We start from the raw sequence: 53,609 nt of genomic DNA, 5'->3' as shown, positions 1-53,609 counted from the left end.
TAGCTAATCTGTTCTTTCGCGGGGCGCTGGCGGCGCTCGCACCGGACGGCCCAGGCACCATCATCGTCGGACTCGGCGGTCTCGTCGTCTACTCGGGGCTTCTCTTCACGCTCCTCACCTTCAGTTCGGCCTTCATCGGCCAGGTGCCGGAACTCGTCATGAGTTGGGTCGACACGCACCTCGTTCACCGACGTGACGGTGCGGCTCACGTCGCGTCCGGGTTCGGCGGTTGGCTGCCGACGCGGACCGCCGCCGTTGCAGGCGCGACAGGGAGAGCGATCGAGGGGGCAGGCTCCGAAATGTCGAAGCGGCGGCAGTTGCTGTCGCGGCAGAGAGGTGAACGACCCCCGCGGCAGGGAGGCAACCCATGACCGCCGAGGATTGCTCAATCATCCTGTTCGACGGCGAGGCCTTTCACCAGTTGGAGGATCAGCGCTCGCTTGCTCGAGCTGGCGATGCGGTTGAAGGCTCGGTTGAGCTCCCACCCCTCGCGGGTTTCGAGGAAGCGCCGAAGGGCTGCCTCCTCGTCATCGATTGCCGGGTCGAGGATGACGTATGCCTCCTCGTCGACGTCTGCGCAGAGCCATGCGATCGGGATCTCCAGCGCCCGGGCGAGGTCGATCAGCTTGCGCGCCGAGACCCGTGTCGTCGCGCGCTCGTAAAACGAGATGGCCCGCTCGGTATCGCCCGTGAGCGCTGCAAGGCCCCTCTGAGTGAGCCCGCGTGCTTGGCGATGGTGCCGGAGGCGGGCCGCGACGGCGCGGTCGGCGTCTGTGATGCGGGGCGGGGTGTCGGGCATGGGGCCGTGGGCTCGCGGCGGCGATGGTTCGGGACGAGGTGGGCTGCAGGGGGCAGAGCGCTCGGGGCGATGGATAGCAGTTTTTGTGGGCGTTTGGTCCATTGCAGGAGGTCGACTGACTATTCCTTCAGCGCGATGGGAGGAGGCAGATGCTGCAAGTAACGGAACTCGCTGTGGTCTTGGGATTGGAGAGCGTCTAGATCCGCGATCCGTTAAGGACTCGTTAACCCTATTCTCGTTGCTGCGCGGAGGGAATCATGGCTTATGTATCGAGACGGAAAGAGTGCGTCTTACGTTCTAAAAGCGTCTGAAAGCGAATGTCGATGAACCAAGCCATTCCCGACCCCCATGAGACGACATCAGCTCGGATTACGCGTCGTGCAGATGCGTTGTCGCGCCGTCTTCGAGCGGTCGGTGAGCGGGTATTTCCGCCGACTGCTCAAAAATCGCTTCGGTCGTTCTCGTCCGGGGAAGTGGCGGAAATCGTGGGCATCTCGGACGGATATCTACGCCAGTTGTCACTCGATGGCCTTGGTCCGGTTCCTGAGCTGGGTCCGAGCGGGCGGCGCTCTTACACACTTGAGCAGGTTGTGGATCTGCGTCGTTATCTTGCGACAGCGCGCCCCAAGGATGCAGTGAGATTCTGGCGTCGGCGGCGTGAGGGCGACAAACTTCAGGTCATTACCGTCGCCAATTTCAAGGGCGGTTCCGCGAAGACCACGACGTCACTCTACCTTGCTCAGGGTTTGGCGTTGAGTGGCCTTCGCGTTTTGGCGATCGATCTGGACCCTCAAGCATCTTTGTCCGCGATGTTTGGTCTCCAGCCCGAATTCGATATCGCGGAAAACGCGACGCTTTACGGTGCCATCCGTTACGACGGTGAGCGCGTTGCGATGAAGGAGGTCGTGCGCCCGACCTATTTTACGGGCATCAGCATCGTGCCGGGCAATCTCGAGCTCATGGAGTTCGAACACCAGACACCTCGCTACATGATGGAGAGCCGGAACCGACCCGACGAACTCTTTTTCCGGCGCGTCGCGCGTGCGATCGCTGAGGTCGACGACGACTTCGATGTGGTCGTCATCGACTGCCCGCCGCAACTTGGTTTTTTGACCATGGGTGCGCTCAATGCGGCAACGGGGATGATCGTCACCGTCCACCCACAGATGGTCGATGTTGCATCGATGAGCCAGTTCCTACTCATGACCTCGGACCTCATTTCGGTGATTGAAGAGGCTGGCGGAAGTTTGGATTATGACTTCTTGCGCTTTCTCGTCACGAGACACGATCCTCGAGACGTCCCGGAACAAGAGATCGTGGCATTGATGCGTGATGTGTTCGACGCCGACGTGTTGGCGGCGTCCGCGTGGAAGTCGACCGCGATTGCGAATGCGGGCCTGACGAAGCAGTCGCTCTACGAACTGACGCGAGGCTCTGTTGGGCGGTCTGTTTACGATCGAGCCATGGAATCGATCAATGCCGTCAACGAGGAGATCATGGATATGATCTTTTCAGTGTGGGGGCGTCAAAAATGATCGAAGCACCCGCCCTCTTTCTCGCAGCGCCGGTGTCAGATGACAACGGCACACTTTCTCGCCGTTTGATGAGTGCAAGAGCGGTCCGATGGATGCTGTTGTCTGCTGACAACATTCATCTGGCGCGATCCCACTTCGTCGGCGAGTGGGGGCGTCTCTCTCATCAGCAACGCGCATCACGTCCGGCCCGCGGAGGTGCATTTTGAGCAAGCGAACCCAGTCCATTCGCTCGATGTTTTCGTCCCAACCGGACGAAGCGTTGTCTGCGGACAACAATGCTGCGATCCCACGCGTGACCTCAGGGGCAGTGAAGTCCCTGAAGGACACATTTTCAGGAGTTGAGCGGGACTACCAAGAGCTTCGTGACAGAGTTGCAAGCGGGGCTGTCGCGATCGATATCGACGCGGCCCTGGTCGACCCCTCCCCGTTCGCCGATCGCTTTACGGAGCCAGCCTCAGTGTCTTTCGAGGCTCTGAAGTCGTCGATTGCCGAAAGAGGGCAGGAGATCCCTATTCTGGTTCGGGAACACCCGACAGCAGCGGGGCGATACCAGAGTGCTTACGGGCATCGTCGCGTTCGGGCACTGCGCGAGCTCCGCCGGCCCGTCAAGGCCTATGTTCGATCTCTGTCCGACGAAGAGTTGGTCATCGCACAGGGGATTGAGAATTCGGCACGTGAAGATCTGAGTTTCATCGAGCGTGCGGTTTTTGCCTTGCGGCTGGAAGACGGTGGATTCCAACGTTCTGTCGTGCAGTCCGCGCTGTCGATTGATAGAGCGGAAGCCTCCAAATTGATTGCGGTAGGGAAGGGTGTGCCAGCAGAGATTATCTCAGCAATTGGACGCGCCCCCAAGATCGGGCGTGGCCGCTGGCAATCGTTCATCGAACGGCTCCAAGAGCCGGGCGCAATCGAGCGCGTTCGAGAGCTTTTTCACTCGGAGCAGGTCAGGACCAAGGAGACTGATGAACGGTTCACCATGGCATTCGCAGCCGCAATGAGGCTGCCCAGTGGTGAAGCGAAACCGTCTTCGGACGATGGGGTAATCGCGAGAAGCGTCGACGGACGAGAGATCGGGAAGCTCACGCGTTCCCCCAAACACTGCCGCATTCAGCTTGAGCGAGCGCACGATGATGCTTTCGCCGATTATCTGATGCGGAGACTGCCTGAGCTTTATCAGGCGTATGCCGAGGAAAGGAGCCAAGAGAAATGAACTGGGGCTTATACCTCAACCACTGAACCAGCAAAGAAAAAAGGCCCCCGAAACGGATCTCGGAAGCCCCTTCTCGATCTTTGGCGAGTTTGAGAATCGCATTTCCCTGATTCGCAGTCAAGTCCCGAGGTGGACACGATGCGTCGTTGACGGCGGGCGGATTTTCTTTGCCTGAACGAAGGCAGAGATTCATGCAGTCCTATCAGTCCCGCACGCCATTTGGCGCGCGATCATTGACGCTTGCTCATGTGGCGGCGCAGTCCAAGGCGGAGGCGCGAGCCCCCGAGAAGGTCGTCCACAAGTGGGAGGTCTTCCGTTCGATCTGCACTGCCAAAGCCAGGCTTGGGGTCTCCGAGCGGGCGTTGGCGGTGCTCGACGCGCTCTTGAGCTTCCATCCGGAGACGACGCTGTCGGGTGACAAGCTCGTGGTGTGGCCGTCGAACCGACAGCTGGCGCTCCGGGCCCACGGCATGGCGCCGGCGACGCTGCGCCGGCACATTGCTGGCCTCGTCGACGCAGGCCTCGTTGTCCGCCGCGACAGCCCCAACGGCAAGCGCTACGCCCGCAAAGGGGAGGGGGGCGAGATCGATCAGGCCTTCGGCTTCGATCTGACGCCGCTGGTGGCGCGCGCCGCCGAGATCGAGGCGCTGGCGGAGGAGGTCCGAGCCGCCGAACGGGCACTGCGGCTGGCGCGCGAGCGCATCACGCTGTGCCGCCGCGACATCGCCAAGATGATCGCGACCGGCATCGAGGAGGGCATTCCGACGCGCCGAGAGGGCAGGGGGCCGGCCGACTGGAGCGAGATCCACGCCCATTTCCGCTCGATCGTCGACGCCATTCCGCGCCGAGCCGGGCAGGCCGAACTGGAGGCGATCGCCGACGATCTCTCCACCCTCGCCGACGACGTGTTCATGTTGTTGGAAACGCACGAAAAAGACGTGATTACGAGCAGCGATGAGTCCCAAATCGAGCGCCACATACAGAATTCAAACCCACACATCTCCACTGAACTTGAACCTCGCTTCCGAGAAGTGAGGGTTGAGAGGGCGGAGATCGAGCCACGAGCGTCGAGGCTCACGGATGGAGCCTTCCCCTTGGGGATGGTGCTCCAGGCCTGTCCGGACATCGTCGACTATGCGCGAGACGACATCTCGAACTGGCGCGACTTCCTGGCCACCGCCGCCGTGGTGCGGCCGATGCTCGGGATTTCGCCGAGCGCCTGGGAGGAGGCGAGGGGGATCCTGGGCGAGGTCCAGGCGGCGGTCGTCGTCGCGGCGATCCTGCAGCGCCACGCGATGATCGCCTCGGCCGGCGGCTACCTGCGCAGCCTGACCCGCAAAGCGGAGGAGGGGCAGTTCAGCCTCGGCCCGATGCTGATGGCCCTGATCGGCAACCGTAAGCGCGAAAAGGCGAGGGCATGAGGAGGGGCGAGTTTGGATCGGACCGGAGGTTTCTATCACGGGTGAACCGCCGCGATCGAAGCCTCACTTATTCAAATAAAATCAATTTGTTGCAACGTCGATTGGCTTGGGTGTTCGATGTCGAACCGCTACGATAGGCCTTCTACGGGCAGGGCCGGCGTCGAGGAGGAGGACCATCGGCATGGCGTGTCGCCAGTCCACCAGATCGACGCAGCCGGGGTCCTTGGCGAGGCGGAAGAGATTGCCCGTCGGCATGGCCGGCGACCCAGGGCTCACAGCGTGCAGACCAGCAGTTACCAGAATTTTCTAGCCGAGTCGTCCAAAGACGGGGATCGCGTCAGTTAGGTTGAAATACTGTAGCAATATGCTAAAGAAATTTCGCCTTTGACGTCCTGTCGGGCACGAAGCGAGAGGCGAGAGATGGACGCTGCTACGCGTATCGTTGCAGATTATTTGCGGCTCGAAAAGAAGTGGCTGAACGGGCCGGACTTGAGTGTTGCGACGGGCAGCGACGTGTCGCTCGTGGCGGTCAATCCTGCCGACATGCAGCGCTATCATTTGGAGGTCGAGCTCGGTCGAGCACCGTTGGAGATCGACAACGATGCCGACATGAAGGCTTGGCTTCAGACGCGGTTTTTCGGCTCCGTGCGGGAAAAGGCGCTGCTCATGCTCGCCTTTTCTCCGTCGCACCTCACGCGCATCCTGGTGACGCGCAGCTGCTCCGACGTGTGTCGCAGTGCCTGTGAAGAGCTGGGAATCGAGGTCTGGTTCTTCTCGGACGTAGTTCTGGAGTTGCGAAATGCGGCTCGCCAACGCGTCGGGGCGAACGATCACGACGGCCGTTACCTCCAGCTCCTCTTCTATCCGCCGAAGAATGCAGCCGTTCCTCGGTGATGGCCCCAGGCCGGCCTGCCACCGGCGCGGCTCGTTCGGCGGATCGTCCAAACACCAGAGCACTTCGAAGGGACGCACCGTAACCGGTGCTTGGCAATTGCTCATGGAAGCGGTGGCGGCGACGGCGATCTCTGCCTCTCGTTCCACCCTCGGAATGTGGACGCGGTGAGCCAGTGTCGCTTTCGACATGAGGAAGGCGACACTCTACCGAGTCGCTGGCCTTAAGCTGCCCCCTCACGATTCTCGGAACGGGATATGGCTCGGGGAGGGATCGAGAGTTTCGAACTCGAGATGTCCTCCCTGCCGGACTCGCGGCGGTGGGATCTGTAACTCGATCGTCTTCTCGACTCGGAGGCTGCTCGTCGTGCATAATGCCGTTGATTTGGAACGAGCTTTGGGCTGAACGACAGTCGCTGTCGCCGAGGAGCGTCCGACGCAACCCCAATTGTGGCCGAGCCTACTCACTATCGCGGTTGGCGCTTCCGCCCTGATTGCCGGCCACTCGTGGAGATTTTTGCGGAGCGTATCTCCCTCGGGGTTTCCGGCTTCGCCGCGCCGAACAGGTCGTCGGCGCATCGCGCTCATTCTCCGGTGAACTCTCGCCGTACACGCCTGGTGTGCGGCTCGTCATTCCAGGCCGGTTTCGAGAGACATCGGCGATCGATCGACGAATCGGCCTGCGGTGCGCCCCCAACCGGGAGCGAACTCCGTCGATCGGACGGCTTCGCCTGCGCGGTTTACGCCTCGTGGGAGCGATTCCTTCCGACAGGGGCCACCCATGGCGAGGCCTCGCATTTTCGCCTATATTCACGCAGATTGATCTTTCTCTGACAGTGGTCGCCGTGCGCTCGCTTCCACACGAAGGTCCTTCGGAACGGTCCCCATGAAATCCGGAAATGCTCTTTTGGCCCTGACCATCCGCGACTGGGGATCGAGAATCGGTCATTCTCCGGCCGAGGCGCTTTGGACGTTGTTCGAGCCCACGATGCATATGCTGTTCTACCTCATGCTGGTCGGCCTCGCGCCTCGCCGGCCTCATACGGGTGACAGCTTCGCGCTTTTTTTCGCCACGGGTCTCGTTCCCTACTTTCTCTGGCAGCGCATCTTCTTCCGTATTTCGATTTCGATGAATATGTCGACGCTCTTCAATTTCGCCCGCGTCACCTTCGTCGACATGATCCTCAGTCGCATCATCATCGAACTCATTTTGTGGATATGTAACATCATCATCGTTGCGATCGTCATTTATATGCTCGGTGATCGCGTTTCAATCGCCAATTACGTCGTAGTCTTCGAAGCTGTTTTGATGTTCATCTTCCTCGGCATGAGCTGGGGCGTCCTCAGTGGCTTTCTGGTTGCTTTCATACCGTTCTGGCCGAAAGCTGCGAACCTGATCAACCGCTGTATGTATTTCAGCTGCGGCATCTTCTTCGTCCCCGATCACTTGCCGCCGTTCATTCGCGACGTCGTCTATTGGAATCCACTCCTGCACGTGATCGAGTTCGGGCGCAGCGGCGTCTACTATGGATACGACAGCCTCATGTTGAATCTGGCGATTCCGTTGACGGTATCCCTGGTCATGATCGCGATCGCCGCAGTCATCCAGCATACGGCCATGGAGCGGTTCCGGTCGTCATGATCACCTTCGTCGATCTGCGAAAGGCCTTGGGGCGTGGCAAGAAGGCGAGAGTCGTCCTCGATCATGTTACCGCGGAGTTCGTCCCGGGCGTTTCCTACGGTGTTCTGGCACGGCCGGGCGAAGGCAAGACGACGCTGATCCGGCTGCTTTGTGGTGCCATGGGGCCCGACTACGGCCGTATCGAGCGGAATGCGACCGTGTCCTATCCGATCGGTTACAGCGGCTGGCTGAGCAACGAATTGAGTGGGGCGGAGAACGTCGCCTTCATGGCGCGTCTGTTCGGTCGCGACGTCGACGAGTTCATCGACGAGGTCTTCCATTTCGCAGAGCTGGCGCCCAAGGCCGACAAGCCGTTGCGAGATCAGAATCCGGTGCAACGTTCCAAGCTCTGTTACGGCATATCGTTCAATCTGGATTTCGATTTCCACCTTGTCGACGAGGCGATCGGCGTCGGGAATGCGACGTTTCGCGCGAAGTGCTTCGACCGCCTGATGGAATTGCGCGATCGCTCGGGGCTGATCGCGACCGGGTCCAACTGGACCGTTCTCACCCGCTTCTGCGACGTCGGCTGCGTGCTTCATCAGGGCCAACTCGAAATGTTCGAGTCGCTCCAAGAAGCCCGGAAATTCCTCGATTGGATCGCGCCCGAATGATCACGCGGCTCAGGAGGCGCGCATGCGATCGATCAGCGAATGGGAAATGACCAGCAGCATCATGTAGAGGCACAGCCCGACGCCGAGAGTGATCAAGACGTTCTTGACGGGGGTCGGGAACACCGGCGTTTCGGGAAGGCTCGGTTCGACGAAAGTCGCCAGATAGATCTGTTTGCGTTCCGCGTCCCGGCGGGCACGCTCGAAGGCCTCGAGCGCATTCGTATAGGCCTTCTCGGCGATCTGCTGCTGAATTTCCAGTTCCTGATAGCGAGAGAGGACGTTCGCCAGCGATCCGGCCTGCGCATTGACGGAGGCGAGACGCTCCTCGGCCTGTCGGATCTGCTCGTCGAGTGCCTGCAGGCGCGTCCGCGCAGCAACGAGCGACGGAGCGGACGTCGACATCATCACCTTCTGAGAGTCGATCTCGGCCTGGGCCTTGGCGCGATCGTTCTTCATCTCCTTCAGGCTGGACATCAGACCATCGATCTCCTTGGCGGGATCGACGACGTGATTGGCGTTGCGGAAGGCCTGCAGTGCGGCGCGGGCGTCGCGCAGTCGCGACACTTGCCGTTCCACGTCTTCGTTCGCGCGCGACTGTGCTTCGTCGCGCGCTTTCGACGAGAGCTGATTGACGAGCCGTTCCGATGCCGCCTGCAGTCCCTTGGCGATTTTGAGGGTATCGGTCGGCGTCATCGCTTCGACCATTACCGTGACGATGCCGGTCAGTGGATCGAAGCTGCTGTGAAGGTGAGAGCGCCAATAGGGCAGGAAGGCATCAATCGACGCCGGGCCGGTGTAGCGAGCGAAATAATCGATGTTTGGCGACGAATAGACCTTCAACGGGTCGATCGTCGGCCGGATGGCCAGAATTGCATCGCGGCTGCGCAGAAACTCGCTCACGATGTAGGAGTTCGCCATGACCAGCGCCGACGCGCCGGAAGCGTTGGTGCTGCCCAGGGCACCGCCGATGGAATCCGTCGCCGGCGCATCCCATCCACGAATCGAGAATTGGACTTCGGAAGAATAGCGATAAGACGCATAGGCGGTCGTGTAAACGATCATCGCCACCGTCGGTAGCACGACGACGAGCAGGAACAGTCCGTAGGTGACGAAACGGCGCATTCGCCGATAGGCATCGATCCTCGGAGCGCGTCGATAGGGCGTCGCGACCTGCAGCGAACCGGACTCGGTCTGTGTCTCCAGCGATCTCCCGGTCGGTGTGGCCGGGCGAAGGAAGCGTGATGAAACGCCGACGAGAGCTTTACCGATGAGAGAGTTGTCAGACATCCATGGCCCGTCGGGTTGGCGACCAATCTCAAGTCATCGCCCGGGCGCAACCCGGATCGACGTTCGAAACGACCCGTCCCTCTCGCCGGCCAATCGGCTTCGCAGGGGGGGCGCAGAGATCGCTCTGGGCTCGCGCCCCTCTCGTCAGGCGCGGCGATCGCCGGGCGCCGTGTCGATCCGGGTCACTCGCCCCTCTCGTCAGGCGCGGCGATCGCCGGGCGCTGTGTCGATCCGGGTCACTCGCCCCAAGAGTTCGATCAGAGCGGGATCGGCCTTGTACTTGGGAGCAATGTCCCCGTTTATTCCGGCAATTTCGGGGCACTCGTCGAGCACCTCGAAGATCGCACGGATGTCGGCCTCGCGGTCGCGTCGTGCCAGTTCGGCGAACAATGCTTCATACATCGCGAGATCTTCCGGATAGTCCAGCGTCAGGCGGTGGTCCCGGATCAGAGCGTCGGGCAAATCGACGATCGAGATGCGAAAATGCTCCGGATTGTTCTCGAAATAGAGGTTCATGTACTCCGAGTATTCCGCTCGGCCCTTGAGCGCGAGCACACGCTTCATCGCCTCGACGTTGATGATGTGAGCGCCGGTTCCGACAGCCTCGCGACGCGACCGAGTGAAGTCGGCGCCCGTCTCGAAGTGCCGCTGCAGCAGGTATTCGATGACCTCGGCCGAGGGGGTCGGACAATCGGCGGTGACCCGACAGATCACGTCGATGTCGTGCGCCTCGCAGACGTCGAGATAACGCCGAAGCACGTCGTCCGGGTCGCCTCGATGGAACAACGCGCGTCCACCGAGAGTGTACTCGCCCAGGACCGCATCGTCTTCGTGGGTCGAGGTCGCCAGGCAGACGAGATCGAGCCCTCTGGTGCGCAACACACCCTCGAGGCAGCGCTCGACCGAAGGCATGCCGGCAATCGGCAGCAACGCCTTCTTGGGCAGGCGGGAAGACTTCATCCGGCAGGCGACGATGCAGGCGACGCGCGCCTTCCGGAATGCATCCGGTGGCAGAGCGCTGCCCGCCGGGATATCCCGGGCGGCGATCATGCGGTCGTGGATCTGAGCGGTCGTGAGAGCGGAGTATGTCAGACCGTCCTGCGGCGAACGGCGGAAGATCACGTCGCCGACGGAGACGAAACGACCGCGCGCGAGTGTGTGTGCCACCAACGGCTTGACGAGGCTCTTGCGCAGATACTCTCGCTCGGCCGGCGCGACGAACCGTTCGCCGAACAACAGCGGCAGGCTGGCCAACTCGATCTGGAGAGCAGCGATCTCGGCCGGCTCCAGAGCCGACCAGCCGTCGTAGCGGGTGCTGGCGCGATCGAGACAAACGTGCTTTTCGACGATATGGCAGCCCAACGCGGCCGCCAGGAGCGGCACCCGCTTCGCCATGTCGAGTTCGCCTGCGATGTGGTCGGCAAACGCCAGACGCAGATCGGGAAAGCGGGCACGGATGACGGCGATCTTGTTGAACAGCGTATCGGAAAGCTCGGTCGGATAGCCTTGGAAGCCGATCTGCAGCGTGAGCGTGCGATGAGGCACCGCCAGAATGCGATCGACGACGACCTCGAGATCGGTCAGCTCATAACCCGAGACGTTGACCATGACGTCGACCGGGGTGGCGCCCTGCGCCTCGGTGAAGGCGGCGAGAACCTCGCGGTTGTCGACCATCGAGGCCTGGAATTTGACACCCGCGATGCGGGCCTTGTTGGCCGCGAAGACGGCCGCACAATTGGCGTCGGCCATTTCGAGCCAGACCGCGCCGATCCGTTCGTGAGCGGTGTCGATCACGCGTTCCCAAGTCACCGCGTCGAAGCCCAGCTGCCGATAGAGCTCGTAGGCCGAGAAGTCCGGCGTGGCCAAGGCGTCGGCAGAGATCGGATGAAACTTGATCGCGCGACGTGGATAGGACAGGGGCGCGAGAGCGTCGATCACCCGGAAGATCTGTTCGACGTCACCACCGTGAAAATTCGCGACTTCGTAGATCAGCAGGGGCGCTTCGGCCATGTCTTCGCCTTTCAGCTGTTCGACTTCGCAAGCTTCCGCACGGTCTCGATGACGTAGTCTTGGTCATTGCGGGTCAGGCGAGGATGCAGCGGAATGGTGATCGCCTGGTCATGATAGGCTTCCGCCGCAGGGCAGAGGCCGGGTCGGAAGCCGAGATCGGCGTAATAGGGCTGCAGATAGACCGGAATGTAGTGGAGGTTGACGCCGATGTCGGCGGCCCGCATCCGATCGTAGGCCTCGCGACGCGACAGGGCCGCATCCTTCGGCCACCGCAGCACATAGAGGTGCAAGGCCGAACGAGCGTCCGCAGAACGACGTTGGGTGCCGATATCGGTTCCGGCGAAGGCTTCGTCGTAGAGGAGCGCGCGCGTTTCGCGACCGGCGATGTAGTCGTCGAGACGCTTCATCTGACTGGTGCCGAGCGCCGCCTGGATGTCGGTCATGCGGTAATTGAAGCCGAGCGTGACCTGCTCGTAGTACCAGCCGCCGGCGCTGCGACCGCGCATCAAGCGCTCGTCGCGGGTCATGCCATGAGACCGGAGCAGGCCGAGGCGATCGGCGAGATCGGCCCGATTCGTGGTGACGGCGCCGCCTTCGCCGGTGGTGACGATCTTCACCGGGTGGAAGCTGAACACCGTCATGTCGGAGTGCGCGCAGGCACCCACACGGTGGTTTCCGTAGGAGGCGCCGATCGCGTGGGAGGCGTCCTCGACCACTGCGAATCCATACTCGCGAGCCAGCGCGGCGATGGCGGCCATATCGCAGGGCTCGCCGCCGAAATGGACCGGCACGACGATCTTGGGCAGACGCCCGCCCGCGGCACGGGTCTCGGCGAGTTTCTTCGCCAAGGCCTCGACCGACAGATTGAGCGTGTCGGGGTCGATGTCGACGAAATCGACCGATGCGCCGCAGAACAAGGCCGCGTTGCTGGTCGCGAGAAAGGTGTTCGGCGACGTCCACAGAACATCACCGGGGCCGAGATCGAGCGCAAGATAGGCGATGTGCAGCGCGGAAGTGGCACTGTTGACCGCGAAGGCGTGTGCCGCGCCCGTCACCTCTCGGACCGCCGCCTCGAAAGCCGGCAGCGCCGGCCCCTGGGTCAGAAAATCCGAGTCGAGCACGGCGAGGACCGCGTCGCGATCTTCCTGTGTGATGTCCTGTCGGCCGTAGGGAATCATGCGGACAACGCCTGAACGACACGTGCCGGCGCTTCGAGTTCCGGCGTGATGTCCGCGCGCGGATCGAGACAGGCTACGCGATTGTACGCGAGGATTTCCTCCGCCCCGAGGAAGATGTCGTTGGTATCGGAACGATACTCGAAGTCCACCTTCGCTTCCCAGGCTCTCTGGCCCAGTGCGTTGACCGAGTAATCGGGCGTCCGGTTGCCATAGGAGATGGTCGGACGGATCACGTAGTGATCGTCGAACTCGAGCGTCAGGTGACCGTCTTCCTCCGGAACCATGACTTCATGCAACTTTTCACCCGGACGAATGCCGATGTGATTGATCGGCAAGTGGGGCGCCATCGCCTTGGCGAGGTCGACCATGCGCACCGACGGGATCTTCGGAACGAAGATTTCGCCACCGTGCATACGGGCGAGATTGCGGAAGACGAAGTGCACGCCTTCGCGAAGGGTGATCCAGAAACGCGTCATCCGCTCATCGGTGATCGGGAGAGAAGTCGCCCCGTCGGCGATCAGGCGGTTGAAGAAGGGAACCACCGAGCCCATGGAGCCGACGACGTTTCCGTAGCGCACCACGGAGAAGCGCGGTGAGTTGTCCATGAAGGTATTGGCTGCGACGAACATCTTGTCCGAAGCGAGCTTGGTCGCGCCGTAGAGATTGATCGGCTTCGCCGCCTTGTCGGTCGACAACGCGATCACACGCTGGACACCCAGCTCTCGCGAGGCTTCGATCACGTTGGAGGCGCCGCCGATGTTGGTTCGAACGCATTCGTCGGGATGGAATTCGGCGATCGGAACGTGCTTCATCGCCGCCGCATGGATGACGATGTTGCAGCCGCTCATCGCGTCCTTGAGTCGACGAAGATCCCGAACGTCACCGGGGAAGAACTCGAGCCGATCTTCGCCGGCCCATTCCTGCTGCAACACAAAATGTTTCTGTTCGTCACGAGAAAAGACGACGATTCTCTTCACGGATCTCAACCGAAGCAGTTCAGCAATGAACTGCTTTCCAAAAGATCCCGTTCCCCCGGTGACGAGATAGGAATCCCGTGCGTCTAATTTATCCATCTACCGACCCCCGGAATCTGATATTGGCGTTCAACCCTGCTGCTATCGACTGTGGCCAACATGCAGCAAGATTTTGAGAAGGTGTCGATCGACACTTCAAGACGCACCGTGATGCAGCTTGCTGTACTCTCTGCGCGTTGGAAGATCAAGGCACGATGCCTCGGCTGCATGGCTCTCCTTGCGTTAAAAAAGCGTTGATGTTGCGATGAGTCCTCACCGGGATAAATCCCCACTGCGTCGGCCACCTGAGCGGCTCGGGTCGACGTGAACGGCGCGAAGTGCGGTGCGGCGCAACTGATCGGCCCGTCGAGCATGCCGCGCAAGAGGCTCATGCGCGATGAGCCTTCGACGCACTGATGACGTCGTGATTCTTCGATTCGTCCGGTCGGCTCTTGGGGGAGGGCATCTGGTGGCGCGAGAATACCGACCTTCGGTAGAATCCTGGGTCGACATAGTCGACCTTGGCGTGCAACTCGATGAATGGACCGTCGCTCTTGGCTTCGCTTCCCCCCGCGCCACGTCGTGAATACTCGTTAAAATTTATTTGTATGAATATACCCCTATTGATTGTATATGGCGTTTCGCCGATGAGATCGTTGTTGCGAATGACGTCCGCAGTCACCGGAGGCGCAGGATATTCTTCTTCGGCGCATATGCGACATCGTGCCACGATCATCGAATACTCGATCCGAGCGTCTCCTTCGGGATCATTCGGATTTCAACCCGTCCGTCCACTCGGCGGTGGAACTGGAACTGGCCACGGACGATCGGGCCGGCGTCTCGGTCTCTTCGGCCGAGGGCAGCGGCCTCTTGGATGGAGCGGCCGCTCGGCAGACGCCGGTTACCGACTCTGAAGTCACGTTCTGTCGAACGGATGTTCGTCGCCTCAGGGGCGGGATCCGCAAAGTTCTGTCGAGGCCGTTTCGCTTGCGGTCCCGTCGAGGTGCCCCTTCATATTCGAGGCGAGCGCTACGGCGTTGGAGCCGCAGCTCCATATGATGATTGTCTCAAATCTCATTTCAAAACCTTCTGCAGGATGTTGAAGAGTTCGTCGGCATACAGCTTGTGACCGAGCCGCGACAAATGGTGTCCGTCGAGATGAAGGATCTCCTCGTTCATCGCGCCGAACATCTTCTCCACGTCGAGGAAAATTCCGCGACCATCCAAGACGCGCCTCATGCAGTCGTTGTACTTCGTGACCTCGAGATTCTGATCAGGCTCTTTTTCGAGCATGGCCTTGGTGGTCGGCATGATGCCGATGACGATCATCGGGGGCTTCACCGCCTGTTTGTCACGAGCGTCGAGAATTTCGACGAGGTATTGTTCGAATTGTGTGACATCGCAGCGCTGTAGATTGGCTTCGGTTCGGCGCAGCCAACAATCGACGATACCGTGGTGCAAAATACAGACACTGGGCTCGAACCAAGAGACGAGGTCGAGTCGTTTGAGGTGTGCCAGATGGATGGTCGAGGCCCGTTGACCCAGATTGGTGACCTGCACTTCGGACGAGGTGAAGGCGTTCTTCAGTTTGGTCTGAAGCAGGTAGGGGTAGGTCGAACGGAATCTGAAAAAATACTCGGGTGATTCCGTCTCTTTCGCCGCGTGCCACGGGCGAGGGAAACTCAGAGAGTCCGTGCACATGACGATATGAAGAAACGAGTCGTACGCCATGGCGGGGTCCATCGTCTTTCTGGATTGGATTGAGATCGTAATGGGTTTCGCCGAATGAGCGTACCCTATTCGTGCGCGTCTAAAACTGAGGTGTGGAAGAAGGAGCGTTTCTCGAAACTCTCAGGAGAAATCGTTCGAACGACGAGATCGTCACGGCTTCCATTTACCACGGAGTAGGGAGGGATGTCCCGGTCGACGACCTGTGTTCCAGCTCCGATCACGGTGCATCTGCCGATGCGGCTGCGTCCAATGACCATGGCACCGGCGAAGAGGGTCACCTCGCGCTCGATGACCGGGAAGACCCCACGGCTGCTGCCGACCGTGCAGTTTTGGCAGAAGGTGAAGCCCGCGCCGATCTCGGCACGTCCGATGACCGCGCCGACGGGGTGGTCCAAGAAGAACGCCCAGGGCATCTCGACCCCGTGAAAGATGTCGAGTCCGTTGAGCGCCTTGTTGAGGTAGTATACCCGGTCGGCAAGGGATGTGTGTCCGTGAAGGGACAGATGATGGGACACGAAATAGAGAAATATGACGTATTGCCCGGAGTGAAACGGGTTGAAGTACGCAGATCCATCGCGTGAGTAGTATTTGTTTCGGCATGCGCGGAAGCAATCGGCCATGGACGGCACGCTGGATTCGATGGCCTCTTCCAACGCACCTCTTTCCGATGAATGGAATTCGAACAGATTACCCAACTGACGCGCCAGCAGGGTGACGATCCGCTCCATAGGAAGGGCGAGTTGCAGCTCTGATTCCATCATGCTCATCTGTCTTACCGAAGGCAGTGGAGGCTTCCCGTCTCGGAAATCAGTCGCTTTGGGAGGGCGCGAGATCGAGCCCCGGTACGATCGGCGGCGTCAGGCCCTTGGCGTGCATCCGGGAAATGATCTCCGGGCGCACGGCTTGCCACTCGTCGTCGAGGAGAGCGAGGCCGACGACGTTGTGCCACTCGTTGTTCTTATAGATGTGGCGCCTCAGCAAGCACTCCTGTTTGAACCCATGCCGCAAGTGAAGACGTGTCACGTTGTCGTTGAATTCGAGTACCTCGCAAGACAGTTTCTGATAACCGAGACCTCGAAATACATATTCTATGACGTAATACTCGACGAGACTTCCAATACCTTTGCCGCGCGCGGCGGGATTGGCGAGATAGAACATCCATGAGCAGCGGCGATTGTGATCGCTCTTGTCGTAGATACCGGCAACGCCCATCGGTACGCCGTCGAAATTGATGATCCAGTAACGGCGATCGTCGGCTACTATGACCCGCTCGATCCAGCGGACGTGCTCGTCCATGGCGATCGCGTGATCCGAATAGAGAAACTCGGCAACGGCAGGATCGTTTCTCCACTTCAGAACAAGCTCTGCGTGATCGAGCGAAATATCGATCAGTTCTAGTTGCTGCATGATGAGTGCCCTCTGTGCACGGCCCTGCGCCGTGCTTCGATAGAACTGAGAACGACTAGCCGATCCTGGCAGCTTTTACGGAAGGGTCGATTTGCGCGCTCAACCTAGTGAAGCTCCAGGGCCGACGCAACCCGTGAGACCCCGCCGCCGTCGATCAACGCCATGCCTGACAAGGCGGCGCTGCGCCGCCATTCTCGATCGGCGATGGTCTCGATCAAGGCGCGTGCCAGATCTTCGTCGTCGAGTTCGGGCGCGTAGCCGACGAGGCGGATCAACTGCGCTCGGGCGAGCCGATCCGAGAAGGCGAATTGATTGTCGGCGAGCGTGATCACCAACGACGGCTTGCCGAGATAGAAGCGCTCCCAAGTCGTGGTGCCGCCGGCGCCCAGACACAGGTCACAGTCGCGCAGCAGTCGATGGAAGTCGGGTGTGTCGACGTGGAAGTGGAAGCGGTCGTGGCCGTGCATCGCCTGCCGCAGAGTTTCGAGCCGAGGATTGGCGATGCTCGAAGTGACGTCGATATGAAGACTCGCGAAGACCGGATCCTTCAAGACGCCGACGGCGCGGAGCGTCATACCCGGTGGATCGTTGCCACCGAAGGAAACCAGCAGTCTGCGTACGTCATCGAGTGCAGGAGCGGGCGCCATCGCGCGAAACGCGGCGCGCAACAGCACGTAGTCTTGGCCGACCAGTCGACGGGTTCGCGCCGGGACGAGACCGTCGTAGACGGAGGCGTCCTCGGCACCGTGGCTCGCATCGACCAGCACGTCGCAATCGTGGGGACGGTCGGCGAGATCGTCGATCACCAGGACGTGGCGGGCGACGATTCGGATCGCTCGTTCGAAGGAGGCATCGAGACCGTAGTGATCGACGATGCACCAATCGAAGGGACCAGACGCGACGGCGGCGGTCTCCATGGCATCTCGGTCGCCGGTCGCGCGGCCGTCGTCGGTCGGTCGGAGTGCATGAACGTCGTGGCCGCGAGAGCGTAGCAGGTCGACCAAGTGACCCGGTTGAGCACGGCAGACGAAAGTGACCTGATGGCCGGCCCGAACGAGTTCTTCGGCCAAGGACGAGCAACGGTAGACATGGCCGGTGCCGATCGCCGACGAGGCGTCGGCACGAATGAGGATCTTCATCGCCCCCTCACCAATTGTTCGACTCTGGCCTTCAGGGCGGCGGCAATGGCCGCGCGGTCACCGTATCGCGTGGTGTCGTGATGCAGAATGGCGGGTTGGAAGCGATCGCGCTCGTCTCGGGTGATGCGCCAACGCTCGCTGTATTCCTTGGCCAGATTGAACGACCAGATGTCGGCCGTCCGGAACGCCCCGGCGACGTCGCGCTGAGTCACGCCCGGCACGATCACGGCGTCCAGTTCCACCGCCAGCGCCGCGATCGCCTCGAAGTCGTTGTAGAGATCGAAGGGCGGACGCACGAACCGGCCGCCGGCCAATTCCTGCGCGCGTTCGAACTCCTCGTCGATGACGTTGGGATGGAGATCGATGTAGACGGCGCCCTCGACTGCCAACAGATCCGCCATTTCCTCGACGTCGAAGAAGGCACCGGAAAAGCGATTGGCGCTGACGTAACTGGCGCGCCAGGAGATGCCGATCTTCGGTCCCTTCGGCAGCCCCGCCAGGAGCGCGCGAACCTCGGCGAGCCGTTCGGGGTCGGCGATCAACGGGCGCGGATCGCCGGCGGGCGCCGCATCGCCGAAGTGAGGATGAAGCAGGGTCGTGATCAGGGAATCGGCGGTGGCGATCCATCGCACGCGGGCCAGCTCCTTGCGCGGCACGAACACCGAAAAGCGGCGCGCCGCCTCCAGAGAGCCGGGCGCGAACCCACGGCGAAGCGCGTCGGGGATCTGGTCTCGGCGACGATGAAGCCGGCGACCGGACCAGGGATTGCCGATGAAGTCGGCCGAAGGGAAGTTGCGGCGGAAAATGCTCTCGAGGCGGGGATCGCCCACATGGACGAGATGGCCGAGATCTTCGCCGACCCGCCGCAGAATTGACCCGTAGAGCCGTACCTCGTCGCCGGGTCCGCCGCGCGCGATGACCATCATCGTTTCGCCGCTCGACGGCTCGCCGTGCCACATAGGGAGATCGCTGGGAAACACCGCGTCGATCGCCCCGAGAACCTCGCGAGCGAGTTCGAGGAAGCGGGGGAAGTCTCCCTTCTCCGCATAGAGGGCGGCGACCGACCACAGCAGACGCATCGGCAGCTTCTCGCCGTGGATCCGCGCGCCCTGCATGACGCGGTGGACATAGTGATCGGCCGATGTGGTGTCTCGTCGAGAGATGGCGCGTTCGACTCGCGACGACAGGGCGGCCGAACGGTCGGGCCAGATCCGTGCGGCCGCGGCGTCGAGACGGTCCGCCTCCTCCATGTCCTCGAGGCGGCGTGCGATGCGCGCGCCGAGGATGTAGCCACCCATGCGGGCCGGATCGATCTTCAGGCCGAGATGGACCAGACGGCGGGCTTCCTCGAAATCCTCGACCTCCGAGTGAATGCGAGCGGCGATCTGGAGAACACCCGGATTACGGGGAGCCGACTGCACGGCACGCCGCGCGAAGTCCCGAGCCTTGTCCATCTCGCCGATCGAGCGATACATGTCGGCGACTTCGATGACCCGCAGCCCGATCGGACGAATGCCGGCGGCGATGTCGTCCACCACCTTCACGGCGCCGGGAACGTCGCCGTCGAGGATGAGGGCGTCGTTCAGATAGCGCGCGAGATCGGTGTTGAGCGGTTCGAGAGCGAAGGCCCGTCGTGCCCAGTGAATCACTCCGTCGAGACGACCTTCTTCACCGGCCAGAAGCGACAGCCAGAAGGCGACTCGGGCTTCGAGCGAGGCCTCCGCTTGGGCCTCGAGCGAGATCTTCAGGTCGGGCAGAGTGCCCGAGCGTCGCACGGCCGTCGCCCAACGCATGCCGTTGACCACCGAGAGGGGGCGCTGCGCCAGAATGCCGGAATAGAGCCGTGCCGCCTCGGCCCAATCGCCCGCGGTTTCGGCCAGGCGTGCCAGTTCGGTCTGCGCGAGCGTGCGGGTGCCGGGGGCCTGAGCCGCCATGTGGAAGGCGATTTGGGCGCGGGCCGCATCGCCGGCGCCGAGGGCGGCGCGTCCCACCAGCATGGCGATGCGCTGGCCGCGGGAGGACGAGTCGAAGAACGGGGCGAGGCGCTCCGATGCCTCGTGCCACATCATCTTGCCGACCAGAATCGTACCCTCGAGGAAGGCGATGTCGGCGGGATGGTTGCGCCCCTGTCGACGCGCTTCGTCGGCCACTGCGCGCATGTCGTCCATCCTGTCGGCAAGGGACAGGAGCTGCATCAGGTGGCCGAGGTGGTTGAGGGTCGGGGCCTGCGCGTGGATCTTCTCGAACTCGGCGATTTCTTCCTCGAGCCGTCCCGAGCGGACGAGCAACGCCCGCAGGCGGGTGCCGGCCTGCGTGCTGCCGGAGCTTTGTGCCAGGCGCAGCGTCTTCAGAGCGGCATCGTTGAAACCCGCGAAGAGCTGCACCTCCGACAGAGCCACGGCGGCGGCGTCGCGGAGGCGCCCGGCAGCTTTGTCGACGGCGCGCGTGGCGATCTCCACCGCCTCTTCGTCGCGTTCTTGGACCAACAGAATGTCGGTCAGATCCTCGGATGCGGCGATCGCGAGAGCCGGATTGCTCTCGGCCATGAGCCGACGAAGGAGATGTTCGGCGGTGTCACTTTCGCCTCGAGCGAGGGCGCGACGCGCATCGACCAGGAGAAGCTGCAACGGACGCTCGTCGCTCTGCGTCGACGAGGGGGGCGGAGTGTCGTCGCTCTCCATGAGGGCGTCGATGACCGCTCCGTCGGTCGGATCGAACGTGGCGAGCTTCTCCGCGAAGACCATGGCGCGGTCGGAGAGGCCGAGCTTGAGAAGCGTGTCGACGGTCGGGCGCAGTACCTCGGGGGAGGCCCCGGGGCGCTCGGCCGCCGGCGCCACCAGAGCGAGGGCGACACGGTATTCGCCCGCGCTGGTGAAGCGACCGGCCAAGCCCACCACCACCTCGGACAGGTCGGCGAAGACAGTGCCGATCTGATCCAGCAGGGCCTGTGAGGCGCCGTGAACCTGGATCAGACGATTGAGATCGTAGATCGCGGCCTCGACGTCACCGTCGATCCGCGCCCGAAGCCGCAAGGCCGCAGGTTGGTCGGTCGGCGGTAGGCAGGCGGCGGCGAGATCGAGCACGTCGTCGACCAGATCGGCGCGACGCAGGAGGCGCGGCATCGACTCGGACGCTTCCTGCCGGACGACGCGACGCAATATATGGGCAGCACTCTCTCCGAGGCCCGACGACTGGGCCATGTCCCGCGCCAGTACGCCGACCTCGACATCGTCGATCAGGTCGAGGTCGCGAAGGCCGGTCTCGATCGGCGAGCGGGCCGTCGGCCGCATCTCCCGGAGATCGAGACGTGCCTGAACGGCGGTCCAGGACAAGCGACGGCGTGACGCCGACACGACGAAACGAGTGTCGGCCAAAGAGCGAATCAAGATCTCCACGGCACGCTCTCGTGTGATCCGTTCGGGCTCGGCGAGCGCGTCGTCCGCAGTTGCGGGGGAAGCCAGAAGAACCTGAAAGCCGGCCAGGGTCAGCGCCGAAGCGACCGCTTCGTCACAGGCGACGACGGTCGGCCCCGCGTTCCGGCGATGCGTCAGGTCATCGTAGGTCAAGGCCCCTTCGCGGCGCGCTCGCGTCATCGCGTCGAGAGCGAAGGGGCTGGTCATGGTGCGATGTTCGACCTGTTCGCTGCCCTCCCGACCCAGAGCCTTCAACCTGGATCGCGCGATCATCTCGTCGTGGCTCGCCTGCACACCGATGTGGGACGATCCGACGAAGACCACCTCGGGCGGATGTGGGGTCTGTATCACGTCCGGGGAGATGCCGAAGAGGTCGGCGAGCGCGGCCGCGTCGACGTCGAGGGGGTCGACGGTCCGCTCCGCCACGGTCGGCAACAACCAGAGGGCTTCGATGCCCTTCGGAACCGTGACGAGCGACAGGGGCGACAAGATCGCCACGCGGCCGAGTGAGGCGAGTTTCGGTGATCGGAGCGCGACCTGCTCGTAGGCATCGCGGGTTGCGAAGATCGGGCGGATACCGGGGCCGGCGGCTGCGATCAGCCGCAGAGTTTCGTAGGTGAAGCTGCCGCGGCGGGTCGCCCTGACGAAGATCAGGGGCTCGCCACGGAAAAAACCACCGACGGCATTCAGGACGGGGCCGGTCGCACCGAACACGCAATAGACCGACGTCCCTTTGGGGGGCAGTTTGAATTCGTCACGTCGCGGTATCGAAAAGAAGCGATGCGCGCGAATCGAATCGTCGAGAGCGCGCGTCCGGAACTTCCACTCGCTGAGGATGAGGCGCCACGACGACGAAAGGAGCTTTGCGCCCGGAAATTTCAAGTATCCACCCCCTGAAGCGAGGTCGTGAGGCTCGGCCGATGCTCGGTCGCGATCGGGCGTCACCGGAACGACCGCCGAGGCCGTTCGATCGACTTCGGCTCGAGACGTCGTATCAGTAGTTCGGGTCCACCGCCTGGATCGAACGAGCCGTCGAAGCGACGCCGCGCAACACCTGGACGAACTTGGTGAACTGAACGACCGGCGCGTTGGCGACATAGAGAATGTCGCGATTGCGCACCGTCATGCGGTTCGCCTGAAGGAAGCCACGGGCATCTGCGAAGCTGATTCGATAGACCACGGGAACCGGCTCGTTGCCGTTGAGGAGATGCGACTGGGGTCGCAGGCTGCGGACGATCGAAGCTCGCTCCCAACGGAACAGGAAGACGGCGGCGGTGTCGGCCGTGGCGTCGATGAGGCCGCCGGCCTTGCCGACCGCATCGGAGAGGCTGAGATTCTCGCGATCGATCGTGACCGAGGATTGGGCACTCACGGCGCCCAACGCGGTGAAGCTCTGCGGCTCGCGATAGACGTAGACCGTGTCGTTCGGGTAGAGGAAGATGTTCTCGCTCGGATTGCTCAGAAGCGTCGCCATGCGCACGACGCCGGAGCCCGAACCACGGGTCACTCGGACGAAGGTCTCGTGCGGCGGCGATTTGACGCCGCCGGCCTGGGCGATGACCTCGAGCAGGCGATCCCCCTTGAGATTGAGCGGCACGCGACCGCCGCCGGTCACGTCGCCGACCACGGTGACGGACTGCGAAGCGCTGTTCTGCAGAGTGACGATCGCCTGAGGTTGGATCGCCTTGCCCTCGAGCGCGGCTTCGATGGCGCGCGACACGCCGGAGGGCGTACGACCACGTGCCATGATTCGCCCGGCATAGGGCACGTCGATGCGGCCATCCCGGTCGACGACCTGAGGCGGCAGGACCAATTGTTTGGCGCCGCCACTGGTTCCACCCGCCGTCGGCGCTGCCGAAAACAGTCCACCCGACGCCGCTTCGAAGAGAGAGACGACGATAGTGTCGCCGATGCCGATCTTTTGCGCTGCACCAGGAGCGGAATTGCTCAGATGGCCGGCGAGACCGAGCGCGTGCACCTTGCCTAGGACGTCCACGACTTGGGCGTCGACATCGATCACTTCATAACCGGACGTGTCCTCCTGCTCCGCTGCTGTGGTGATCTGGACAGCGGTCGGACCGGACGAAGGAAGATTGGAGCAGCCGGCGAGTGCTACGCAGAGGGTCGTCAGAATCGCTTTGTAAGACATGAAGCGTCGGTCTCGAATCTTGAGCGTCTCTAAACCACTAGCCGGCGAACTCGTTTACTTCGAGTTAACCAGCCGGGTCCCTTGCACGGCACAGGCCGCGAACTCCATAGCACAGGGGGCGCGCGAGACGAAACCGCGTGAGATCGCCACGTCGGTTTCTCGTTCGGGTGTGGCGGTCGTGCCGCGACGGCGGGTTTCTCCGAATATCGGCGGTGGCAATGAGGCGGGTTTTATGGTTCAAATCGCCGCGAGATCGACACGCCAGTTGATGTTTTTCCGGGGGTTCGGGTTCATGGATCGGAAGAAGGTGATGTTCACGGGCGGAGGCGGCGCGGCGGCGGAAGCCATCCGGCGCCTGTGGGCGGACCGTTACGATCTCTACTTCGCCGACGCCGATGTCGGCGCAATCGATGCTTCGATTCCCGAATCCGCGCGGGTGGCAATTCCCTTCGCGCGGGACCCGTCTTTCGTTCCGACCATGATCGAGACGGTCCGCCGGCTCGATATCGACGTTCTGGTGCCGGGCGTCGACGAGGAGTTGTCGCCATTGGCGGAGGCTCGCGACGCCTTTGCGCCATGCCTCGTTCTCGGTCCGCCGGCCGACTTCGTCGCCGCACATCTCGACAAACGGGTATCGATGGATTTGCTGCACCGCGCCGGCTTGACCGCGCCGCAAACGGTTCCGTTGAGTGCGGCGACGAGCCTCTCCGCGCCTTTCGTCGCCAAGCCGCGCTCTGGGCGCGGGTCGCGCGGCGTAGCGGTCCTGGCCACTGCCGACCACATCCCGGCCTATCTCACCTTGAACGGCTTCGCCGCCGAGAACGTGATCGCGCAGGAGCGGATCGTCGGGCAGGAATTCACGGTTTTCGTGGCGGTCGACGCCGCGGGTGTTCTGCGCGCGGTCGCTCCCGTCAAGGTCCTGATCAAGCGGGGGATCACCATCGCCGCCGAAATCGACCCGGATCCCGTGGTGATCGACTACGTGAAACGGTTCCATGCCGCCTATCCGACACCGGGCATCTACAATGTGCAGCTGATGCTGCGCGACGGCGTCGCCTATCCCTTCGAGATCAACCCGCGCGTCTCCACCACCTTTTGTCTGGTGATCGCGACCGGCTACGATCCGATCGCCGATTTCGCGCGTACGGACGAGCGGCCGATGTTCGTGCCGCGCCAGCGCCACACTCTTCGGCGCAACTGGTTCAACAACATCGGCGTCCAATGAGTGGTGGCTCGCCAGGGGCAGACGAGGACTCATGTCGAAGCACTTCGGACAGCAGATCACGATCGGCGGGCGGCCCGTCGGTGACGGCGCTCCCTGCTACGTCATCGCGGAGATCGGCTCCAACCACAATCAGGACTTCGACCTCGCCCGGCGGATGATCGACGCCGCGGCGCAGGCTGGTGCCGACGCGGTCAAGTTCCAGACCTTCAAGGCGGAGGCGCACGTCTCCAAACACGCCGAATCGGCGAGCTACCTGGCCGAACGCGACATTCATTCGTTGATTCGCTCGCTCGAGCTCGATCGCACCTGGCAGGCGCCGCTTCAGGCCCATGCCGAGGCGCAGAACGTCCAGTTCTTCTCTTCACCCTGCGACGCCGAAGCCGTCGCCCAACTCGTGGCACTCGGCGCGCCGGCTCACAAGGTCGCCTCCTTCGATCTGCCGGATACCGACCTCATCCGCCTCATCGCTCGATCCGGGGTACCCGTGATCCTGTCGACCGGCCTCGCCGATTGGATGGACATTCATCGCGGCATCGAGGCCTCGCGCTCCGAGGGCAACGACCAGCTCGTGGTCCTCCAGTGCACCTCGCTCTATCCCGCGCCGGTGCATCTCTCCAATCTGGAAGCGATGGCGACGATCCGCCATGCCTTCGGCGTGCTGACCGGCTACTCCGACCATACGATGGGCGACACCGTCTCCTGCGCCGCCGTGGCGCGGGGCGCCTGTATGATCGAGAAGCACTTCACCCTCGATCGCACCCTGCCGGGCCCCGATCACGCCTTCGCCATGGAGCCGCACGAGTTCGCCGAGATGATGCGTCGGATCCGCGAGATCGAATCGGCGATCGGCGACGGCGCGAAGACCGGACCGCGTCCCGAGGAAATGGAGATGGCCGAAAAGGGGCGCCGCAGTCTTCATGCGCGCGACGACATTCCGGCCGGAACCAGGCTGACCGCGGACATGTTGGTGGTCAAGCGCCCCGGCCACGGCATTCCGGTCCATCTGCGCGACCATCTCGTCGGTCGTACCACACGCGTCGAGATCCCGCGCGACGCTTGGGTCACGTGGGACATGGTGTGAGACGATGAGCAATCCCAAGGTCCTCGTCACGGGTGCGGCGGGTTATCTCGGCCGCGCGCTGCGCGCTGCTCTGGCACGGCGTGGCATCGCGGCGGTCGGTTGCGACGTCGCCGCGAGCGGAGATCTCCTCGGAGTCGATCTCGCCGATGCCGATGCCGCGACTCGACTCTTCGCCGAAGTGTGCCCCGACGTCGTGATCCACGCGGCGGCGATCCTCCCGCGGAGTGCCGGTGACTATGGTGACGATGCGCAGGCCGATCTCAATCTGGCGATGCTGCGATCGGTGGCCGATGCCGGGTCGGCCCGTATGGTGTTCGTCTCGTCGATGACCGTCTACGGCGAGCCGGTTCGCAATCCGGTGAGGGAGAGCGACGCGGCCCCGCTGTCGTCCTATGCCCGGAGCAAATATCGCGGTGAGGGCCATCTCGCCGAGATCGGCCGCGATCACGTCGCGCCGCGCCTGCCGGGGCTGTTCGGCCTGCCGCGCCGCAATGGACTGATCGGCAACGTCCTGCGTGCGGCTCTCTGCGGAGATACGCCGACGCTTCCGGCCGATCCGGTGGTGTGGTCGGCGATGCACGTCGAGGATGCGGCCGAAGTCGTCGTTCGGTTGGCGTTGACCGAGGTGGCGCAGGGACCGATCAGTGTCGGATATCCCGGTGTGTTGTCGATCGATCGGTTCGTCGCACTCGCCGAGCAACTTTCCGGGCGGGATTTACCGCGTGGAGCGGCCCAGCCCGATTTCGAATTGGATCTCGGTCTCGCCGCCCGTTTCGACGCCATACCCGAGGCCACCTTCGAGAGCCGCGTTCGGGACTTCGCGCGGGCACTCGCGAATGAACGACAGAGCGAGGCGAACCATGACCGCTGACGTCGAAGCCGTCGTCGATTTGTGTCGGCGGGCAGGTGCCAAATTGATGGCTTGGCGCGGCGACGCGAATGCCGCCGCCGAATATCCGGGGCGACCGGGCAAGATCAACGCCGACATCGAACTGCACGAGATGATGTGCACGGATCTGGCGGCGATCGCGCCGGGGATCCCGGTGATCAGTGAGGAGGACCTCGATCACGAGGATCGGCGGCCGTCGCGCTACTGGATCATCGATCCGATCGACGGAACGGCCAGTTGGAAGGGTGGTTTCGCCGGTTTCGTGGTTCAGGCGGCGCTCGTCGTCGACGACGTTCCGATCGCCGGAGTGATCCACGGGCCGGCGCTCGACGTCACCTACGTCGCCGAGCGTGGTCGCGGCGCGACCCGCAACGGTGTCGCCCTGCCGCGCCTGTCTCCGAGTGGACGTCTGGTCGTCGTCGACAATTATCCGCAGCCCAAGCGTGCCGCTGCGCTGATGATGGCTGGATTGCCGGGCGCGACCTATCTCGAGAGCGGCAGTCTCGGTCTCAAGGCGGCACTCGTCGCCGACGGCACCGCCGATCTCTTCGTCAAGGACGTGATCGTTCGCGACTGGGACATGGCGCCGGCCGCGGTCGTCGCCGCCGAAACCGGCGCCGTCATGGAATGCGTGCCCGGGGGGCCCTATGCCCTTTCCGGCTCGATCGAAAAGCCCGAGGGCGTGATCGTGGCGCGCGACGCGGATCTCGCCGCGCGAGCGCGGGCCGTCCTCGCGGGGAGGGAGCAGGCATGAGCCGGCTGGTCTTGGTCATCGCCGCCCACGCCGACGACGAGGCACTCGGCTGCGCCGGAACGCTCGCGCGCCATGCCGCCGCCGGCGATCGCGTCGAGATTCTGTTCCTCACCGACGGCGTCGGCGCGCGCGGATCGGCCGATGCGGCGGCGCTCGCGCGGCGCGCCATGGCCGAGCGCGCCGCCGAGATTCTCGGCGCTGCGCCGCCGACGTTCCTCGATTTTCCCGACAACGAGATGGATGGGCTGCCGCTCCTGCGGATCGTTCAGGGTGTCGAGGGCTGGGTCGCCGGTCGCCGACCCGACGTGGTCTATACCCATCACCTCGGCGATCTCAACGTCGATCACCGGGTCGCGGCGGCGGCGGCGCTCACCTGCTTTCGGCCTCAGCCCGGACGTGCCGGTCCGACCATCCTGTCCTTCGAAGTTCCGTCCTCGACCGAATGGCAGGCCCCCGGCGTGGCGCCCGTCTTCATGCCGAACTGGTTCGAGGACATCGGTGACTTCGTCGGGGCCAAACGTCGCGCCCTCGAGGCTTATGCCGAGGAGATGCGGCCGGTGCCTCATGCTCGAGCGATCGACTCGGTGATGGCTCTGGCGCAATGGCGTGGCGCCAGCGTCGGTGTGGCCGCCGCCGAAGCCTTCGTGTTGCTCCGACGGATCGGGTGATCCACCCGGCGAGGTGACGCGGTGAGCGAGACCGGCCATCCCTGGCTCTACGCGCCCTGGCTGCGCGAACACGGCGATGCCCTGATCGCCGGTATCGCCGCGACCGGGCTGGTTTCCTTCGCCCCCGTTTCCCTCTTTCCCGCCGAAGATCCGCAGACCCGTCACCATGTGGCGTTGTTCTCCCGGTTGAAGCCGGACGCCTATCGGCGTGCGGTGCGGCGGCGCCTGCTCGTGGCGACCGATCGCGCGGCCGGTCTGGTCGTGACCTTCGATTGGGCGCCGGCGATGCGGATCCTGGTCGAGACGGCGCGTGAGATCGGTCTGCCGACCGTGCTGGTGCCCCACGAGGGTGTCTTCTTCGATCGCGATCTCTACTACGGTGGCGCCGGCGTCGTACCTGCGACCGATCGCGTCCTGGGCTGGGGGGGGCTGCATCGCGACATCTTCGTGTCGCGCGGCTACGATCCGGCGCGTATTTCGCTGGTCGGATCGCACAAACTGGTGATGGCGCGCAGCTATCGCGCGGCGCTGACGCCTCGGGAATGGCGCGAGCGCCTCGGCCTGGCTGGCGATGGCGGCGTCGTGGTCTTCGCGGTGCAACCGCTCGACAATGTCGCCGATCCGGTGGCCGCGCGCGCCAGTCAGCGCACGGCCATCGTCGAAGTCGCGGCCGCGGCGGCGGCGGCCGGACTCGCGCTCGTGGTCCGTCCTCCTCCGGCCACCGTGCCCGATCTCCTGCCCGATCCGGTTCCGGTCGGGGCCGTTTTGGCCGCGCCTGGCCCCGATCTCGCTGTTCAGGCGCACGAGACCATCGCTCAGGCCTCGGTGGTGGTGTCGATCGGCAGCACGATGCTCATCGAAGCGGCGACCATGGGGCGTCCGGCCTTGGCGTTGGCCTATGGTGGCCTACGGTCGGGGTTCGCCGACTTCGGGCTGCCGCTGATCGAAGACGGTGCGAGCCTGCGAGCGGCGCTTGAGGCGATCGGCCGAGGCGAGGTGGAGCGGTTCAAGGTGACGGCGACCTTCGCCGAGGCCTTCGGTCTGTCCGAAACGGGCGTCCGGCCGGCGGACCTGATAGCGGCCGGCCTCGTCGAAATCGCCGGCGACGTCGATCTGGCGGGGCTGCGGGGGGCGCCGTCGCGCCGACGCGATGCGATCGATCGCTTCCTCGCCTTCGAGCGGTTGGGATTGCCACCGAAACTGCGCAAGTTGATTCTGCGCCCCGACGCCTTCTTTCGTGATCTCGCCTTTTTCGGACGCGATCGTTGACCGCATCGAATCCGACGCTTGTGCGACGGACGAGGACGACGGTCGCGAGGAGAATGCGTCGATGACGGTGGTGGTTCGGGCGACTCACGCGAGGGGCTTCGGCGCCGGTCTGTGTATCCTCCTTTCGCTGTTCGCCGGACCGCGGGCGTGGGCCGAGACGCCGGCTTTCGACTGGACGGCCTATGCTCGTCGTCCGCTGGCGGCTCCAGCGCGCGAAACCGACGTTCGAAATCTCGACCTGCCGAGCCGGCGGCTGTCGACGCGGGGTTACACGCATTTCTCCTCGATGAGCGAAACGCCGGACGGGAATCTCCACCTGTTCTCCTATTTCGGCCAACAGCACCAGGGCGGGCGGGAGAGCGCGGTCGTTCATCGCGTTTCGCCGGATCATGGTGCCACTTGGTCGGCGCCGCGTCCCATTCTCGACGGCTTCCGCCACGGTCTCGACTGGCGCATCGGCGCGACCGGGGCGACGGCGACAGGGCGGCTGATCGTGACGGCGGTGCGTTCGGATCTGTCGTCGCGGAGGGGCGCCGTTCTCGGAGCGACCCATTCGGACGACGGGGGACGTACCTGGAGCGCGTTCGCGCCGCTCGTCCAGTCGCCCCCCAGTCCGTTCGACGGCGGCCGCAGCCAGATGTTGCCTTTCGGTCAGATCAAGACCACCCCCTCCGGCCGCCTGTTGATGATGAGCAACCTCGGGCGGTTCAATTTTCTTCTGTCGAGCGACGATGACGGGGCGACGTGGCAGCGGTCCGTGGTGGTCGAGTCCGAGACGCCCGACTACAGCGAAATGGCGGTCCAGCCGATCGACGAGGGCAATTGGGTCGCGGTGTCGCGGATCGATCGTGCCAAGTCGTCGATGGCACAGTTCGTGACCCATGACGCGGGGCGCTCATGGACCCTGCTCGGCGGCTTGGACATGCCGGTTCGCGGCGGTTACGTGGCTCCGACACTCAACTTGGTCGAGGGCGATGAAGGGCCGGTCGTGGTGCTCGGGTTGACGGATAGGACCACCGGCCGAGCGGTCCTAAGGACGGTCCGGGCCGCGGATGCGCTGGCCAGCGCAAGGCGGTGGAGTGGACCACGTTACATCGCCGAGGGGCTGATCGTGCGGTCCGGTTATCAGACGGGAGTGGTGGACACCGTCTGTGATCGAATGGTCATCGCCGATCACCGAGAGGTGTCCGAGTTCGACACGGCGCTCGACGTCTCCCTGGTCCCGCTGCCGGAGATCGTTCCGAACCGCCTTCGACCTCGGCATCCCTCGGCTTGCCCCACGTTCCGAACGGGTGCTCCTGCGCCATAGGCAGGCTACGCGACCGCCTCACTCAGGCGGTGCGTCGGTTCTCCGGTCCCTGCTCGAGAGCCCAGCGGTAGCGATTCTCGTAACGTTCGAGCCCCTTCTCGAGCCAGTCCTCGTAACTCTGGTCCAGAGTCGGCGGCGTCAGCGGGTCGAGCACCAGATGGATTTTCATTCCAGTGAAGACGGCCATGTAGACATGCGCCGGCCGACCGGCCTCGAAGGCGATTCGATAAGGGTCTTCGACCAGACGCGTCGGTACCTCATCGACGCTGATGCGACGGGCCATGGTGCCGATGCCGCCGTCGCCGTTGATCAGCAGATCCGTGCCGGCCTCGAGAAGACCGACGAGTTCCTCGGTCGCCATCGACGGATAGTCGGTGCGCCCGTCGATGGTGTTGCGCGGAGAAGAGAGGATCATCTCGTCGTTGGCGGTGATGGTCCGATAGGGACGGCGGCTGCGGATCAGGGCTCCGAGAGCGCCATGGCCCGCCCCGACGGCCGTGCCGATGAGAACGGAACCGGGCGACACCACGTCGCCGTGTTCGATCCAGTCGAATCCATCGGTGAAACGGGCGATTTCCGCGAATTGGAACGGGCGGAACAAGACCCAGTTGTTGATGAGATCACAGATCTGGCGACCCCACAGGAAGCGGCGTTCGTCCGGCCATTCCGACCGATCGGGGAGCAGACCCTGGGCGATGCGGCGAACGTCGGCGTTGGCATGAGGCAGACCGAGGCGGCGTTCGATCAGGTGCAGACCGTCGATGAAGCTGGGGGGTAGGGAGACCCGCATCGAGCGCGAGACTGCCGCGAAGGCGGTTTCGGCATCCTGCTTCTGGCCCTGACGGCGCAGCAGAACCGCGAGTTGGCGCTGGGCACTCGAGTGGTGCGGATCGATCGCCAAGACTTTGCTCAGAACGATCTTGGCGTCCTCGAAGGCATGGTCTACCTGGAGAGCGCGAGCCTGGCGCAACAGCGCTCCCAACTCGCTCTGCGGCGACGCCGGCGCGGTGGGCACCGTCGTCGTCACAGGGGCCTGCGTCGGTTCCTGCGGGGGCGTGACGGGGGCCCTCACCGGTTCGGCGCGGGCGGATTCCATGTCCTCGTCGACGTCGGGCGCCGACATCGCCGCGCCCGCGTCCGCAACCTCGGGCGTCGCTTCGGTGGGCGGCTGCGCGGGCGGTTCGACCACGAGTTCAGACAGCCTCCTCGCGGCGTCCGTCTGTGTCGGGTCGAGTTCGAGCACGCGGCGATAGAGTCGGATCGCCTTCGCTTCGTCGCGGTCTTCGGACAACTGGGCGAGTTGCGAGAGGCGGAGGATGTCGTCGGGACGCGCCGCGACCAATCTTTCGAGGAGCTCGTAGGCCTCGGCTTGCCGGTCGAGCGCCATGAGGACTTCGAGGCGTCGGGCGAGCGCCTCGGTCTCGTCGTCCATCAGCGCGGCGGCGCGGTCGAAAGCGACCTCGGCCACCGCGAGATTTCCCAGAGAGACCAGAAGCTCGCCGCACTTCAGCCAGAGCGAGCCGTCGTTCGGTCGCGCTTTGGCACCCTTGAGGACGATGGCGGCGGCTTCACGTTGGCGCCCCGCCTCCTGATAGAGCCCGGCCAACTCGTATGCGGCTCCCGGGTAGGCGGGGTCGCGCTCGAACACCGAAAGCAACGCGCCTTCAGCCTCGGCGGTTCGTCCGAGACGAAGCTCCAGCTTCGCGGACCACATGATCCATCTCAGATTGTCCGTGGTGCGTCGGGTCAGGACGTCGAGAACGACCAGTGCATCTTCGAGTCGATCACTCCGCTCGCAGATTTCGACCAACCCCGTCTGCGCACGTTCGTCGGTCGGGTCGTGTTCGAGGCGAGCCAGATAGATTTCTTCCGCCGTTCGAAAATCACCGCGGCCGATGGCTTCCACCGCGCGCTCGAGTGAGCTCTCGCCACGCGCGCTCGTGCCGGCGTTGATGGGGCGTTCCGATACAGTCTGCATGACCTTCTCTTCCTGCGGCTCGCGATCGACGTCTGCGGGGCGAGATTCAGGGAGGCATATCGAGCACACCGCCGACCAGATACGCAAGAGCGAGTCGAATCGACGACCGCGAGATTCGCCTCATACACGTCCAGCATACTGCGGTTTGCGTTCGAGCAGCACCTCCGTCGCGTCGAACCGTCGGCCGGGTGTCGAGCGCTGCTCGCCGACGAGGTCTCCGCGGGAAGGAGGAGAAGGGCGGGACCGGCCCGGCGCTCCGGAGGCTCCTCGACGACCGGTGTGATGCCCGCCGCGAGGAGGCGCTCACCGGAAGAAGCGGAGGAGCGGTCCCGTCACGTTGTGCGCAGACCAAGCGACGGCATGACGGAGGCTGCGGCGCAGGCGTTCCGATCGAGTGTCTCCTTGGGCTCGGGCCTCGCTGAGCCGATCGACGATCACCTCGACGGGGCAGGGGAGGCCGGTGATCGGGTCGACGTAGCGCGGATAGAGGATGAGCGCGGTCGCGACGAGTTCGTCGAGGGCGAGCCGGCGGGTGCGGCGCGGAACGGGGAGAAGATCCTCGGTCAAGCCCCAGCCGGCGTAGAAGGGCGCGCCGTGAGTGGCGACCGGCAGGCCGCGAATCAGGGCTTCGAAGCCGGTGAGCGAGGTCATGGTCTCGACGGCATCGACGGCGGCGAGCAGCGAAGCCATCGAGACGTCGGTGACGATGCGATCGGCGAGGGTGGTGGCGAGGTCGTCGGGGATCCGCCCCTTGCGATAGCCGGCGTGGACGTCCGGGTGAGGTTTGTAGACGATGAAGGCGTCCGGGTGGCGCGCGCGGACGCGCTTCAGAAGCTCGACATTGGTGGGAACGTCCGGTGAGCCGAGGCGGACCGAGGCGTCGTCCTCGACCTGGCCCGGCACCAGGATGCGCCGGCGATCGGCCGGAAGATCCAACCCGGTCACGGCGGCCTCGTTGTATTTCGTCAAACCTCGCTCCACGAGAACGGCGCGCAGGCGGGCGGCGCGGTCGAGCAGCTCGGGGGAGAAGTCACCGGTCTCGGCGAGATGCTCGAAGGCGCTCGGACGGGACGGATCGTAGTAGATGCCGAGCTCGTCGAAGACGAGGGACGCGGGGGCGACGAAGGAGGCGCCGAGGCCGACCGAGCGGAGAAAGCCGTCCTCCACGCGCATCACGGCGACGGAGCCGTCCGCTTCCAGTCCGAGCGGCCGGCTGCCCCAGACGACGAGACGAGCGCCGTCGGCGCGAGCGAGCCGCACGGCCTCGCCCGCCTCGCGGGCGAAGCGGGGCAGACCGGCAGGGCCGTCGAGGAAACGACCGACGGTCCTTCGCTTCCAACGGGAGAAGCCGACGCAGACCGAGGGTCGGTTGGCGTGATGCGCGTCGCGCAGGAACGCGAGTTGGTCGATCGCCGTTTCGAAGTCGATCGGTCGGCCGGTCCAAGGAGCGATCCAGCGGCAATAGTCGAAATAGACGGCGGCGGCGAGAGCCTCACGGGTCGGACGCGCGGTGCGGCGCGTGATCGGCTCGAAACGGTCGTCGGTGAGTCCCCAACCGGCGAAGGCGGCGGCGCCGAAACAGGTGACGGGTACGCCGGCGAGCAACGCCTCGAGGCCGAATTGACTCGACACGACGTAGACGCGGGCGGCGAGATCGATCAGCGACCATGGCTCGACGTCCTCGGCGAGGATCGTCACGCCGGATTGGCGCGCCACCTCCAGCAGATGGCCGCGTTTGGCTCCGGAGATGGTTTCCGGGTGGACCTTCACGGCGATAGTGCGACCGGGATTCTCGGCGATCGCCGCCGCGAGCATGCGAGCGAAAGTGTCGCCGTCGGCGAAGGCGCCGACGACCGAAGCGTCGCCGAAGGTCTGGTCGATCACCAGGACCACCTCTCGCCCTACGGGAAGGCCGAGGGCGGCGGCGCTCTTCGGCGGTGCGTGATTGTATTTCGACAGACGCAGGCGGCGCAGCGCGTCGAGAGCGGTGACGGCGCGATCATGGTCGAGAGCGGGTGCAGCGGCACGGCGGGCGATCGCCGCCTCGAGATCACTGGGGCCGGCCGCGTCGTAATAGATGCCGGTGGTGTCGACGACCCAGCCGATCGCCGGGTCCCGATTGCCCGGTCTGACCGAGCGTAGGAAGCCGTCTTCGAGCGCCACATAAGGTAGGCCGGTCTTCGCGGCGAGTCGGCGCTGTCCCGCGCTGGTGGGCTTGTGGCCCCAGCCGACCAGGAATTCGACCGATCCCGCTCGACCGGCCCACCCCCGGACGGGCTCGGCGTCGAGAAGACCGGCGACGATCGCGCGATTGCGCCAGATGCCCGACGAGGCGACGCCGAACCGTCGGCGCGGTGGGACGGCCGGTACGGTCTTCTCGGTGTCGGGATCGTGATCGGTCACGCGGTCCACTCGTCCGGTTGGGCGGTGCCGGCCGAGGGCGGCGGCGTCGCATCTCCCGTCATGGCTCGAGGCGAGGGCTCCGGTCAATCGTCGCTCGACATGAGTGGCGATGTCGGGCCAAGTCTTCGGCAGATGGAAGCTGCCGAGCACCGGCGCCTCGGCGATGACGTGGGCGACGAAGCGTTCGGTGATGCGAGGAGCGACCGAAGGCGGAGCCGTCCAGAGGGAGCCGAGTTCGTCCGGGGTCTCGGGCCAGCGGGTGGGACCTTCGATCTGGTGGAGGGCGTCGCCGAAGGCGAGAACGGGATGTGATTGCGCAACGCGGCGAGGTCGGCCGTGGAATTGATCGTCACCAGTCCCAGCGCCTTCTGAACGATCGGCACCAGCGGGCCGGATTGAAGAAAATCGACACGACCCTCCAAGCCGAAGCGGTGAATGGTGAGGCGGATGTTGCGCCTGTTGTTGCCGTAGCCGACGTCGAGCGGGTGGGCCATGGCGACAAAGCGGCAATCCTTCGATGCGGCGGTAGGATTCGAGCACCATCTCGACGAAGGGCATGGTGCGCTAGCCCCGACCGTGGCGTATCAATTGCAGGTCGTCGTGGATCTCTAGAGCGACCAGATAGAAGGACGAGTGACGGTCGGCGCACAGATCGGCGACGATATAATTGACACGCCCCTGTGCTGGGGAAATACGCCGAACGGTGTCGCCGAGTGTATCGACAGCCGTCGCGTGGTTCATGGCCGGCGGAAGTACCGTTTCGTCGAACCGCCGCAGCGATCCGTGATCTCGCACTGCAACTGATGCGCGACGCATCACGCAGTGTCACCGCGACACCGCCGAGACGAATTACGACCGGCATCGAGGAGGGCGTTTCGACACGTCACGAGGACAGAGGTCGGTCGAACTGGCGGCGATCGTCGACGGTCTCCCCAGACTGCCGACGACGGGTTCATGTCGTTGGAAACGCGTGAGAAAGACGAACATGCGGGTGACGTCCCCGGGAGTGGTGTAGGAGCGGTCGCCGGAAGGCGGCCATCGTCGACCTTCGCGTAGGGTTCGGTTGCGAAGCTGAACCTGACGAGGAAGACGACGATGACCGACGACGGAATGGCGCTGATCGAGCTGATCGAGAAGGGGGCGGACGGCGATCTCGTCCGTGACATGCTCTCCTTCGCCGCCGAGCGGATCATGGAGATCGAGGTCGAGGCGCGCACCGGCGCCGGCCACGGCAGCCGATCGCCCGATCGAACCAATCACCGCAACGGCTATCGGGATCGAGCCTGGGAGACGCGGGCCGGCCGGATCGAGCTCGAGATCCCGAAGCTGCGCAAGGGAACCTATCTGCCGAGCTTCCTGGAGCCGCGGCGCACTGCCGAGAAGGCCTTGGTGGCGGTGATCCAGGAGGCCTACGTGAAGGGGATCTCGACCCGCTCGGTCGACGATCTGATCAAGGCGATGGGTGGTTCGGGGATTTCGAAGAGCTTGGGTACAGCCGGCTGGTCGAGGAGATCGACGAGCGCGTCGACGCCTTCCTCGCCCGCCCGATCGAGGGAGAATGGCCCTATCTGTGGATCGACGCGACCTACCTGAAGGTCCGCGACGGTGGGCGGATTGTCTCGACGGCGGCGATAATCGCGGTCGGCGTCAACACCGACGGCCGCCGCGAAGTGCTCGGCGCCGCCACCGGCCCGTCGGAGGCCGAAGTGTTCTGGAAGGGCTTTCTCCGCTCGCTCGCCGATCGCGGCCTGCGCGGCGCCCGCCTCGTCGTCGCAGACGATCACAAGGGACTACGCGCCGCCGCCGCCAAGGTGTTCCACGCCACGCAGCAGAGATGCCGGGTTCATTGGATGCGCAACGCGCTCGCCCATGCCGGGCCGAAGCAGCGGCCGGCGATCGTGGCGCTGCTGAAGACGATCTTCGCCCAGGAGAGCGCCGAAGCGGCCCGCGAGCAGTGGCATCACGTCGCCGACGCTCTGCGAGAGAAATACCCGAAGCTCGCGGCGATGATGGACGAAGCCCGAGACGACGTGCTCGCCTACATGGACTTCCCGCGCGAGCATTGGGCCCAGATCGCCTCGACCAACCCGATCGAGCGGCTGAACGGCGAGGTGAAGCGTCGATCCGGCGTCGTCGGCATCTTCCCGAACGACAAGGCCGTCGTCCGGTTGGTCGGCGCGCTGATGCGTGAGCAGAACGACGAGTGGGCGGTGTGCCGCCGCTACATGACGCTGGAAGGATTGAAGACGGTGAGCGATGATCCGCTCATCAAGCTGCCCGCCGTGGCGGCCTGAGCCCACTTCGGACCCCACCGAAGATCGGCGCTCCTACACCACTTCCGGCTACGCCTTCGAGGCGGCGAGGGCGCTGTTCGACACCTGTTCGAGGTGAAAGGGGCCAGGCGGCTCTACGCTTATGTGGAGGACGGCAACTTCGCCTCGCAACGCCTCTGCGAGAGGCTCGGGATGCGACGTGAGGGGCTGTTCAGGGAATTCGTGTCTTTCGTCAACGACGATCAGGGCAATCCGATCTACGAAAACACCACGCAACACGCGATCCTGCGCCGCGAGTGGATGGCGTAGCGACGGTCATCGTGTCGGGACGGGGTGTCCGGGTCGCCGAGCGCCTTCCGGAGAGCCCCGCGGCCAGTGTCTTCCGCACCGACCGAGGCCGGCGATGCCCGTCATTTTCCAGACGGCTCCGCATTCGTGTCCCGGTGGGGGCGCTCGTCGTGGCGCCGGAGCAGGCTCAGTTCGAAGGCCGAACCGCCGCGCGACGCCCTGCGATAGGACACCGAGCCGCCATGCGCCTCCGCGATCGCGCGCACGACGGAGAGGCCGAGGCCCGATCCACCCGAACGACGCGATCGCGATCCGTCGCCGCGCGTGAACGGCTCGAAGGCCCGTTTGGCGAAATCGGGCGGCAACCCTGGACCGTCGTCCTCGACCCGGATGATGACCGCGTCCTCCGAGACGAGCGTCGTGATCTCGACGCGGCCCGGCTTGGCGTAGCGACGGGCGTTCTCCAAGAGCGCCAGCAATGCCTGGCGGATGCGCACGCCGTCGGCGTCGATGACGATGTCGACGAGGGTCGGCACGACCGTCAGACCCGCCTCCGCCAAGCTCGGCCCCGTGAGGTCGACGACACGCCGGATCTCCACGGAGACCTCGACAGGCGCGATGTGCAGGTCGAGGCGCTTGCTGTCGGCGAGAGTGACGACCCGCAGGTCGTCGACCAGACGCGACAGCCCCTCCGTCTGCAGCAGCAACCCCGCCAGCCGTTGTTCGTCGAGAACGAAGACGCCGTCGGCCACACCTTGCAACGTCCCGCGCAGGATGGTCAGCGGCGAACGCAGTTCATGGGCGATGGCGGCGTTCCAGGCCGCCATGTCCTCGGCGGAATCCTGCAGGCGCTGCGCCATCGTGTTGAAGTCGGTGACCAGTTGCGCCGTCTCGCCCAGCGATTTGTCGCCGGGAACGGCCCGAGCGGCGAAATCACCCTTGGCGATCCGGCGTGCGCTCTCGGCCAGAGAGTCGATCGGCACGAGGAGACGCGCCGCCAGCTTGAGCGAGGCGAGCCCGGCGATCAGCAGCGCCAGACACGCCAATCCGGCCAACACCAGAAACTCGGTATTCGAGGGCCACCAACCGTCCTCGTTCACCAACTCGGGAAAGAAGGTGAGCAGCACGCCGAAGGAGACGTAGAGCCCGAGGACGATGAACAGAAACGCCGTCATCGTGACCGCGGCCATCGACAGCAGGATCTGGCGGCCGAGGTTGCTGTGCCAGATCATGGCTCCGCCGCCAGTCGGTAGCCGACGCCCCGCACGCCCGACATCATTCCATCCAGGCCCGCCTGCTCCAGCTTGCGTCGCAGATTGCTCACGTGGCTGTCGACGGTGCGATCGAGCGTGTCGCCACCGGGCAGGCAGGCGTCGACCAACTCGCTGCGGGTGAACACCTTCTGTGGCGCCCGCGCCATATGGGCGAGGATGCGGAACTCGGTCAGCGTCAGTTGCAGCTGACGGGCGCGTCCGTCCGCCTCGACCCGGACGACGTAACCGTCCAAGTCGATGCCGAGATCGCCGACCCGGACGACGCCGCCCGCTTGCGCGAGACCGGCGCGGCGCAGCACCGCCTTCGCCCGAGCCACCACCTCGATCGGGTTGAACGGCTTGACGACATAGTCGTCGGCGCCGACGCGCAGTCCTTGCAGGCGATCCATGTCGGTGTCCAACGCCGTCACCATGATGACGGGGGTGTCGCCGCGACGGCGGACCTCCGCCAGCACCTCCCAGCCGTCGAGGCGCGGCATCGTCACGTCGAGCAGGATCAGATCGGGCCGCAACGCCAGATGCAGCTCCAGCGCCGTCTTGCCGTCGCCGGCGCGGACGGTGCGAAATCCCTCGCGCGTCAGGTAGGCGTCGAGGATCTCGGCAATTTTCGGTTCGTCTTCGGCGATGAGGACCAGGGCATTCATGGTGTCGACTTCGAACGGATCGGCAAGGCATGGCACGCTCGCCCCGTCCTGTCGAGGTCGCGCCCTCCGTCTCGACCGAACCTCCACGGAACCTCCACACACCGTGAACACGACGCGGCGACAAGCACGCGCGACGACCGGCCGGAAGCGCGAGGTCGCGGTGTGGACGGGAAGAGATGGCCGAGACGAAAGCGGGACGGAGGGCGGTGGCGGCGTGGGTGCTCGCAACCTTGCTCCTGGCGGGATGCGACGACAGGCGAGGGACCGAGGGAGACGGACAGGCTGCGGCGCCCGCCCGAGTGATCGTCGTCACCGTCGTCCCGGAGACGGTGACGCTCGTGGATGAATTGCCCGGCCGTGTCGCCCCGTTCCGAGTCGCCGAGATCCGTGCGCAGGTCGGCGGCATCATCGAGAAGCGGCTGTTCGTGCAGGGAAGCGAGGTCGCCGCCGGACAGACGCTGTTCCAGATCGATCCGGCGCCGTTCGAAGCGGACGTCGACAGCGCTGCGGCGGTGCTGCAGCGCGCCGAGGCGGGTCTCACCCGCGCCGGGCTGCGTCAAGAGCGCGCCACCGCGTTGTTGCCGAGCAAGGCGATCAGTCGCGAGGCGTACGACGACGCCGTCACCGATCTCGCGCAGGCGACGGCGACGGTCGCCGAGGCGCGCGCCACACTGCGGCGGCGGCAGCTCGATCTCGAATTCACGTCGGTGCGCGCGCCGATCGCCGGGCGGATCGGCCCGGCGCTGGCGAGCGAAGGCACCCTGGTGTCGACGACGATGTCGACGCCGCTCGCCGTCGTGCAACAGATCGACCGCGTCTATGTCGATCTGCGCCAATCGTCCGCTCGGCTCGACACCTTGCGCGCCGCGGCCGCCGACGACGCGGTGGCCTCGCTGCCCGTCACCCTCCATGCCGCAGATGGTCGTCCGTATCCGATGGCGGGACGGGTGCTGTTCTCCGACATCAGTGTCGAGCCGGGCACCGGCAACGTCACCGTGCGGTTGGAGGTGCCGAACGCCGAGCGGCTGCTCCTGCCGGGTATGTATGTCCGTGCCGATCTGCCGCGCGCCGTGCGTCGGAATGCGCTGCTCGTGCCGCAGGAGGCGGTCGTGCGCGACGATGCCGCGCAACCGTTCCTCATCGTGGTCGGCGCCGACAAACGCGGCAGCCGGCGCCCCGTCGAACTCGGCCCGGTGATCCGCGGCCGCCATCTCGTCCACTCCGGGTTGGAGCCCGGCGAGACCATCGTCGTTCAGGGTCAGGACCGGGTGCAGGGCGACGTGGTGCTGGAGACGACGCCGTACGTGCCGGCCGGCGCCGGAAAGACCTGAGGAAAGCGATCCGACATGCCGCAGTTCTTCATCGACAGGCCGGTCTTCGCCTGGGTCGTCGCCATCTTCATCGCCCTGGCCGGCATTCTGGCGATCCCCCAACTCCCCATCGCGCGCTTTCCCGACATCGCACCACCGAGCATCGGCATCACCGCGACCTACACCGGCGCGACGCCCCAGTCGGTCGAAGACGGCGTCATCGGCCCGATCGAGCGCGAGCTGTCGGGCGTGAAGAACCTGCTCTATGTCGAGAGTACCGCCGACACGTCGGGCGCCGCCAGCATCACCGCGACCTTCAAGCCAGGAACCGACCCGGAACTGGCACAGGTCGACGTGCAGAACCGCCTCAAGGCGGCGGAGGCGCGCCTGCCCGAGATCGTGCGGCGCGGCGGCATCGGCGTCGAGGCGGTCTCCTCCGGCTTCCTGATGATCGTCACGCTGCGCTCTCGGGACAACCGGCAGGACGAGCTGGCGCTCGGCGACTATCTGAGCCGCTACTTGGCGCCCGAACTGCGGCGCATCGACGGCGTCGGCCGCGTGCAGTCCTTCGGCGCGGACCGGGCCATGCGCATTTGGGTCGACCCCGACAGGCTCGTCGCCCACGCGCTGTCGATCGCCCAGGTCACGCAGGCGATCCAGGCGCAGAACGTGCAGATCGCCCCCGGTCGCCTCGGTGCCGAACCGACCGTACCCGGCCAGCGCGTCGGCATCCCACTCACGGTGAGAGGGCAATTGTCGACGCCGGAGGACTTCGCCGCCATCGTGCTGCGTTCGGAGACGGATGGATCGAAGTTGCTGCTCGGAGACGTCGCCCGGGTCGAACTGGGCGCGCAGACCCTCGCCTTCGCCATCAGTGACGCCGGCCGCGAGGCGACCGCCGCCGCGATCCAGCTGACGCCCGGCGCCAATGCCGTCGCCACCGCCGCCGCCATCCGCGCGCGCCTCGCCGATCTCGCCCGCGCCATGCCCTCCGGCATGGAATATGGCATTTCCTACGACATCGCCCCGTTCGTGAAGATGTCGATCGAAAAGGTCGTCCAGACGCTCGCCGAGGCGATGGTTCTGGTGTTCCTCGTGATGCTGCTGTTCTTGGGGAAGGTGCGCTACACGCTGGTGCCCGCCATCGTCGCGCCGATCGCCCTGCTCGGCACCTTCGCGGTGATGTGGCTCGCCGGCTTTTCGATCAACGCGCTCACCATGTTCGGCATGGTCCTGGCCATCGGCATCATCGTCGATGACGCCATCGTCGTCGTCGAGAACGTCGAGCGCATCATGGCGGAGGAGGGCCTGCCGCCGCGCGAGGCGACGGCCAAGGCGATGAGGGAGGTCACCGGAGCCATCGTCGCGGTCACGCTGGTGCTCTCGGCAGTGTTCATCCCGATGGGGCTGGCCAGCGGCTCCGTCGGCGCGATCTACCGCCAGTTCTCGCTGGCGATGGCGGTGTCGATCCTGTTCTCGGCCTTTCTCGCGCTCACTCTGACGCCGGCGCTGTGTGCGACGCTGCTGAAACCCGTCGACGCCGGACACGGCGGCAAGACCGGCTTCTTCGGCTGGTTCGATCGCGGGTTCGGTCGTCTGACCGCGGGTTACGTCGGCACGGTTGCGGTGCTCGTGCGACGGAGCGGGCGAATGCTGGCGCTCTATGCCGTCATCCTCGCGATGCTCGCCTTCGGCCATGCCCTGGTGCCGTCCGCCTTCGTGCCGGAGGAGGACCAGGGCAGCTTCATGACGGCGTTCACCTTGCCCGCCGAAGCGACGATGGAGCGGACGCGCGCCGCGACCGCCCTCTATGACGCATACTTGGCCACGCGTCCGGACATCGAGGCGAACACGACGGTTCTCGGCTTCGGCCTCTCCGGCTCCGGCCCGAACGTCGCTCTGGCCTTCACGACGCTGAAGCCATGGGATCGGCGCAGCACCACGGTCGACGTCGAGATCGCGGCGGCGACGACCGCCCTGGCCGGTGTGCCCGAGGGCGCGGCCCTCGTTCTGAAGCCGCCGGCGATCGAGGCGCTCGGCAACGCTTCGGGTTTCTCGCTCCGCCTGGAGGACCGCGCCAATCACGGCCACGCGGCCTTGCTGGCGGCACAAAGGCAGCTGGTGCGGGATGCCGCACGGAGCAACGTCGTCACGGGTGTCTATTCGGAGGACCTGCCCGACGGCAGCAGCGTTGCCCTGAAGATCGATCGCTTCGAGGCCGAGGCGCTCGGCGTGTCGTTCTCGGCCATCGCCGACACCCTCGGCGGCGCCATCGGATCCACCTATGTCAACGATTTCGCCAATGCCGGCCGTCTGCAGCAGGTCATCGTCCAAGCCGATGCGCCGAGCCGCATGCAGGTCGAAGACGTGCTGAAGCTGCACGTCCGCAATGCGGCCGGCGGCATGGTCGCGCTGTCGGAACTCGTCACGCCGGTTTGGGAGACCCGTCCGGCTCAGTTGTCGCGCTACAACGGCTACCCCGCCGCCCGGATCGCCGGCGGCGCCGGCGCGGGCTTTTCGAGCGGCGCGGCCATGGCGGAGATGGAGCGCCTCGCCGCCCGGTTGCCCAACGGGTTCATGATCGAGTGGACCGGCCAGTCCTTGCAGGAGCAACAATCGGCGGCGCAAGCGCCGCTCCTGCTGGCGCTGTCCATGCTGGTGGTGTTCCTCGTCCTGGCCGCGCTCTACGAGAGCTGGTCGATCCCGTTCGCGGTGATGCTGGTGGTGCCGCTCGGCATGCTCGGCGCCATCGCCGCGGTCCTGCTGCGCGGCCTGGAGAACGACGTCTTCTTCAAGGTCGGCCTGATCACCATCGTCGGGCTGTCCGCGAAGAACGCGATCCTCGTCGTCGAGTTCGCGAAGAACCTGCAAGGCCAGGGTCTCGGGGTCGTGGAGGCGACCGTCGCGGCGGCGCGTCTGCGGTTCCGCCCGATCCTGATGACGTCGCTCGCCTTCGCGCTCGGTGTCGTCCCCCTGGTGCTGGCGCGCGGCGCCAGTTCCGAAACGCAGCACGCGATCGGCACCGGCGTCTTCGGTGGCATGGTGTCGGCGACGGTGTTGACCGTGGTGTTCGTCCCCGTCTTCTACACCGTGGTCGTGGGCGCGCTCCGGAAGCGCGATCGCTGAGCCGCGCGGCGCGGTCGCGGAGAGGGCGGCGTGTGGTTCGATCCCAGAAATCCGGCACATTCGGTGTTGGAGTTTCCGGTCGACATCTCGGCTCCTCGCCCGACGCGTCGCCGGAAGGTGAGCCGACATCGGCATCCGCGTACGAAGCCGGGGCTTCCGCGTCGAACATGCCGACGAGCCGATCCTTGTGCGCCGTCCGGTTGCTCCAGTCCAATCGAGTGAGGCGACCGAGCGCGGGGGAACAGATCGACGGTGAGCCTCTCGTGCGACCCTTCCGACACCAACTCGTGGGAGGTGCCACTCAGAGCCGCATCGCCTTCCCGCTCCTCCGCCCGGCGTCGTCGTAGTACCGGGCGGCCTGCTGCACAGAGCGGTGCTGCGACTGCGCCATCGCCTCGGGCAACGACACCCCCTGCCGGGCGGCTTCTGTCAGATACCCCGAGCGCAGCCCGTGCGCCGAGACCTTCCTCGGCTCGCCACCTCTTCCGGCATGCCGTGATCGTGATCGATGGCGCGTTCGTCCGGATCCCAGAGGTGGTGGGATGGGCGACGAACTTCAGGACGAGGCTCTCCGGCGCCGGCCACGGCAACGGCGCGCCGACCGCCGCCCGGCACCAGGCCTCGAGATAGGCGAGATCGGAGGCGAGCGCGCGCAGCGTGTTCTCGCCGATGCCCCGCTTTGCCAGATGGCGCAGCGTGGCGACGTCGTCGTCGGAGAGGACGGTTGCGAGACGACCGCGCCGATCGGCGGGAAGAATGGCAGCAAGCGCATCGAGGGCGAGCGCGCGTTTCGTCTCAGGGCCGGCGATCAGGGCGCCGACGCTCATCGACTGCCCCCGAGCACGGCGGCATCCGGATGACGGACCACGTCCGCCAAACCGAAGTCGCCCCCATTGAAGAGGAGCGGACAACCGGCGACCGAGGCGACCGCATAAGCGAAGCAGTCGCCCATGTTGAGCGCGGCGGGATGGCGCCCCTTGCCGAAGCGCTCATAGGCCGTCTCGGCGGCGGCGTAGTGCCTGGCGTCGAACGGCACGGCGGTGACATTGGGCGCCGCCGCCAGCCGCGCGACGATCTCGGCGGCATTGGCGAACCCCTTGGCAGCGAGCACGATGCGGGTCTCGAACAGGGTCGGCCAGCCGATCAGGACACCGTCGCGGCGAAGCGCCGCCTTGAAGGTCTCCGCTTCGGGTTCATCGAGGGCGATGGCGAGGATCGCGGACGTGTCGACGGCGATCATTTCGGGAGGCCGTGGTCGTCGTAGAGGTCGTCGTGGACGGAGGTGGTCCCCGGCGTCACCCCATGCCGGCCCTCGGCCGCCAGATCCCACACCGCATCGATCGGATGGGCATGGGCGCCGGCCCGAAGCGCGCCATCGAAGCGCTCCAGCGCCTCCTCGACGAGCCGGTTCATCGGCATCCCCGTCCGGCGGGCGAGCGCCCGGGCGAGCTCTTTCGCCTTGGCGCTGCGGATGGAGAGCTGCGGTTCGGACATGGCGCGCCTTTCGAGAACGAGCCTCAAATTAGCACGCCTCGGCTGGAGCCGGCAAGAATCTCGACAGAGATGGCTCACCATCGATAAGAGGTACTCATCGACTCCAGATCCGTTTTCCGCAACGTCACTCGGCGGCGAGTTTGCCGTCGGTGAAGCTCTCTATGCCGGCCATCGCTTCGAACTCACTCAGGTATTCCGGGTGGTGTTGGGTGAGCCAGCGCACGACACGTGAATTGGCGAGAAGCTTTTTCACATAGCCGATCGCCAAGATCAGCTGAAGGTTGTCTGCTCCATAGCTTTCCTCGACGGATTTCACTTGCATCTGGAGATTGAACAGCTCTCGTTCCATGCGCACGAGCTGGTCGGAGGTGATCGATGTGCCGGCGTCCTTCTTCTTTCGCAGTGTCACGCGCAATTTGTCCGGCGTTGCGGCCAGAAGTACGCGCGCAAAGACGGCAGTGAAGTTGTTCTGCCCGACCATGATCTCTGCGGCTTCGATCTGCCGGATCGGCGCCATCTGGCGGAGCAGAGAGAACACGCCGATTGGGCAGGGACTGTCCTTCAGGATGTCGATGGCATCCCGACATATCCCGTTCAACATGCGAACCCGGCTCTGGATCGATTTCGGATCGAGCCCGAGCGCTTCGGCGATCTGTACCTCTGGAACACCTCGTTCGATCGCCCGTAGGATCATGCCGTGCTCCTGAACGGCGGATAGGCGATTGACCCGCTTGTTGTAGGTGTAGGTCTCGTCGTCGGTCGAGACGATGCACTCGACCTCGCTTACGCCGATGTCCTTCAGGGCTTCGATCCGAAGGTGGCCGTCGAGCAGGAAATAGCGATCGGGATGTTTGGGATCTCGGGCGACGACGGGGGCTTCGACCAGGCCGACCGTTCTGATGGAACTGAGAATTTGCGTGTACTTGGAGCTTTCTTTCAGACCAGGCCGAAAGGTCTTCAGTGGGACCAGCTGGGCTATGGCGACGGTGATGCTTTCCGCCTCGAACGAGAGCCTGATCGGTCGTTCGCTGCCGCTGTCGTCACACTCTTTCATTGCACGGCCTCCCCAGCAATTCGCGCGCTCAGAATGCGAGGTAGAGATTCCAGCCCTTCGGCGCGCAACAATGTTCTGTAACCTTCGTCGTTCAGAAGATCCTTCAGTGCTTCGATCATGAAGAGCAGCCGACTCTGGACAAAATTCGACTTCACCACGAGGAGGCGCTGCTTGTCGCTCTCGCGTTGGTATATTCGCATCAGCTCGGCCGATGTCAGGCGCTTCGGAGTGTTTTTGCGGCCGAGCCCTCCGTCGAAGATCGCCTTCTGATGACGCATGCGCTGATCAATCAACTTACGAACCGCCGTGAGCTTCTTGCCCTTGAGCTTTCCTGCCGCGTAAGCCTCCATGAGGATTTGCTGCGCCTCGCTCGTCTCAGCCCGTGCAATTTCGATGGCGAAGGAGATGGGGATCAAGCCGCTTTCGACGGCGGCGACCAACCGCTCTTCGCCGCGTTCGAGCAACGTGACGATCATGTTGACCCAACTCGCCGTACAGCCGATCTTCTCGGCAATCTCGCCATCGCTGTAGCCGCGGGAATGTAGAGCGCCGATTTCCTGCATGATGTCGATGGGTCGATGCTGCCGGCGGGCGATGTTCTCGACGAGGCTCATCACCAGACCTTCGGCTTCCGTCGCCTCAACGATGACGGCCGGAATCTCCGTTGCACCGAGCATCCGAAACGCCTCCAGCCTACCCTCACCGCAGACGAGGTCGTAGCCGGCGCCCTCCTTGCTGCCACGTCGGATGACCGTGACGGGACGCTTCAGTCCGATGGCGCCGATGTTGTCGACGATCTCCCGGTGCTGCTTCTTGTTGCGCGACCGTGGATTCAGCACATGGATCCGCGAGATCGGAATCATCTCGATCACCTGAGGACGTGATTTCGAGGTCATGCCACCTCCGTGAGCCGGGTCGGCGTCGCCAGATCGTAGAGAATGTCGAGGGAATCGAAGCGGTAGCCGTCGAGACCGAGGCCGTTGTCCTCGGAGAGGTTCAGCCAGAGTGCCGCCACGTCGATTCTGGGCAGCAGATAAAAATCGAACGGGTTGCGGTTCTGTGCGTCGAGTCGGATGGCCACGGTGATGTCCGGGCGGTGCCCGGCATCCAATCGCAACCGCCAGCGCAGTGCTCCAGAAGGCAACTGCCGGCATCGACCGATCACTACCGAAACCGAGAATTCTCCGTTCACGGTGATCACGTCGGTTTCGGCGTTCTGGGCGACGACCGCGCCGACCGATGTGAGCCCGTTCACGATGTCGGCGACGATCGTCGGATGGAGACGCCGCAGTGCGCGATTGATCTCGATGTAGCGGTAGTCGCGACGTGGACTGTAGCCGACGAGCCCATAGGCGCGCAGAAGGCTCCCAAACCGGGAGCGGTAGGAGCTGCTGGAGGGTAGCCCCTCCGCCTCATCGATGACGATCCCCGACAACGTGCCGCACGCTTCGAAGAGCCCCCGTAGTCCAGCGAGCATCTCTTCGTCGGACAGTCTGAATGAACGAGCCTGAATGATGGACTGCGCGGCGTCGTAGAGATTCCGGTCGATGATGCCGGGAAAGGCGCCGTCGGCGCGGATCCACGCGGACGGTTCGTTGCGGATCCGCTTTTGCTTCAACTTGAAGGACATTCGGTTCCAGACATTGTTTCCGATGTACTTCTCGTTGATCAGAACCTGATGAACAGTTCCCCGCGTCCATGGCCGGCCCAGGTCTGTGGGGATCGCTTGGGCATTCAGTTCGTCGGCGATCTGGCGTTCCGTTTTCCCCGTCGCAACAAAGGTCCGGTAGATCTGCGCGATGACGGCAATTTCGGGCTCCGGGCCGGGGCGAAGCACCACACGATCGGTGTGGATGCTCTTCTGTTCGCCCCTGTTCAGCTCTCCCTTGATGGATCCAGTCTGATCGATCAACACGCGCCGAAGTCCGAACCCTGCGGGGCCGCCCTGCCGGTATCCGTGCTCGATCAGTCGGCGTTGACCGGCGAACACCTTGGTGGAGAGCTCGCGGCTGTACTCGCCGGCCATGGCCCTCTTCAGGCCCTTCATGACCGTCGACATCGGACTGCCGTCGTTTGGGAACTGTTCGGCGCAATAGAGGATGGCGATCCCGGCTCGGCGGCAGATGTACTCGTAGTAGGCGCTCTCGTCGGCGTCTTGGAACCGCCCCCAACGGCTGACGTCGTAGACGAGGACGGTCTCGAAGTCGGCTCGACCCGCGACGATGTCATCGAGAAGAAGCTTCAGCCCGTTGCGACCCTCGATGCGAAGGCCGCTTTTACCTTCATCTGCATAAGTTCTCACAATGTCGATGGCGTGCGCCGCAGCGTATCGGCGAATGGCGTCGGCCTGATTTTCGGTCGAGTACTGCTGGTGTTCGGTGGACATCCGCACGTATTCCGCCGCGCGGATGCGCTTCGCTCGTTCGGTATCTCCCTCCGTTGGTCGACCCCATTCCGCCACGACAGTCGTCTCCGCCGGCTCCGGCTCGCGCGAGATCCGTCGTGCTCGGGGCAAGAAGCCCTGGCCCGGACTCCGCCGCCTGCGCTGCGAAACAAGTCTAGACGTTCGGGGGCCGGAACATGTTTCCGAAAAAGGGCAATGACTTTCCGAGCCGATCATCCGCCGATCGATCACCTGTCGCATTCGCGCGGGCGATTTCCAATGCCCTTCGAGCTGAGCTCGGGGACACACATCGGGCGATCAAGATCATCATGCTCTGGACCGGCGCCAGCGAGAAAACGGCCAAGAACTGGCTGGAGGGAAGAGCCGGACCGCGTGGGCACTATCTCATTCGCCTCATTCGAGAATCGAGCAATGTTCTGGATCTGGTCGTTGCGGCTGCACGAGCACCGGCCTCTGGCGAAGTGGGCGACGCCGAAGGTGGAAAGCAACCCGGTGAGGTCATGAAGCCCACGTGGTCTCAGCAAGGTGCGCACCTCGCTTCCGTTAGGTCATCCAACTACCTTCACCAGGCGAATTCCTCGCCTTGTGTCCCTGCAAATGTCTCCAGGGCTGTCCCCATAAATGTCCCCATGGCGATTTCTAGCATGCCAGAGCTGAACGACAGACAGAGATGGTTTCTCGCGGAAATGACGAACAAGACGCGAGTACGGCATACTGACATAGCGTCGTGTTGGAGCGTTTCCACAAAGACCGCCAAGCGCGACATCGCCGTCCTTCGGTCCAGAGATTTGATCGCATTCGTGGGGCCGAAGAAGACGGGTAGATATGTTCTAGGCTTGCTGCTCGAGGTTGATGGAGCATGATGGCGCTCTCGGGGAGGGCCGACCAACTCTGAAACCGGCGCCGCTTCTGCACCCAAGCCCGCTCGGTTCGCCAGCCGCCGTCCACGCGCTGCGTACCGCGAGAACCGGCTGGGACGTCGAAGAACTCTCGACAAGGTGTGCTGTCTCCGCATCATGGCGATGCGTCGACGGGAGGGTGGAGTTCGGATTCGGGGACGAGCGATGACCGACCAACACGAGACCTGGGCTCGAACGTTGTCCAAGGAGGGCAAGGCGAGGGTCACCGCCCGATGCGAAGACTTCATCGCAGGGGTTCTGGTGCCGCGCTTCCTGCCCGAGATCCGGCCGACGGCATTCAACTATCCTATTGCGTTGACGGGGCGGTGGCGTGGCAGCCGCTACAGTTTCGTCCAGCGATACCGTTCGGGCTTTTCGGAGAACGCCGGCGAGGAGTTCGATGTCGGCTTCGCTCGCCTCGACCACGCGACCGGTGAGCGCTTCGACCTGATGTGGCATCGCCACACCGGGCAGTGGCTGTGCCTCCATCCGAGGCTCACCTTGGCCGAAGCGTTGCGGGTCATGGAAACCGAGGAACTGGTACAGCCGCGAAGATAGCGGTTCGAGTGAGGTATGCCCAAAGAGCACCATCTTGAGGGTGGTTCGAATAGGTCGCATTGACCATTTAAAGCGAACTGATAGAATGAGACCATCCTAAGCGAACCGAACGGCAACTGAAATGCACGCGCGGGCCTACCTCAGAGCCTCCACAGACCAACAGGACGCTCTCCGAGCCAAGCAGCAGGTCTTCGACTTCGCCACGGAGCGCGACATCCCGGTCGTCGGGCTCTATGTCGAGAACGAGAGCGGCGCCAAGCTCGCTCGCCCGGAACTGTTCCGGCTTCTCGCCGACAGCCGCCCCGGCGACATTCTCTTGATCGAGCAGGTTGACCGTCTGTCGCGTCTGACCTCGGCCGACTGGCAACGGCTTCGATCGGAACTGGACGCCCGGCAGATCCGTGTGGTCGCTCTCGACCTGCCGACCTCCTGGATGCAGACCTCCTCTGCCGACGAGTTCACGGCACGCATGTTCGCAGCGGTCAATGCGATGATGCTCGACGTTCTCGCAGCCGTCGCGCGAAAGGACTACGAGGACCGACGTCGCCGCCAAGCACAGGGGCAGGCTCGGGCCAAGGCGGAGGGCAAGTACACGGGCCGGGCCGAGAACGTGGCCCGAAATGCTGGCATCGCCACCATGCTACAGGCCGGCGCATCGTGGTCGACCATCCAAGCGGCGACCGGCTGCAGCCGCTCGACGATCGCCAAGATCGCAAAGCGGAATCCTGCGGCGAAGTAAACTTCGTGAAGATTGGCGTTGAATGCTCTTCGTCCGGGATTGGGGGTGACCGGTGATTCGCGCCCCGAAGCAGACACACGCCTTTCCCAAGACGAGCGGCAACATTGCGCCCTCAATACGGCCTTTTGGCACTTCTTGGGGAACGCCAGAAAGCTGACGTTCGAATTTATGATCATAAACTCGCTCTGCCAAACATGTACATCGTGACGATCACGCCGCGCATGCCTGTTCAATGCGTTTTTTATTCTCAAGCTGATGTTCAATCACCATTTCGCCCACGCCGAACTCGTCGGCGATCGTGACGCAGTCGCGACCGTCCTCCCACATCGCACACACCTCACGGATCGGGGCAAGCAGTTCGGCTGCGAACGCCCGGCCACAGCTCTGTCGATAAGCGTGCAAAAGGTCGTTGACTGGTGCAATATCGGGTTCGGGAAAACAAGCGACGTCTCCGACGCCGCGCGCGAAGCTGAAGAGCTGCTCGGTTGGGGCGGATCCCCCCTCCCGACTGCGCAGATGCAGCATCACGCCGTGATTATCATCCTCCCGCAGGACGCGAATGCCATCGACTGAGGACTTGGCTCGGAAGTGCGCATTGCCAAGTCGTTTCGCGAGCTGTTTATAGGTTTTAACTCGATCGGCATCCGCAAGACCCAAGGCAGCGCGACAGGCGCGCGCGCGCCGATAGCCGCGCGCCCAACCTGGTTCGCCTTCGATAGCAGGGGCGGTCCGCGCCGCTTGCGCCGAAAGTCCCGGCAAGTCGCCAAGACGCGCAATATAATTTGGCATCTGCCGCGCGCCATCGATCCATGCAAGCAACCGTTGCGCGTCCTTGCCACGCGCCCCAGCGAGAAATTCAGTCAGGGCCTCGTCTTTAAAAATCCCTGCAGACTGATCTATCATCTTGGCCGCTGCATTGGCGATAGCGTAAGGATCCTCACCCAAGGCTGCTGCCGCCTCACAGAACGCTCGTTCTTCTGGATCACCCCGCGACGCACAAACGCGCGCCCAGCGTAGCGCTGCGGTTGTTCCCTCAACGCTGCGTCCCTGCAGCCGCTCAAGAACTGTTTCGATGAACTGGCCGAGAGTTGCTTCCGCTTCTTCACGGTTTAAGGTCTCGCTCTGACCGGCCCAGAAGCGAACATCGGGATTGCGGTAGACAGACTGTTCCGCATGGACTTCGAAGGCTGCGCCGTCGAATCGCATCCGTACGTCGGGAACCGCATAGCCGCTACGGTACCGCTTGAGGCTGATTTCCTCTTCACGGCTGCCAAAAAGACGCCACCAGTCGAGCGCAAGTCCTTCGGCAAGTGTGTACACAGGCATATGTACAAAAGAACCCGGCCGCTCTCCAGTGAAGTGCAGAGCGGCATTGCTGTCGCCAAGCCAAATTTGGAGCTCGGCTGCAGTGGCTCGCTCCTCAGGTGCGCGGTTCGGAGCGCCCTCAAGCCATTCAACCGAAAATCTCAACTCGCTCCTCCTCGTCGATCGGCCATCCCTTATACTGGCCGAGCACGCTGTTCACGCAAAAACCGGTCCAGACTTTGCGATCGCGATCACGGTACCACAGCCGCTTAGGGAAATCTTTATCGCCCTCATAGTAGCGCAGATGTCCTAGGCGAAGTGCTTCCCGCACCCATCAGTAGCCATGTCACGCTCGGCGTCGCTTACAAGCGGGCAGATCGTGGTTAGTTGCTTTCCCGGACGCCGCGCTGCACCGTCGGTGTCAGTATACGCCTTCGGCAGCCCGCCCCACCAGCGCGCGGCCTTGTGCTCTGGAGAACCTACATAGTAGGCGTCTTGAATTTTGTCGGGCGCGAGCGGCGCGCGTGGAGCAAGTTGGGCAGGACATTTGACCATAGTCACAGCACGCTAGCAGGAGATTTCTATCGGATCATCCGAGAATTGCTGAGAACCATCGCAAGGGCGATGTCCATTTCAGTCTGTCTCACCTACATCAGCGCAAGCCCGTGCGCAATCGAGGATAATGTTGCCGATTTGATGCAGCGAAAGCGAGGGGCGTCTTCCGTTGGTCAGAGCGCGTGAACAGCATTATCGTGACAACCTGAGGCCGCTCTTCCATCAGTTTAGCTGCTATCCGTCGTTCCGCTTTCGGCCCCCATTTCAGTCGCCTAAGCACAGCACGCCCAACTTCCACCTGCAGCAAGATGGGCCACTGACCAGCCGCTGTCGTGCACGGAAGAGCCCAGGTCCTCCGGGAGAGCCGGTCCGACCCCCGCTCTGATCGACGGCATCCCGTCACACCCCGACCTTCCACGATCAACCCGCTTCGGGGTCGGCTACGCGAGCGTGCCGCCGCTTCCGGCTATGCCTGCGCGGTGATCGCGGCCGGGGCGTGACCTCAGGGGGAGCCATCGAGCGGGGATCGGCCCCGCTCCGCGATGGAGCCCTTCCCCATGTCCCACGACCTCTCGCTCGCTCGGTCTCACGCTCTCGATCTCGCCCGCACCCTGATGGTCCCGGTCGTTCTC

Annotated in this window: 38 protein-coding genes and 4 pseudogenes; 19 read left to right on the top strand and 23 right to left on the bottom strand. The window is 64.2% G+C overall.

All coding sequences use genetic code 11. The features are described 5' to 3' along the window. Positions 1–371 (top strand): annotated as a pseudogene (locus tag J3S89_RS13580) (hypothetical protein); the annotation flags it as partial. A 14-nt stretch (positions 372–385) separates the two neighbouring features. On the opposite strand, the gene J3S89_RS13575 reads toward J3S89_RS13580, so the two are convergent. Then, positions 386–799, bottom strand: coding sequence for a helix-turn-helix domain-containing protein (locus tag J3S89_RS13575; protein ID WP_217928134.1), 414 nt, complete (start codon positions 797–799; stop codon positions 386–388). 323 nt (positions 800–1,122) lie between these two features. Here J3S89_RS13575 and repA point away from each other — a divergent pair, with 323 nt between their 5' ends. From repA to J3S89_RS13545, 6 genes are all read left to right on the top strand, one after another. Next, a complete protein-coding gene (repA, locus tag J3S89_RS13570; RefSeq protein ID WP_238483854.1) occupies positions 1,123–2,334 on the top strand; it encodes a plasmid partitioning protein RepA in 1,212 nt (403 codons plus the stop codon). Positions 2,335–2,536: 202 nt separating this feature from the next. Further along, entirely contained in the window at positions 2,537–3,544 is a 1,008-nt protein-coding gene (gene repB, locus J3S89_RS13565) for a plasmid partitioning protein RepB (protein ID WP_217928130.1), read from the top strand. A gap of 191 nt (positions 3,545–3,735) precedes the next feature. After that, complete coding sequence (repC, locus tag J3S89_RS13560; RefSeq protein ID WP_217928129.1) at positions 3,736–4,965, top strand: plasmid replication protein RepC; 1,230 nt, start codon at positions 3,736–3,738, stop codon at positions 4,963–4,965. Between the two features lie 420 nt (positions 4,966–5,385). Then, positions 5,386–5,859: a hypothetical protein gene (locus J3S89_RS13555; RefSeq protein WP_217928128.1), complete on the top strand. Its 474-nt coding sequence runs from the start codon at positions 5,386–5,388 to the stop codon at positions 5,857–5,859. An 883-nt stretch (positions 5,860–6,742) separates the two neighbouring features. Beyond that, on the top strand, positions 6,743–7,498 hold the full coding sequence (locus J3S89_RS13550) for an ABC transporter permease (protein ID WP_217928127.1): 756 nt from the start codon (positions 6,743–6,745) through the stop codon (positions 7,496–7,498). Beyond that, complete coding sequence (locus tag J3S89_RS13545) at positions 7,495–8,151, top strand: ABC transporter ATP-binding protein (RefSeq protein ID WP_217928126.1); 657 nt, start codon at positions 7,495–7,497, stop codon at positions 8,149–8,151. The genes J3S89_RS13550 and J3S89_RS13545 overlap by 4 nt, the downstream gene beginning before the upstream one ends. Before the next feature lie 9 nt (positions 8,152–8,160). Here the strand turns inward: J3S89_RS13545 and J3S89_RS13540 are convergent, their stop codons facing one another. The 10 genes from J3S89_RS13540 to J3S89_RS13495 all read right to left on the bottom strand — a co-directional run bounded on the left by J3S89_RS13540 (position 8,161) and on the right by J3S89_RS13495 (position 23,478). Beyond that, positions 8,161–9,438 carry a KpsE/RkpR family capsule polysaccharide export protein gene (locus tag J3S89_RS13540; protein WP_217928125.1) on the bottom strand — a complete coding sequence of 426 codons (1,278 nt, stop codon included), beginning with the start codon at positions 9,436–9,438 and terminating at the stop codon, positions 8,161–8,163. Between the two features lie 198 nt (positions 9,439–9,636). After that, entirely contained in the window at positions 9,637–11,448 is a 1,812-nt protein-coding gene (locus J3S89_RS13535) for a cytidylyltransferase domain-containing protein (protein ID WP_217928123.1), read from the bottom strand. Positions 11,449–11,459: 11 nt separating this feature from the next. Continuing rightward, a complete protein-coding gene (gene pseC, locus J3S89_RS13530; protein WP_217928122.1) occupies positions 11,460–12,626 on the bottom strand; it encodes a UDP-4-amino-4,6-dideoxy-N-acetyl-beta-L-altrosamine transaminase in 1,167 nt (388 codons plus the stop codon). Continuing rightward, complete coding sequence (pseB, locus tag J3S89_RS13525; RefSeq protein WP_217928121.1) at positions 12,623–13,699, bottom strand: UDP-N-acetylglucosamine 4,6-dehydratase (inverting); 1,077 nt, start codon at positions 13,697–13,699, stop codon at positions 12,623–12,625. The genes pseC and pseB overlap by 4 nt, the downstream gene beginning before the upstream one ends. A 1,014-nt stretch (positions 13,700–14,713) precedes the next feature. Next, positions 14,714–15,370 carry an SGNH/GDSL hydrolase family protein gene (locus J3S89_RS13520; protein ID WP_217928120.1) on the bottom strand — a complete coding sequence of 219 codons (657 nt, stop codon included), beginning with the start codon at positions 15,368–15,370 and terminating at the stop codon, positions 14,714–14,716. Positions 15,371–15,435: 65 nt separating this feature from the next. Then, on the bottom strand, positions 15,436–16,137 hold the full coding sequence (locus J3S89_RS13515; RefSeq protein ID WP_217928119.1) for a serine O-acetyltransferase: 702 nt from the start codon (positions 16,135–16,137) through the stop codon (positions 15,436–15,438). A gap of 40 nt (positions 16,138–16,177) precedes the next feature. Next, on the bottom strand, positions 16,178–16,777 hold the full coding sequence (gene pseH, locus J3S89_RS13510) for a UDP-4-amino-4,6-dideoxy-N-acetyl-beta-L-altrosamine N-acetyltransferase (protein WP_217928118.1): 600 nt from the start codon (positions 16,775–16,777) through the stop codon (positions 16,178–16,180). A gap of 104 nt (positions 16,778–16,881) precedes the next feature. Continuing rightward, complete coding sequence (gene pseG / locus J3S89_RS13505; RefSeq protein WP_217928117.1) at positions 16,882–17,916, bottom strand: UDP-2,4-diacetamido-2,4,6-trideoxy-beta-L-altropyranose hydrolase; 1,035 nt, start codon at positions 17,914–17,916, stop codon at positions 16,882–16,884. Continuing rightward, positions 17,913–22,043, bottom strand: coding sequence for a tetratricopeptide repeat protein (locus tag J3S89_RS13500; RefSeq protein WP_217928116.1), 4,131 nt, complete (start codon positions 22,041–22,043; stop codon positions 17,913–17,915). Before J3S89_RS13500 ends, pseG begins: the two co-directional genes overlap by 4 nt. Before the next feature lie 280 nt (positions 22,044–22,323). Next, a complete protein-coding gene (locus J3S89_RS13495) occupies positions 22,324–23,478 on the bottom strand; it encodes a polysaccharide biosynthesis/export family protein (RefSeq protein ID WP_217928115.1) in 1,155 nt (384 codons plus the stop codon). Between the two features lie 292 nt (positions 23,479–23,770). Here J3S89_RS13495 and J3S89_RS13490 point away from each other — a divergent pair, with 292 nt between their 5' ends. The 7 genes from J3S89_RS13490 (at position 23,771) to J3S89_RS13460 (ending at position 30,673) form a co-directional block, all read left to right on the top strand. Beyond that, positions 23,771–24,703 carry an ATP-grasp domain-containing protein gene (locus J3S89_RS13490; protein ID WP_217928114.1) on the top strand — a complete coding sequence of 311 codons (933 nt, stop codon included), beginning with the start codon at positions 23,771–23,773 and terminating at the stop codon, positions 24,701–24,703. A 31-nt stretch (positions 24,704–24,734) separates the two neighbouring features. Beyond that, entirely contained in the window at positions 24,735–25,784 is a 1,050-nt protein-coding gene (locus tag J3S89_RS13485; RefSeq protein WP_217928113.1) for an N-acetylneuraminate synthase family protein, read from the top strand. Positions 25,785–25,788: 4 nt separating this feature from the next. Next, the gene (locus J3S89_RS13480) at positions 25,789–26,655 is read left to right on the top strand and encodes an NAD-dependent epimerase/dehydratase family protein (RefSeq protein ID WP_217928112.1); all 867 of its coding nucleotides are present in this window, start codon (positions 25,789–25,791) and stop codon (positions 26,653–26,655) included. Then, positions 26,645–27,427 (top strand): 3'(2'),5'-bisphosphate nucleotidase CysQ family protein, encoded by a 783-nt coding sequence (locus J3S89_RS13475; protein ID WP_217928111.1) that lies wholly within the window; start codon positions 26,645–26,647, stop codon positions 27,425–27,427. The genes J3S89_RS13480 and J3S89_RS13475 overlap by 11 nt, the downstream gene beginning before the upstream one ends. Next, entirely contained in the window at positions 27,424–28,095 is a 672-nt protein-coding gene (locus tag J3S89_RS13470) for a PIG-L deacetylase family protein (protein WP_217928109.1), read from the top strand. Before J3S89_RS13475 ends, J3S89_RS13470 begins: the two co-directional genes overlap by 4 nt. A gap of 285 nt (positions 28,096–28,380) precedes the next feature. Further along, complete coding sequence (locus J3S89_RS13465; protein ID WP_217928108.1) at positions 28,381–29,364, top strand: hypothetical protein; 984 nt, start codon at positions 28,381–28,383, stop codon at positions 29,362–29,364. Then, positions 29,333–30,673 carry a sialidase family protein gene (locus tag J3S89_RS13460; protein WP_217928107.1) on the top strand — a complete coding sequence of 447 codons (1,341 nt, stop codon included), beginning with the start codon at positions 29,333–29,335 and terminating at the stop codon, positions 30,671–30,673. Before J3S89_RS13465 ends, J3S89_RS13460 begins: the two co-directional genes overlap by 32 nt. A gap of 22 nt (positions 30,674–30,695) precedes the next feature. On the opposite strand, the gene J3S89_RS13455 is transcribed toward J3S89_RS13460, so the two are convergent. From J3S89_RS13455 to J3S89_RS23655, 3 genes and pseudogenes are all read right to left on the bottom strand, one after another. Then, a complete protein-coding gene (locus J3S89_RS13455) occupies positions 30,696–32,651 on the bottom strand; it encodes a tetratricopeptide repeat protein (protein ID WP_217928106.1) in 1,956 nt (651 codons plus the stop codon). Positions 32,652–32,954: 303 nt separating this feature from the next. Beyond that, complete coding sequence (locus J3S89_RS13450; protein ID WP_217928105.1) at positions 32,955–35,054, bottom strand: capsular polysaccharide biosynthesis protein; 2,100 nt, start codon at positions 35,052–35,054, stop codon at positions 32,955–32,957. A gap of 83 nt (positions 35,055–35,137) precedes the next feature. Further along, a pseudogene (locus tag J3S89_RS23655) lies at positions 35,138–35,560 on the bottom strand (capsular polysaccharide export protein, LipB/KpsS family); the annotation flags it as partial. A gap of 589 nt (positions 35,561–36,149) precedes the next feature. On the opposite strand from J3S89_RS23655, the pseudogene J3S89_RS13440 reads away from it, so the two are divergent. Continuing rightward, positions 36,150–37,348: pseudogene (locus tag J3S89_RS13440) on the top strand (IS256 family transposase). A 389-nt stretch (positions 37,349–37,737) separates the two neighbouring features. On the opposite strand, the gene J3S89_RS13430 reads toward J3S89_RS13440, so the two are convergent. Both J3S89_RS13430 and J3S89_RS13425 read right to left on the bottom strand, forming a co-directional pair. Further along, positions 37,738–38,847 carry an ATP-binding protein gene (locus J3S89_RS13430; RefSeq protein WP_217928103.1) on the bottom strand — a complete coding sequence of 370 codons (1,110 nt, stop codon included), beginning with the start codon at positions 38,845–38,847 and terminating at the stop codon, positions 37,738–37,740. Continuing rightward, the gene (locus tag J3S89_RS13425) at positions 38,844–39,533 is read right to left on the bottom strand and encodes a response regulator (protein ID WP_217928101.1); all 690 of its coding nucleotides are present in this window, start codon (positions 39,531–39,533) and stop codon (positions 38,844–38,846) included. The genes J3S89_RS13430 and J3S89_RS13425 overlap by 4 nt, the downstream gene beginning before the upstream one ends. 176 nt (positions 39,534–39,709) lie before the next feature. On the opposite strand from J3S89_RS13425, the gene J3S89_RS13420 reads away from it, so the two are divergent. Beyond that, complete coding sequence (locus tag J3S89_RS13420; protein ID WP_217928100.1) at positions 39,710–40,864, top strand: efflux RND transporter periplasmic adaptor subunit; 1,155 nt, start codon at positions 39,710–39,712, stop codon at positions 40,862–40,864. Positions 40,865–40,879: 15 nt separating this feature from the next. After that, positions 40,880–43,969, top strand: coding sequence for a multidrug efflux RND transporter permease subunit (locus J3S89_RS13415; protein WP_217928099.1), 3,090 nt, complete (start codon positions 40,880–40,882; stop codon positions 43,967–43,969). A 456-nt stretch (positions 43,970–44,425) separates the two neighbouring features. Here the strand turns inward: J3S89_RS13415 and J3S89_RS23135 are convergent. From J3S89_RS23135 to J3S89_RS13385, 6 genes and pseudogenes are all read right to left on the bottom strand, one after another. Further along, a pseudogene (locus J3S89_RS23135) lies at positions 44,426–44,796 on the bottom strand (integrase); the annotation flags it as partial. Beyond that, complete coding sequence (locus J3S89_RS13405; RefSeq protein ID WP_217928097.1) at positions 44,793–45,209, bottom strand: type II toxin-antitoxin system VapC family toxin; 417 nt, start codon at positions 45,207–45,209, stop codon at positions 44,793–44,795. The pseudogene J3S89_RS23135 and the gene J3S89_RS13405, both read right to left, overlap by 4 nt. Beyond that, on the bottom strand, positions 45,206–45,463 hold the full coding sequence (locus J3S89_RS13400; RefSeq protein WP_217928096.1) for a type II toxin-antitoxin system VapB family antitoxin: 258 nt from the start codon (positions 45,461–45,463) through the stop codon (positions 45,206–45,208). Before J3S89_RS13400 ends, J3S89_RS13405 begins: the two co-directional genes overlap by 4 nt. A gap of 124 nt (positions 45,464–45,587) precedes the next feature. Then, positions 45,588–46,517 (bottom strand): plasmid partitioning protein RepB C-terminal domain-containing protein, encoded by a 930-nt coding sequence (locus tag J3S89_RS13395; RefSeq protein WP_217928095.1) that lies wholly within the window; start codon positions 46,515–46,517, stop codon positions 45,588–45,590. Continuing rightward, positions 46,514–47,413, bottom strand: a complete 900-nt coding sequence (locus tag J3S89_RS13390) for a plasmid partitioning protein RepB C-terminal domain-containing protein (protein ID WP_238483853.1) — start codon at positions 47,411–47,413, stop codon at positions 46,514–46,516. Before J3S89_RS13390 ends, J3S89_RS13395 begins: the two co-directional genes overlap by 4 nt. Further along, positions 47,410–48,978: a recombinase family protein gene (locus J3S89_RS13385; RefSeq protein WP_338020051.1), complete on the bottom strand. Its 1,569-nt coding sequence runs from the start codon at positions 48,976–48,978 to the stop codon at positions 47,410–47,412. Before J3S89_RS13385 ends, J3S89_RS13390 begins: the two co-directional genes overlap by 4 nt. Positions 48,979–49,985: 1,007 nt before the next feature. On the opposite strand from J3S89_RS13385, the gene J3S89_RS13380 reads away from it, so the two are divergent. Next, a complete protein-coding gene (locus J3S89_RS13380; RefSeq protein WP_217928093.1) occupies positions 49,986–50,378 on the top strand; it encodes a DUF3024 domain-containing protein in 393 nt (130 codons plus the stop codon). Positions 50,379–50,499: 121 nt separating this feature from the next. Continuing rightward, positions 50,500–51,117, top strand: a complete 618-nt coding sequence (locus J3S89_RS13375; protein WP_217928091.1) for a recombinase family protein — start codon at positions 50,500–50,502, stop codon at positions 51,115–51,117. 210 nt (positions 51,118–51,327) lie between these two features. Here J3S89_RS13375 and J3S89_RS13370 read toward each other — a convergent pair whose 3' ends face one another. Continuing rightward, positions 51,328–52,587, bottom strand: coding sequence for a M78 family metallopeptidase domain-containing protein (locus tag J3S89_RS13370; protein ID WP_217928089.1), 1,260 nt, complete (start codon positions 52,585–52,587; stop codon positions 51,328–51,330). Between the last annotated feature and the right edge of the window lie 1,022 nt (positions 52,588–53,609).

The sequence above is a fragment of the Pinisolibacter aquiterrae genome (assembly GCF_019160155.1).
Lineage (GTDB): Bacteria > Pseudomonadota > Alphaproteobacteria > Rhizobiales > Ancalomicrobiaceae > Pinisolibacter > Pinisolibacter aquiterrae.
The sequence above is the reverse complement of the archived record's forward strand: the minus strand, read 5'-3'. Positions and strand labels throughout refer to the sequence as shown.

Bases quoted from the DNA above. Each gene is read 5' to 3' on its own strand.
- J3S89_RS13490 (WP_217928114.1), top strand. From the start codon at position 23,771: ATGGATCGGAAGAAGGTGATGTTCACGGGCGGAGGCGGCGCGGCGGCG.
- J3S89_RS13495 (WP_217928115.1), bottom strand. From the start codon at position 23,478: ATGTCTTACAAAGCGATTCTGACGACCCTCTGCGTAGCACTCGCCGGC.
- repC (WP_217928129.1), top strand. From the start codon at position 3,736: ATGCAGTCCTATCAGTCCCGCACGCCATTTGGCGCGCGATCATTGACG.
- J3S89_RS13400 (WP_217928096.1), bottom strand. From the start codon at position 45,463: ATGTCCGAACCGCAGCTCTCCATCCGCAGCGCCAAGGCGAAAGAGCTC.
- repA (WP_238483854.1), top strand. From the start codon at position 1,123: ATGAACCAAGCCATTCCCGACCCCCATGAGACGACATCAGCTCGGATT.
- pseH (WP_217928118.1), bottom strand. From the start codon at position 16,777: ATGCAGCAACTAGAACTGATCGATATTTCGCTCGATCACGCAGAGCTT.
- J3S89_RS13390 (WP_238483853.1), bottom strand. From the start codon at position 47,413: ATGACCTCGAAATCACGTCCTCAGGTGATCGAGATGATTCCGATCTCG.
- J3S89_RS13545 (WP_217928126.1), top strand. From the start codon at position 7,495: ATGATCACCTTCGTCGATCTGCGAAAGGCCTTGGGGCGTGGCAAGAAG.
- J3S89_RS13520 (WP_217928120.1), bottom strand. From the start codon at position 15,370: ATGGCGTACGACTCGTTTCTTCATATCGTCATGTGCACGGACTCTCTG.
- J3S89_RS13575 (WP_217928134.1), bottom strand. From the start codon at position 799: ATGCCCGACACCCCGCCCCGCATCACAGACGCCGACCGCGCCGTCGCG.
- J3S89_RS13405 (WP_217928097.1), bottom strand. From the start codon at position 45,209: ATGATCGCCGTCGACACGTCCGCGATCCTCGCCATCGCCCTCGATGAA.
- J3S89_RS13555 (WP_217928128.1), top strand. From the start codon at position 5,386: ATGGACGCTGCTACGCGTATCGTTGCAGATTATTTGCGGCTCGAAAAG.
- J3S89_RS13430 (WP_217928103.1), bottom strand. From the start codon at position 38,847: ATGATCTGGCACAGCAACCTCGGCCGCCAGATCCTGCTGTCGATGGCC.
- J3S89_RS13465 (WP_217928108.1), top strand. From the start codon at position 28,381: ATGCGGATCCTGGTCGAGACGGCGCGTGAGATCGGTCTGCCGACCGTG.
- J3S89_RS13375 (WP_217928091.1), top strand. From the start codon at position 50,500: ATGCACGCGCGGGCCTACCTCAGAGCCTCCACAGACCAACAGGACGCT.
- J3S89_RS13550 (WP_217928127.1), top strand. From the start codon at position 6,743: ATGAAATCCGGAAATGCTCTTTTGGCCCTGACCATCCGCGACTGGGGA.
- J3S89_RS13540 (WP_217928125.1), bottom strand. From the start codon at position 9,438: ATGTCTGACAACTCTCTCATCGGTAAAGCTCTCGTCGGCGTTTCATCA.
- pseG (WP_217928117.1), bottom strand. From the start codon at position 17,916: ATGAAGATCCTCATTCGTGCCGACGCCTCGTCGGCGATCGGCACCGGC.
- J3S89_RS13475 (WP_217928111.1), top strand. From the start codon at position 26,645: ATGACCGCTGACGTCGAAGCCGTCGTCGATTTGTGTCGGCGGGCAGGT.
- J3S89_RS13415 (WP_217928099.1), top strand. From the start codon at position 40,880: ATGCCGCAGTTCTTCATCGACAGGCCGGTCTTCGCCTGGGTCGTCGCC.
- J3S89_RS13535 (WP_217928123.1), bottom strand. From the start codon at position 11,448: ATGGCCGAAGCGCCCCTGCTGATCTACGAAGTCGCGAATTTTCACGGT.
- J3S89_RS13480 (WP_217928112.1), top strand. From the start codon at position 25,789: ATGAGCAATCCCAAGGTCCTCGTCACGGGTGCGGCGGGTTATCTCGGC.
- J3S89_RS13485 (WP_217928113.1), top strand. From the start codon at position 24,735: ATGTCGAAGCACTTCGGACAGCAGATCACGATCGGCGGGCGGCCCGTC.
- J3S89_RS13470 (WP_217928109.1), top strand. From the start codon at position 27,424: ATGAGCCGGCTGGTCTTGGTCATCGCCGCCCACGCCGACGACGAGGCA.
- J3S89_RS13455 (WP_217928106.1), bottom strand. From the start codon at position 32,651: ATGCAGACTGTATCGGAACGCCCCATCAACGCCGGCACGAGCGCGCGT.
- J3S89_RS13420 (WP_217928100.1), top strand. From the start codon at position 39,710: ATGGCCGAGACGAAAGCGGGACGGAGGGCGGTGGCGGCGTGGGTGCTC.
- J3S89_RS13395 (WP_217928095.1), bottom strand. From the start codon at position 46,517: ATGAAAGAGTGTGACGACAGCGGCAGCGAACGACCGATCAGGCTCTCG.
- J3S89_RS13515 (WP_217928119.1), bottom strand. From the start codon at position 16,137: ATGAGCATGATGGAATCAGAGCTGCAACTCGCCCTTCCTATGGAGCGG.
- pseC (WP_217928122.1), bottom strand. From the start codon at position 12,626: ATGATTCCCTACGGCCGACAGGACATCACACAGGAAGATCGCGACGCG.
- J3S89_RS13425 (WP_217928101.1), bottom strand. From the start codon at position 39,533: ATGAATGCCCTGGTCCTCATCGCCGAAGACGAACCGAAAATTGCCGAG.
- pseB (WP_217928121.1), bottom strand. From the start codon at position 13,699: ATGGATAAATTAGACGCACGGGATTCCTATCTCGTCACCGGGGGAACG.
- J3S89_RS13380 (WP_217928093.1), top strand. From the start codon at position 49,986: ATGACCGACCAACACGAGACCTGGGCTCGAACGTTGTCCAAGGAGGGC.